At 65.9% G+C, this 56,129-nt stretch carries 59 protein-coding genes (2 of these 59 cut by a window edge); 30 read left to right on the forward strand and 29 right to left on the reverse strand.

Features of this window, described 5'->3' with window-relative positions; translation table 11 throughout:
• Positions 1-257 carry the start of an alpha/beta hydrolase gene (locus tag A5750_RS01220; protein WP_066948713.1) on the reverse strand. It extends 673 nt beyond the left edge of the window, so the window shows 257 of its 930 coding nt (coding positions 1-257); the start codon lies at positions 255-257; the stop codon falls past the left edge of the window.
• A 140-nt stretch (positions 258-397) separates the two neighbouring features.
• Between A5750_RS01220 and A5750_RS01225 the strand changes: the two genes are divergently transcribed.
• Positions 398-1,765 (forward strand): aldehyde dehydrogenase, encoded by a 1,368-nt coding sequence (locus A5750_RS01225; RefSeq protein ID WP_369829476.1) that lies wholly within the window; start codon positions 398-400, stop codon positions 1,763-1,765.
• A 24-nt stretch (positions 1,766-1,789) separates the two neighbouring features.
• Here the strand turns inward: A5750_RS01225 and A5750_RS01230 are convergent, their stop codons facing one another.
• From A5750_RS01230 to A5750_RS01240, 3 genes are all read right to left on the reverse strand, one after another.
• A complete protein-coding gene (locus A5750_RS01230; RefSeq protein ID WP_067260757.1) occupies positions 1,790-3,388 on the reverse strand; it encodes a PPE family protein in 1,599 nt (532 codons plus the stop codon).
• A 925-nt stretch (positions 3,389-4,313) separates the two neighbouring features.
• Positions 4,314-5,039, reverse strand: coding sequence for a YafY family protein (locus tag A5750_RS01235; RefSeq protein ID WP_066948706.1), 726 nt, complete (start codon positions 5,037-5,039; stop codon positions 4,314-4,316).
• Positions 5,040-5,060: 21 nt separating this feature from the next.
• Positions 5,061-5,462: a nuclear transport factor 2 family protein gene (locus A5750_RS01240; protein ID WP_066948702.1), complete on the reverse strand. Its 402-nt coding sequence runs from the start codon at positions 5,460-5,462 to the stop codon at positions 5,061-5,063.
• 438 nt (positions 5,463-5,900) lie between these two features.
• Between A5750_RS01240 and A5750_RS01245 the strand changes: the two genes are divergently transcribed.
• Both A5750_RS01245 and A5750_RS01250 read left to right on the forward strand, forming a co-directional pair.
• Positions 5,901-7,586: a GMC family oxidoreductase gene (locus A5750_RS01245; RefSeq protein ID WP_067260760.1), complete on the forward strand. Its 1,686-nt coding sequence runs from the start codon at positions 5,901-5,903 to the stop codon at positions 7,584-7,586.
• 279 nt (positions 7,587-7,865) lie between these two features.
• Entirely contained in the window at positions 7,866-8,693 is an 828-nt protein-coding gene (locus tag A5750_RS01250; RefSeq protein ID WP_067260763.1) for a DUF1906 domain-containing protein, read from the forward strand.
• 26 nt (positions 8,694-8,719) lie between these two features.
• On the opposite strand, the gene A5750_RS01255 is transcribed toward A5750_RS01250, so the two are convergent.
• Entirely contained in the window at positions 8,720-9,331 is a 612-nt protein-coding gene (locus A5750_RS01255; RefSeq protein WP_067260766.1) for an LGFP repeat-containing protein, read from the reverse strand.
• Positions 9,332-9,638: 307 nt separating this feature from the next.
• On the opposite strand from A5750_RS01255, the gene A5750_RS01260 reads away from it, so the two are divergent.
• The gene (locus A5750_RS01260) at positions 9,639-10,094 is read left to right on the forward strand and encodes a DUF1942 domain-containing protein (RefSeq protein ID WP_066948686.1); all 456 of its coding nucleotides are present in this window, start codon (positions 9,639-9,641) and stop codon (positions 10,092-10,094) included.
• Between the two features lie 56 nt (positions 10,095-10,150).
• On the opposite strand, the gene A5750_RS01265 is transcribed toward A5750_RS01260, so the two are convergent.
• Positions 10,151-11,086, reverse strand: coding sequence for an SAM-dependent methyltransferase (locus A5750_RS01265; RefSeq protein ID WP_066948683.1), 936 nt, complete (start codon positions 11,084-11,086; stop codon positions 10,151-10,153).
• Positions 11,087-11,351: 265 nt separating this feature from the next.
• The gene (locus tag A5750_RS25675; protein WP_156659264.1) at positions 11,352-11,879 is read right to left on the reverse strand and encodes a lipoprotein LpqH; all 528 of its coding nucleotides are present in this window, start codon (positions 11,877-11,879) and stop codon (positions 11,352-11,354) included.
• Between the two features lie 227 nt (positions 11,880-12,106).
• On the opposite strand from A5750_RS25675, the gene A5750_RS01275 reads away from it, so the two are divergent.
• The 3 genes from A5750_RS01275 to A5750_RS01285 all read left to right on the forward strand — a co-directional run bounded on the left by A5750_RS01275 (position 12,107) and on the right by A5750_RS01285 (position 13,745).
• Positions 12,107-12,535: a MarR family winged helix-turn-helix transcriptional regulator gene (locus A5750_RS01275; protein WP_082948151.1), complete on the forward strand. Its 429-nt coding sequence runs from the start codon at positions 12,107-12,109 to the stop codon at positions 12,533-12,535.
• Positions 12,536-12,576: 41 nt separating this feature from the next.
• Positions 12,577-12,939 carry a nuclear transport factor 2 family protein gene (locus A5750_RS01280; RefSeq protein ID WP_231989084.1) on the forward strand — a complete coding sequence of 121 codons (363 nt, stop codon included), beginning with the start codon at positions 12,577-12,579 and terminating at the stop codon, positions 12,937-12,939.
• 65 nt (positions 12,940-13,004) lie between these two features.
• On the forward strand, positions 13,005-13,745 hold the full coding sequence (locus A5750_RS01285) for an SDR family NAD(P)-dependent oxidoreductase (protein ID WP_066948672.1): 741 nt from the start codon (positions 13,005-13,007) through the stop codon (positions 13,743-13,745).
• Positions 13,746-14,098: 353 nt separating this feature from the next.
• Here A5750_RS01285 and A5750_RS01290 read toward each other — a convergent pair whose 3' ends face one another.
• Positions 14,099-14,437 carry a hypothetical protein gene (locus A5750_RS01290; protein ID WP_231989085.1) on the reverse strand — a complete coding sequence of 113 codons (339 nt, stop codon included), beginning with the start codon at positions 14,435-14,437 and terminating at the stop codon, positions 14,099-14,101.
• Between the two features lie 397 nt (positions 14,438-14,834).
• On the opposite strand from A5750_RS01290, the gene A5750_RS01295 reads away from it, so the two are divergent.
• Positions 14,835-15,179, forward strand: coding sequence for a hypothetical protein (locus A5750_RS01295; RefSeq protein WP_066948665.1), 345 nt, complete (start codon positions 14,835-14,837; stop codon positions 15,177-15,179).
• 101 nt (positions 15,180-15,280) lie between these two features.
• Entirely contained in the window at positions 15,281-15,778 is a 498-nt protein-coding gene (locus tag A5750_RS01300) for a hypothetical protein (RefSeq protein WP_231989086.1), read from the forward strand.
• Positions 15,779-15,934: 156 nt separating this feature from the next.
• Here A5750_RS01300 and A5750_RS01305 read toward each other — a convergent pair whose 3' ends face one another.
• The gene (locus A5750_RS01305; RefSeq protein ID WP_066948657.1) at positions 15,935-16,828 is read right to left on the reverse strand and encodes a helix-turn-helix transcriptional regulator; all 894 of its coding nucleotides are present in this window, start codon (positions 16,826-16,828) and stop codon (positions 15,935-15,937) included.
• A gap of 84 nt (positions 16,829-16,912) precedes the next feature.
• Complete coding sequence (locus A5750_RS01310; RefSeq protein ID WP_066948653.1) at positions 16,913-17,716, reverse strand: SDR family oxidoreductase; 804 nt, start codon at positions 17,714-17,716, stop codon at positions 16,913-16,915.
• Positions 17,717-18,328: 612 nt separating this feature from the next.
• On the opposite strand from A5750_RS01310, the gene A5750_RS01315 reads away from it, so the two are divergent.
• A complete protein-coding gene (locus A5750_RS01315; protein WP_066948650.1) occupies positions 18,329-19,147 on the forward strand; it encodes an alpha/beta fold hydrolase in 819 nt (272 codons plus the stop codon).
• A gap of 173 nt (positions 19,148-19,320) precedes the next feature.
• Here the strand turns inward: A5750_RS01315 and A5750_RS01320 are convergent, their stop codons facing one another.
• The 7 genes from A5750_RS01320 to A5750_RS25090 all read right to left on the reverse strand — a co-directional run bounded on the left by A5750_RS01320 (position 19,321) and on the right by A5750_RS25090 (position 26,154).
• On the reverse strand, positions 19,321-21,447 hold the full coding sequence (locus A5750_RS01320; RefSeq protein ID WP_231989087.1) for a bifunctional diguanylate cyclase/phosphodiesterase: 2,127 nt from the start codon (positions 21,445-21,447) through the stop codon (positions 19,321-19,323).
• 649 nt (positions 21,448-22,096) lie between these two features.
• Positions 22,097-23,203, reverse strand: coding sequence for a methyltransferase (locus A5750_RS01325; RefSeq protein ID WP_067260768.1), 1,107 nt, complete (start codon positions 23,201-23,203; stop codon positions 22,097-22,099).
• Positions 23,204-23,613: 410 nt separating this feature from the next.
• Entirely contained in the window at positions 23,614-23,997 is a 384-nt protein-coding gene (locus A5750_RS01330) for a DUF4267 domain-containing protein (RefSeq protein ID WP_067260770.1), read from the reverse strand.
• Positions 23,994-24,125 (reverse strand): hypothetical protein, encoded by a 132-nt coding sequence (locus tag A5750_RS26505; protein ID WP_255360742.1) that lies wholly within the window; start codon positions 24,123-24,125, stop codon positions 23,994-23,996. The genes A5750_RS01330 and A5750_RS26505 overlap by 4 nt, the downstream gene beginning before the upstream one ends.
• A gap of 86 nt (positions 24,126-24,211) precedes the next feature.
• The gene (locus A5750_RS01335; protein ID WP_066948637.1) at positions 24,212-24,688 is read right to left on the reverse strand and encodes a DUF1772 domain-containing protein; all 477 of its coding nucleotides are present in this window, start codon (positions 24,686-24,688) and stop codon (positions 24,212-24,214) included.
• Between the two features lie 273 nt (positions 24,689-24,961).
• Positions 24,962-25,801: a PPOX class F420-dependent oxidoreductase gene (locus A5750_RS01340; RefSeq protein WP_067260773.1), complete on the reverse strand. Its 840-nt coding sequence runs from the start codon at positions 25,799-25,801 to the stop codon at positions 24,962-24,964.
• A 122-nt stretch (positions 25,802-25,923) separates the two neighbouring features.
• Positions 25,924-26,154 carry a DUF167 domain-containing protein gene (locus A5750_RS25090; protein WP_082948143.1) on the reverse strand — a complete coding sequence of 77 codons (231 nt, stop codon included), beginning with the start codon at positions 26,152-26,154 and terminating at the stop codon, positions 25,924-25,926.
• A 199-nt stretch (positions 26,155-26,353) separates the two neighbouring features.
• On the opposite strand from A5750_RS25090, the gene A5750_RS01345 reads away from it, so the two are divergent.
• Both A5750_RS01345 and A5750_RS01350 read left to right on the forward strand, forming a co-directional pair.
• Positions 26,354-27,058: a DUF899 family protein gene (locus A5750_RS01345; protein ID WP_067260896.1), complete on the forward strand. Its 705-nt coding sequence runs from the start codon at positions 26,354-26,356 to the stop codon at positions 27,056-27,058.
• Positions 27,055-27,531: an ATPase gene (locus A5750_RS01350; RefSeq protein ID WP_067260776.1), complete on the forward strand. Its 477-nt coding sequence runs from the start codon at positions 27,055-27,057 to the stop codon at positions 27,529-27,531. The genes A5750_RS01345 and A5750_RS01350 overlap by 4 nt, the downstream gene beginning before the upstream one ends.
• Positions 27,532-27,553: 22 nt before the next feature.
• On the opposite strand, the gene A5750_RS01355 is transcribed toward A5750_RS01350, so the two are convergent.
• A complete protein-coding gene (locus A5750_RS01355) occupies positions 27,554-29,857 on the reverse strand; it encodes a bifunctional diguanylate cyclase/phosphodiesterase (RefSeq protein WP_197505320.1) in 2,304 nt (767 codons plus the stop codon).
• Positions 29,858-30,022: 165 nt separating this feature from the next.
• Here A5750_RS01355 and A5750_RS01360 point away from each other — a divergent pair, with 165 nt between their 5' ends.
• The 3 genes from A5750_RS01360 (at position 30,023) to A5750_RS01370 (ending at position 31,461) form a co-directional block, all read left to right on the forward strand.
• On the forward strand, positions 30,023-30,391 hold the full coding sequence (locus tag A5750_RS01360) for a hypothetical protein (protein WP_066948621.1): 369 nt from the start codon (positions 30,023-30,025) through the stop codon (positions 30,389-30,391).
• Positions 30,392-30,540: 149 nt separating this feature from the next.
• Positions 30,541-30,852 carry a DUF732 domain-containing protein gene (locus tag A5750_RS01365; RefSeq protein ID WP_082948153.1) on the forward strand — a complete coding sequence of 104 codons (312 nt, stop codon included), beginning with the start codon at positions 30,541-30,543 and terminating at the stop codon, positions 30,850-30,852.
• 48 nt (positions 30,853-30,900) lie between these two features.
• Entirely contained in the window at positions 30,901-31,461 is a 561-nt protein-coding gene (locus A5750_RS01370) for an FKBP-type peptidyl-prolyl cis-trans isomerase (protein WP_066948618.1), read from the forward strand.
• A 25-nt stretch (positions 31,462-31,486) separates the two neighbouring features.
• On the opposite strand, the gene A5750_RS01375 is transcribed toward A5750_RS01370, so the two are convergent.
• From A5750_RS01375 to A5750_RS01385, 3 genes are read right to left on the reverse strand one after another with little or no spacing between them, the layout of a single operon-like run.
• Positions 31,487-31,699: a limonene-1,2-epoxide hydrolase family protein gene (locus A5750_RS01375; protein ID WP_255377470.1), complete on the reverse strand. Its 213-nt coding sequence runs from the start codon at positions 31,697-31,699 to the stop codon at positions 31,487-31,489.
• 51 nt (positions 31,700-31,750) lie between these two features.
• Positions 31,751-32,812, reverse strand: coding sequence for a hypothetical protein (locus A5750_RS01380; RefSeq protein WP_067260783.1), 1,062 nt, complete (start codon positions 32,810-32,812; stop codon positions 31,751-31,753).
• 41 nt (positions 32,813-32,853) lie between these two features.
• Positions 32,854-34,287 carry an FAD-binding oxidoreductase gene (locus tag A5750_RS01385; RefSeq protein ID WP_067260785.1) on the reverse strand — a complete coding sequence of 478 codons (1,434 nt, stop codon included), beginning with the start codon at positions 34,285-34,287 and terminating at the stop codon, positions 32,854-32,856.
• A gap of 243 nt (positions 34,288-34,530) precedes the next feature.
• On the opposite strand from A5750_RS01385, the gene A5750_RS01390 reads away from it, so the two are divergent.
• The gene (locus A5750_RS01390; protein WP_066948606.1) at positions 34,531-35,214 is read left to right on the forward strand and encodes a GAP family protein; all 684 of its coding nucleotides are present in this window, start codon (positions 34,531-34,533) and stop codon (positions 35,212-35,214) included.
• A 52-nt stretch (positions 35,215-35,266) separates the two neighbouring features.
• Positions 35,267-36,040, forward strand: coding sequence for a class I SAM-dependent methyltransferase (locus A5750_RS01395; protein ID WP_067260788.1), 774 nt, complete (start codon positions 35,267-35,269; stop codon positions 36,038-36,040).
• A 10-nt stretch (positions 36,041-36,050) separates the two neighbouring features.
• Here the strand turns inward: A5750_RS01395 and A5750_RS01400 are convergent, their stop codons facing one another.
• Positions 36,051-37,286, reverse strand: a complete 1,236-nt coding sequence (locus tag A5750_RS01400) for an osmoprotectant NAGGN system M42 family peptidase (RefSeq protein WP_156659259.1) — start codon at positions 37,284-37,286, stop codon at positions 36,051-36,053.
• A 199-nt stretch (positions 37,287-37,485) separates the two neighbouring features.
• Positions 37,486-37,914 carry a hypothetical protein gene (locus tag A5750_RS25680; RefSeq protein ID WP_156659257.1) on the reverse strand — a complete coding sequence of 143 codons (429 nt, stop codon included), beginning with the start codon at positions 37,912-37,914 and terminating at the stop codon, positions 37,486-37,488.
• A 410-nt stretch (positions 37,915-38,324) separates the two neighbouring features.
• Here A5750_RS25680 and A5750_RS01415 point away from each other — a divergent pair, with 410 nt between their 5' ends.
• Positions 38,325-39,071 carry a sensor domain-containing protein gene (locus tag A5750_RS01415; protein ID WP_066949108.1) on the forward strand — a complete coding sequence of 249 codons (747 nt, stop codon included), beginning with the start codon at positions 38,325-38,327 and terminating at the stop codon, positions 39,069-39,071.
• A gap of 10 nt (positions 39,072-39,081) precedes the next feature.
• Here A5750_RS01415 and A5750_RS01420 read toward each other — a convergent pair whose 3' ends face one another.
• Positions 39,082-39,963, reverse strand: coding sequence for a CoA ester lyase (locus A5750_RS01420; protein WP_066948590.1), 882 nt, complete (start codon positions 39,961-39,963; stop codon positions 39,082-39,084).
• Positions 39,964-40,124: 161 nt separating this feature from the next.
• On the opposite strand from A5750_RS01420, the gene A5750_RS01425 reads away from it, so the two are divergent.
• Positions 40,125-41,048, forward strand: a complete 924-nt coding sequence (locus tag A5750_RS01425) for a class I SAM-dependent methyltransferase (protein WP_066948587.1) — start codon at positions 40,125-40,127, stop codon at positions 41,046-41,048.
• Between the two features lie 9 nt (positions 41,049-41,057).
• Here the strand turns inward: A5750_RS01425 and zwf are convergent, their stop codons facing one another.
• On the reverse strand, positions 41,058-42,563 hold the full coding sequence (gene zwf / locus A5750_RS01430; protein ID WP_066948583.1) for a glucose-6-phosphate dehydrogenase: 1,506 nt from the start codon (positions 42,561-42,563) through the stop codon (positions 41,058-41,060).
• A 161-nt stretch (positions 42,564-42,724) separates the two neighbouring features.
• Between zwf and A5750_RS01435 the strand changes: the two genes are divergently transcribed.
• Positions 42,725-42,907: a hypothetical protein gene (locus A5750_RS01435; protein WP_066948580.1), complete on the forward strand. Its 183-nt coding sequence runs from the start codon at positions 42,725-42,727 to the stop codon at positions 42,905-42,907.
• Positions 42,908-42,910: 3 nt separating this feature from the next.
• Here the strand turns inward: A5750_RS01435 and A5750_RS01440 are convergent, their stop codons facing one another.
• Both A5750_RS01440 and hrpA read right to left on the reverse strand, forming a co-directional pair.
• On the reverse strand, positions 42,911-44,404 hold the full coding sequence (locus tag A5750_RS01440; RefSeq protein WP_255360741.1) for an FAD-dependent monooxygenase: 1,494 nt from the start codon (positions 44,402-44,404) through the stop codon (positions 42,911-42,913).
• A gap of 115 nt (positions 44,405-44,519) precedes the next feature.
• A complete protein-coding gene (hrpA, locus tag A5750_RS01445) occupies positions 44,520-48,440 on the reverse strand; it encodes an ATP-dependent RNA helicase HrpA (RefSeq protein WP_066948577.1) in 3,921 nt (1,306 codons plus the stop codon).
• 173 nt (positions 48,441-48,613) lie between these two features.
• Between hrpA and A5750_RS01450 the strand changes: the two genes are divergently transcribed.
• The 4 genes from A5750_RS01450 (at position 48,614) to A5750_RS01465 (ending at position 51,883) form a co-directional block, all read left to right on the forward strand.
• Positions 48,614-49,882, forward strand: coding sequence for an alpha/beta hydrolase family protein (locus A5750_RS01450; protein ID WP_066948573.1), 1,269 nt, complete (start codon positions 48,614-48,616; stop codon positions 49,880-49,882).
• A 100-nt stretch (positions 49,883-49,982) separates the two neighbouring features.
• Positions 49,983-50,756 (forward strand): enoyl-CoA hydratase/isomerase family protein, encoded by a 774-nt coding sequence (locus A5750_RS01455; protein WP_066948570.1) that lies wholly within the window; start codon positions 49,983-49,985, stop codon positions 50,754-50,756.
• Between the two features lie 14 nt (positions 50,757-50,770).
• On the forward strand, positions 50,771-51,100 hold the full coding sequence (locus A5750_RS01460; protein WP_231989090.1) for a DUF3253 domain-containing protein: 330 nt from the start codon (positions 50,771-50,773) through the stop codon (positions 51,098-51,100).
• A gap of 105 nt (positions 51,101-51,205) precedes the next feature.
• Positions 51,206-51,883, forward strand: coding sequence for a cutinase family protein (locus A5750_RS01465; RefSeq protein ID WP_066948567.1), 678 nt, complete (start codon positions 51,206-51,208; stop codon positions 51,881-51,883).
• Positions 51,884-51,895: 12 nt separating this feature from the next.
• Here the strand turns inward: A5750_RS01465 and A5750_RS01470 are convergent, their stop codons facing one another.
• The gene (locus A5750_RS01470) at positions 51,896-52,570 is read right to left on the reverse strand and encodes an IF2 family translation initiation factor (RefSeq protein ID WP_066948564.1); all 675 of its coding nucleotides are present in this window, start codon (positions 52,568-52,570) and stop codon (positions 51,896-51,898) included.
• A gap of 26 nt (positions 52,571-52,596) precedes the next feature.
• Positions 52,597-53,154 carry a CsbD family protein gene (locus A5750_RS01475; RefSeq protein ID WP_066948561.1) on the reverse strand — a complete coding sequence of 186 codons (558 nt, stop codon included), beginning with the start codon at positions 53,152-53,154 and terminating at the stop codon, positions 52,597-52,599.
• Positions 53,155-53,399: 245 nt separating this feature from the next.
• On the opposite strand from A5750_RS01475, the gene A5750_RS01480 reads away from it, so the two are divergent.
• From A5750_RS01480 to A5750_RS01500, 6 genes are all read left to right on the forward strand, one after another.
• A complete protein-coding gene (locus A5750_RS01480) occupies positions 53,400-53,654 on the forward strand; it encodes a hypothetical protein (RefSeq protein WP_066948558.1) in 255 nt (84 codons plus the stop codon).
• 199 nt (positions 53,655-53,853) lie between these two features.
• Positions 53,854-54,099 carry a DUF6480 family protein gene (locus tag A5750_RS25095; protein WP_082948147.1) on the forward strand — a complete coding sequence of 82 codons (246 nt, stop codon included), beginning with the start codon at positions 53,854-53,856 and terminating at the stop codon, positions 54,097-54,099.
• 1 nt (position 54,100) lies between these two features.
• Positions 54,101-54,352, forward strand: a complete 252-nt coding sequence (locus A5750_RS01485; RefSeq protein ID WP_066948550.1) for a hypothetical protein — start codon at positions 54,101-54,103, stop codon at positions 54,350-54,352.
• 116 nt (positions 54,353-54,468) lie between these two features.
• Positions 54,469-54,684, forward strand: coding sequence for a ferredoxin (locus tag A5750_RS01490; RefSeq protein WP_066948546.1), 216 nt, complete (start codon positions 54,469-54,471; stop codon positions 54,682-54,684).
• A complete protein-coding gene (locus tag A5750_RS01495; RefSeq protein ID WP_067260791.1) occupies positions 54,681-56,084 on the forward strand; it encodes an NAD(P)/FAD-dependent oxidoreductase in 1,404 nt (467 codons plus the stop codon). Before A5750_RS01490 ends, A5750_RS01495 begins: the two co-directional genes overlap by 4 nt.
• A 15-nt stretch (positions 56,085-56,099) precedes the next feature.
• Positions 56,100-56,129 carry the 5' portion of a cytochrome P450 gene (locus A5750_RS01500; protein ID WP_066956740.1) on the forward strand. The gene runs 1,239 nt beyond the window's last position, so only the first 30 of its 1,269 coding nucleotides appear in the window; the start codon lies at positions 56,100-56,102; the stop codon falls past the right edge of the window.

The raw sequence follows: 56,129 nt of genomic DNA on the forward strand, positions 1-56,129 counted from the left end.
TGCACCCAAAGCAGTGCCGGTCCGCGGTGGGGAAAGTTGGTCGGACGATGCAGGCGAACGGTGACGTGCTCGTCGACCGTGGCGACCGGTACGTCCCGCAGCCGCCCCGTGCTGCTGAAGAGGTTCATGATCGTCCGCTGGACCTTGAGACCGCGGTGCAGGGCGTATCCGCGAGGCAGAAATCGGGCCACCTTGCGCAGGCCGGGATTCACCACGTGTCGTGAAGCGAAGTCATTGTCGGCGGGTCCGCTTGCCATCGATGCCTCTGCTCTCTCACGCCGCCGACACGCCGAACATACAGGAACGCCGTTGTGTCCACGGGGCATCTTCAGTTCTGTCAGCTGGCGACGCTCGGGGGCTCCCGATTGGTCGGGCCGGGGACAGGGTATTCGCTGGCGTGGCCTCGACCCTTACCAAAATCATCAGTGTTCTGGATCCCCGGACCGGCGACACCGTCACGCAGGTGCCGATCACCGAGCCGGCCGACTGCGACGACGCCGTCGCACGCGCCGCGGCTGCGGCCAACGGGTGGGCGCGCACCCCGCCGGGCGAAAGGGCGGCCGCGATAGCGGCGGCCGCGGGCGACGTCCGCACTGCCGCGGACGAACTCGCCGAATTGAACGAGCGGGAAACCGGCAAGTTGCGCGGCGACGCGCGCAGCGGCGTGGATGCCGGAATCGACACGCTGCTGCAGTACGCCCAATTGGGGCCGCTCCACCGCGGCCACGCTCTGCAGGGCGGATGGTCCGCGACCGACCTGATGGTTCCCCAACCGCGCGGCGTGGTCGCGGTGATCATGCGGTGGAACGATCCCGTCGCCGTCGCTGCCGGGCTGCTGGGCGCGGCCCTCGTGACGGGAAACACCGTGGTACACAAGGCCAGCGAGCGCTGCCCACAGACCGGCCGACGGTTCGCCGAATTGCTGGCCGCCCGCCTGCCCGATGGCGTGCTCGAGATCGTGGACGGCGACGAGACCGTCGGGGAGCGCTTGGCGGCTGCGGAGCTGGTCGACGTCGTCGCGCACGTGGGCAGCAGCGCAACCGGCCGAGAGATCGCGCGCGCGTGTGCCGAACGCGGTGCCAAGGCACTGCTGGAGAATGGCGGAAACGACGCGTTGATCGTCGACGCCGACGTGGACCCGGCCTGGGCGGCCGGCCAGACCGCACTGGGCGCCTTCGCCAACGCCGGACAGAGCTGCGTCTCGGTAGAGCGGGTCTATGTCGTGCAATCGATCGCCGACGCTTTCCTCAATGCACTGATCGACGAGGCGATCTCGTGGGCCGACCGCATCGGACCGCTGGTCGACGAGCGTCATCGTGAACATGTGCACGCGCACGTCGAAGACGCGACCCGGGCCGGGGCACACGTCCTGGTCGGCGGCGAGCCGCAGCCCGGGACGGGCTCGTTCTATCCACCCACGGTGTTGAGTGACTGCTCTCCCGAGATGCTGATCATGCGCGAGGAAACGTTCGGTCCGGTCGCGCCGGTGCGGGTGGTGCCGGACTTCGCAGCGGCGCTGACCGAAGCCGCCGACGATCGCTACGGCCTGGCGGCCACGGTACTCACCGGGAGCATGGCGCATGCCCAGGAGGCGTGGCGCAGCCTTCCTGTCGGCACGGTGAAGATCAACTCCGTCTTCGGCGGTGCGCCCGGCGGAACCGCCGAGCCCCGCCGTGCCAGCGGCACGGGCTTCGGCTTCGGGCCCGAACTGCTCGACGAGATGACAGCCATGAAGGTGGTGCACTGGTCGGCGCCCGGCGACTGATTGCAAAGCGTCACGAGGTCACGTTCAGGCCGGGTCGGCCTCCCAGCCACCGGGAAGCATCGGGACGGTTGATTCGCCGCCGAAGCCGTCGCCGGCCAGCCTGGTCAATCCCGCGGCGCGCGGCGCTGCGGGATTGACGAAGCCGAGCGGTCCCGCGCCCTGGCCGGAGGCCATCGCTGGCGGATCGCTTGAGGCGCTGAATTCGGCTTCCAGGTCGAGGAATTCGTAGCGGTAACCCCTGTGTGTGCGGCGGGGTGCCCGTCGCCGACGGCCCCTGGCTTGTTGCTCTTGTGCCGCCGCCCCCGCCGCGGTCGCCGCGGCCGCGGCCGCAGCTGCGGTCCGCTTGCGAGATTGGCCGGCAACCTTGGACTCCGACCCGGCGCCGAGACCACCCACCAGATACGGGGACACGAAATTCTGTGCGGCCACGGCACTTTCCGGTCCCACCGGCGTTGGCGGCGGGCCGGGCGGCGCGCCCGGCGCGGCCGCAGCGACTGGCGCAGGCGCCGACACCGCCGACGCGTGAAACGGCGTGGCGTTGATGGTCGGTGCGGCGGCGAGCGCGGGTAGCGGCGGCGTTTGGGTGAGCGGAATTGCCGTCGCGGGCAATGGGATCGGAACGGCGCCAGGGGCAGGAGCCGCTCCTGGCAGTCCCGCCAGCCCCGCCAAGCCGCCTGCGGCTCCGGCGGGAACCGCCAACATCGGCGTAACCAGTCCGAGGGTGTAGACCGGATTGCTCAGGAAGAAGCTGAGCAACCCCACCTGATTGAACAGGAGAAGGTTGATGAATACGAGCGTTCGGTGAATGACGAATTGCAGAGCGAGCATCACGATCGTCTCGAACAGCTGCGCGGGATCGTGGGCATACATCGGGATCAGGGTCTCCACGCGCGAGAGGAACATCGACAGACTCGGGTGCATCGACCAGCCCTGCGGCGAAAAGGGGTTGAAGGGAAAGAGCGCTTGCAGCCACTCCTGGAGATTTTGGGGGAGTGAGGTTCCCATGATGTAGGGATTTCCGCCGCCCATCCCCGAGCTGCCGCTCATTCCAGAACCGGCATCCATGCTCCCCGTGCCCATGTCCGCCGCCATGATTCGCGGCGCCCCCGTATTGGGTGGGGCCCCGGCGACCGCGGAGATCGAGACGGCCTGGTAGGTGCTCATCGTTGTGGCGGCCTGTACCCACATTCGCGAGTAATCCGCCTCGTTCAGCGCTATCGGAATTGCGTTGATTCCAAAGAAGTTCGTCGCCACCAATACCGAGTGCGTGGCGTGGTTCGCCGCCAGCTCGCCCAGCGTCGGCATCGCGGCCAACGCCGTCGTGTATGCCGTCGCGGCGCCCTCTTGCCGCGCGCCCATCCCGGCGCTGAATGCGCTGGACTGAATCAGCCAGCCGAGGTACGGCGCGTGGGCGGCCACATAGTTCGCGGCGCTTGGTCCTTCCCACGCGCCGGCCTCAACCTCGCCAAGGAGTGAACTGAGTTCGCCGGCGACCGCGGCGTACTCGGTGCTCAGTGAGTGCCATGCGCTCGCCGAGACCAGCAGCGGTCCGGGACCCGGCCCGCTGGACAACAACATCGAATGGACCTCCGGCGGGAAAGCCATCCAGATCGGCCCTGTCATCGGAGGTTGGTCTGTTCGGGCCGTCGCAGCCGAGCCACGTCATGGTTAGAAATGAGCGCGGACCCTCTTGGTGGGCGGATCACGGGGTTGATCCTAAGATCGCCCGACTACGCATATAAGGATATATAGCTGTGATATTCCTGTATCTACGGTTCTATCGTAGCGATTTGACCGTGCCCCTAGATTCGCGCTACGGATACGGGTTGCTCCCGAATGGGGAGGCCAAGCAACGCGTAGTGCGGCCGGCGGTCGCGGGGGCGCGCGGCTCGATGGCGACATGATGCATTCGTGTCGCCAATACCGTTGGGGTGGAACACAATTCGTCACAGTGACGAATTGTGGCTTTGCACGCGGAAGTGGCGGAAGTGGGAGTGGGTCCCACCATGCGGCCAAAGCTGGATGGTGCTTTGCTTGGGGCGTCGGTCTGGCCCGGCAATTGGTCGCGTCATCAACCGGGGGCCAGGGCGCGGAAGGTGCACCAGGGTTGTCGTGGGGTGCCTGGCCGCCCGGCGACCGAGGCGCGTAGTTGCCGTTCATTTCTACGGCGTGGCCCCGTCGTGATGATCGGGAGTCGAGCTTGCGTGGCGCGATGGTGACTGATCATCCATATCACCAATACCGCTGGGGCGGTGAGTAATTCGTCACAGTGACGAATTGAGGTCATGCACGCGGACGAACGGATCGGGGGGCGTCGCGGGCCGCTAGCCGCCCGATTCGGGTGCGTGGCCCACCGTGGGAGCTCAATCGTCGTTTGTCCGGGCAAGCCGAGTTCATGATCTTCGCGGGCATTGCCGCACTGGTGGTGACGGGGGCGCGAGCACGGCAGCTTGTCTCGGTGGCCTCGTCCGAGCGTTGTCGAGTGCCCTCCATGCGATGGCCTGGTCGCCGTTGTGCCGATAAGCGACATTATGTCAACTTGGGCGCTTCACGATGGACCCGCGGTTGTCGGCTCGGGGCGTCCTCCGAGTCGCCGAGTGCGCCACCGCGACAGATCCGCATTCAGCACCGCAGGATCGCGTTCGGGAAACATCTCTCCGGTGATTTCCAGGTGCCGGATGCGGTCGAGGTGAAATCCGCGGATGCCTTCGCGCAGCCGACACCATCCCACGAACATCCACGAATCACCTCCGCGCAGCAGACCCATCGCCTCCACGTCACGGGTGGTGTGGGTCTCGCCGTCCTCGGAGGTGTAGTCCAACCGCACGACTCGGCGCGCGGCGATCGCCTCGGGAATCAGCGAGATCGCCGCTTCGGACGGCGGCTGGGCGTCGATGACGAACATCGACGCCAACGCCTCATCGACTGGCGCGAGCTGATCCTCGCGGCTGATCGCGAGGACCTTCGCCCGCGCGCGACGCGCCGCCGCACCGTAAGGCGATGTCTCCAAGAGCCCAAGCCCCGCGAGCACCGCCAGCGACTCCGGCACCGTGAGATTCAGCGGCGGCAAGGAGTGATCCCGCAGGATCGAATACCCGCCCAACACCCCGTGGTCGGCGTAGATCGGGACCCCCGCGAGCTGAAGCGATTGGATGTCCCGCTCGATCGTGCGTTTCGACACCTCGAACTCCTCCGAGAGCCGAGCGGCCGACAACGGTCGGCGCGATCCCCGCAGCAGATCGACCAGCGCGTACAACCGCTCGGCTCTCCTCACGAATGTCAGTCTCCCCCGGTCTCAGGTGAACGAGCGCGTCCCGCCCACCGACCACACCTCGCGGATCAACCCATCCTCGGTGAAGTCGAAGACATCGACCCCGCCCGCAGCAACCTGCCCGTCCTGTACGTTCCACAGCATCCGCCCGTGCGCGCCGTCCACGGCCCGCGCGAACTCGATGAACACCACATCCGGATGCCGCTCGCGATACACCTCCAGGAACCGAACGAAACTCTCCGCGCCCAGCACGTCGTCGCCCGGGTTCGACCCATCCGTCTCGGAGTTCAGGAAATGAATCCGGAAATCCTCACTACAGATCCGACGCGCGATCTCACCGTCGGTGTTCCACATCTCCAACCACACCGCGAGCGCCGCATCCGCTGCAGCCGTGTTCGTCTCCATTAGGTTCTCGTTCTTGTTCATGACACCAGCGTCAGGCACCGCCGCGACAACGGTATGTCGGTGTTTGTGTGCCAAGTCGAGGGGAACGACACACGCTGAGAGCCCGCCGCGCCGGCGGATCGGGACGACGGGTGTGCGACTACGTGATTCCGGTCAGGTCGTAGCGGGGCATCGCGGGCTCCTTACCGGCACAGCTCCCTGCTCATTCGCGCAAGCGAGCGTTTCGCACTAGGAGTAATACGGCGGAATCGAATATGGCGGGTTACCAGTAAGCGACCTGGCCCCACCTCTCGCGGGTGGAGTTTGCCCGTAAAAGATTCCGTTTTGATTTGTGCCACAACAATTGTCAGACACCGAAGTCAACGCGTAGCTCTCAAGGCCAATCATTCCTCGACGAGATGTGGTGGTCATCGCGCACACTAGGACTCGCATCCGACGCTATGGAGGACCGATACCGGAATGAGCCCGATCGCCGAATTCGATTTCATCATCGTGGGAGCAGGCAGCGCAGGCTGCCTGCTCGCCAATCGGCTCAGCGCCAACCCTGATCGCCGTGTCCTCCTGATCGAGGCCGGCGGCACCGACGACTGGTTCTGGATCAAGGTGCCGGTCGGTTATCTGTACACAATCGCCAACCCCCGCACCGACTGGTGCTTCACGACTGAGCCCGACCCCGGCCTGGCCGGCCGCAGCATTCACTACGCGCGCGGCCGAGTGATCGGCGGCTGCTCGTCGATCAACGCCATGATCCACATGCGCGGCCAGGCTAGCGACTACAACCTGTGGGCGCAGGCCACCGGAGACGAGCGATGGCGTTGGGGTGGCCCGGACAGGCCAGGCGAGACGCTGGCGATCTACAAAAAATTGGAGGACTACTTCGGCGGAGCCGACGACTGCCACGGCGCCGGTGGCGAGATCCCTGTCGAGCGGCCACGCGTGCGCTGGAAAATCCTGGACGCCTGGCAGGCCGCAGCTGCCGAGATGGGCATCCTCCCGATCGATGAATTCAACCGGGGCGTCAACGCCGGCTCTGCGTACTTTCACGTCAACCAACGGCGTGGCCGTCGCTGGTCGATGGCCGATGCCTTCCTGCATCCCATCGCCCACCGGCCGAACCTCACCGTCTACACGCAGACCCAGGCCTTGCGGCTCCTGATGGACGACCAGGTCCCGGACGATCAGCGTCGCGGGGCCTGGACGACGGCCCAGCACCGCGTCACCGGCCTGCGGCTTCTCAGAGGCGGCCAAATCATCGACGTCCGAGCCCGCCACGAGGTGATCCTCAGCGCTGGGGCTATTGGCTCGCCGCATCTAATGCAGGTCTCGGGTCTGGGTCCGGCCGGCCTGCTTGCCCAACATCAAGTACCGGTGGCCGTCGATCTGCCAGGAGTAGGCGAAAACCTGCAAGACCACCTGCAGATTCGAACGATCTACCGGATCCGGGGCGCCCCGACCGTCAACACGCTGTACCGGAACTGGATTAGCCGCGCAGGCATGGGACTTCAGTACCTACTACTGCGATCGGGGCCCATGACGATGCCCCCTTCCACACTCGGGGCTTTTGCCAAGAGCGACCCCGCGCTGGAAGCCGCCGATCTGGAGTGGCACGTGCAGCCCTTGTCGTTGCCGAAGTTCGGCGAACCCCTGCACCCCTTCGGAGCGATTACTCCTTCGGTCTGCAATCTCCGACCCAGCTCGCGAGGCCATGTGCGCATGGCCAGTGCAGATCCCCTGACCTACCCGAAGATCTTCTGCAATTACCTGTCGACTGACGCCGATCGCCAAGTCGCCGTGCGGGGCCTCCGGATGACCCGGCAGATCATGGCGGCGCCGGCTCTGGCCCGCTACCGCCCGCAGGAGTTGTTACCCGGCCCGCAACTGGTGAGCGATGAAGAGCTGCAGAGGGCGGCCGGTGAACTCGGCACGACTATCTTCCATCCGGTGGGTACCTGCGCGATGGGAGCCTTTGACGCCCGCGGGCGGCCGCGTTCGGCCGCCACGGTGCTCGACACCGACTGCCGCGTGTACCGCGTCGGCGGACTTCGGGTGGTCGATGCGTCGAATATGCCCACCATCATTTCCGGCAACACCAACGCGCCGGTCATGCTCATCGCAGAGCGCGCAGCGCGGGCGATTGTGGGATAAGTCGGTTAACAGCGGGATATCGATCTGGTGCCCCGGCAGCGGGGAAGCCCAAGCCGCTCCCCCGCTCGCGCGCAACTGCTTGAGGAGAAATGCGGCGGGACCGAATATGGAGGGCTATCAGTAAATCTCGCTGTTTTCGTCAGATGGATCGCGCGATCTTCGTTTTGCACCCGAAGTCATAGCCGAACGGTCACCGTTCGGTATCCGTTTGGGAATGCAACCGCGTTTCGGCTAGCGCAGGTCTATCGGTGACAACAGTCACATCGTTAACATCGCGCGATGCACAGTTTGCCCCCGCCGGCCCGCGATGTGCGACTGCGAACGGTTTCTCGGCGCGACGCGCTGCGCTACGCAACAGCGTTGGCCGGTTTGGGTGCCGCGACAGTCGCCTGCCGCATGCCTACGGCGGCCGCCGCCGCTCCTCCCCAACTGATCGACTTCGCCGCGCGCCAGATTCCTGCGCAGGAGATTCGAGCTGCCGGCTATAGCGGGGTGGTCAACTACGTATCGGAGTCGCGTCCTGGCACATCGTTTGGCGCCAAGCCGATCACTCGGCCCTATGCCGACTCATTGAAAGCCGCAGGCCTGGTGATCGTCAGTAACTACCAATACGGCAAACCAGGTGGGTCGACACCGTCGGACTTCACGCGGGGCTACGCCGGCGGCATCGCGGACGCGCGCACCGCCTGGCAGCTACACACCGCCGCAGGCGGCAGCCAGGGTGCACCAATTTTCTTCACCATCGACGAAGACATCAATCGCGACACCTGGAATCGCACTGCGCTGCAATGGTTTCGCGGAATCAACTCGGTTCTAGGGGTTCAACGCACGGGGATCTACGGAGGCGTCAGGACGTGCCAATGGGCCGCGGCCGATGGCGTTGTCGGGTCCTCGAGCACACCTGGCCGCCGCTGGGTCTGGCAAACTCGAGCCTGGTCCGGCAATCAGGTCCACCCCGCCGCTGTCCTCTACCAGCGCGTCGTGAGCACCGCGTCCAATCCCGGGCCGAAGGTCGGCGGACTCGAAGTCGACGTCAACGATGTCCTGGCCCCCGATTGCGGCCAGTGGAACCTCCATGCGAGCCATCCAGGTGGCGATGTGCGGTAGTGGCAAGGTCGCTGCCCGCGATTCGGCTACAGCCCGGTTGGCACGACCTTGTCGTTGACCGTCACCGCGACAAGGCCGGTCTTCGTGTTGTACTCGATCTTGCCGTGCTCGAACGTCTCCACGAGCAGATCGCCGGCGGCGTTCGCGTCGCTGGTGGCTAAGCCCAGCGGACCTGCCGAACCGTTGGTGCCGGTGACCGCAGGCGCGCCGTCCGGGTCGCGTGGGACATTCCACGCCTCCCGGATCTTGCCCAGCGTGATGTATGCGGGCGTGCCGGCCCCGGCGTTCTTGGCGGTGATCACGCCGCCCTGGAACTGCTGGAACACCACCCCGCTCTCCCGGGTGCCGGCATTGCGGTCACCCGTCAATGGCTTGCCGAGAGCCTGCCTCTGACTCTCGGTCGCCGACGAGTACTTGGCAGCGATCGGGCCGGTCAGGGTCACCTCGACGTCGCGCTCCCCGATGAGCTTCACCTCGGTGGGTGGCGCTGGGGCTTTAGACGTTGCGGTGGCGGCGTTCACCCCGACCCGAGGCGGTGCCGACGCTACGACGCCCTTGCCATGGCTGCAGCCCACAGTGATCAGCGCGACGGCGGCCAGGCCGACGACTGCCGCGTGGCGGTATGCGATCGTTCTCATGGGCTTCCTTCCGCGTCTTCCTGTGGTGTGGGTCAAATGCGGTTGACCTCCTCGCCCGCCCGGGACTGAACCGAACCAAATGAGGGGCGCAGGCGGTCGCGATCTTCGTAGCTCCGGACGAACTTACAACGCGGCCATCGACGGCGAGTCGGAGCACCTCAATAAGGATCACCGGTGCTCGATGAAATCCACCATGGGCTTCTGGGAGCGTGCTAGCAAACATCAGGTTTGAAATTCCGAGCTTTGGATAGACCTCGTGAATCAGTGCCGCTCTTCGAGAGCCGGCACCTCACGAAGGGAGCCCGACGTGGCGTTCTCACACATTGCATCGAAAACGGCGGCGGCAACAGCTGTTTTGGCCGCGGCCGGACTGTTCGCGGCGACACCGGCATTGGCCGATCCCCAAGTGCTGCAATTCGGCCAGATGGCAGAGCTTTCCAGTATGGGCGGCACCATCGACTACACCGTGATCGACCTGCTGCCCAGCGGCCACAACGACGGCATCTGGTACTCCGATGTCACCGCCAAGGGTGTGAGTGGTAACGCCACTCCGAACATTGCCGACTTCAACGCTCGGGCCGTCAACAGCTCTACGTACGCGGTGATGAAGGGCAACCAGACCGATGGCCTTCCTGAGGGGCCGCTCCCCCTCGGCAGCCCTGTTACGGGGCGTATCTACTTCGACGTTCGCAACGGTACAAACCCCGACAGCGTCGTCTACCGGGACGCCGGAGGCACGGACAAGGTCGTCTGGAAGAGCTAGCAACAGTTGCCGCGACCTTTCCGAGCGTGCAAGCGTGACGGAACCCCCGGTGACGGCTAACGGTCTGTGTTCAGCGTTGACGTGTAGTAGGTGACGCCGTTCATCGTCTGTCGATCATCGTCGGCCTGCGCGATGGCCCCGAACCCGTGGCGAGCGAGCAACTCGGCCATCGGCGTTGCGACCGACGTCCAGCCGCGCGCATCCAGGTACGGCCCGACGGCGTGGCGCTCGCCTTCGAACTCGATCACGTCGAAGTCGAGTTCGAAGCCGTGGTCGCGCCACTTGGCCGTCGCCTCGCGCATGCGTTCGCGCGCTGCGTTGGGTTCCATATCGGCGGTATTCGGCACAGCCTCACTCCCGAGTCGGCTGCCTGGAGCACTCAGCGCAGTGACCGTATCGAGCAGCAGATCCTGGGCCTTGGGCGTCAGATAACCGAATAGGCCTTCGGCGATCCACACCGTGGGCTTCCGGGTGTCCAAACCCGCCGTCGTCAGTGCCGTCGACCAGTCGTCGCGCAGGTCAATGGCGACCGTGCGTAAGTCAACTTTTGGTTCGGCACCGAGCTTGGCCAGCGTAGTGGTTTTGAACTCGATGACGGCCGGTTGATCGATCTCGAACACCGTGATCCCCGGGGGCCAGTCCAGTCGGTAGGCGCGCGCGTCGAGGCCCGAGGCGAGTATTACGGCTTGGCGGATGCCCGCTCCTGCGGCATTGGCACACAACTCGTCGAAGTACCGCGTGCGGGCCGCAATCGATGCGGGCATCTGCGCCAGGCCCCACGAGCTGCCCTCGGCGTCGAGGTCCGAGGCGACGAGCTCGCCGGTAGCCCAGCGGGTCAGAAAGCTCACACCGACGGCGCGCACCAGCGGCTCGGCGAAAGGATCGTCGATGATCCCATCCCTGGTGGCGACGGCTCTCGCCGCCGCCGCCATCGTGGCCGTGGTTCCCACTCTGGTGGCCGGACCCCAGGCGTCGTCGTTGGGTAGTGTCATGGTGAACCTCCGAAAGTCGCCTGGACACAGTACAACCCGTGTCCGGGCGCTCCCCCACCGCCAAGCCGAATGAGACCGGACAACTGACGCGCTTCTCGATCACTCCCTGAATCCGACATTGTGCCCGCGACATCATGGTGGTGCCACATGGTTAGCGGTTCGCCAGATCTGCTGGACGGCGGCCGGCCTTGGCGCACAGTCGATCCCGGTGCGGTCATCGGCCCGTCACAGCCGGATGGGGCCGGTAATGCGCATGGCGGAATGTTCAATGCGGGCAGGTTGCCCTAAACGTGAAATCACTGATCTTGGTGTAGTCGTGAAGCTGTTTGATCTTGCCAGTGACCGCGTAATGGTCACGGTCCTGCGTCAGCGCCGGGGCCGGCACTCCTCCGGTCGACGTCGGTTCCCAGAAGTAGGCGATACCATCGGCGCTGAAGTCCAGGGTTTCGAGTTTGCCGCCCGCTGCGTCGACGATGACACTGTCGCCGGACTGCGTTTTGGCCGTGACCAGCACCGCGCCGCCCATGCGGCGGCATTGGACCTCGTGCAGCGGGAAAACTCTGTCGGCCAACGTCAATGAGTCGCTTTTTGCCGCCGCGGCATCGGTGGATGTGGTTGTTGAGTTGACCGTTTCGTCAGCATGAAATGACGGCCGGTGGCTGCAGGCCGTAGTCGGTGCGCTAACGATCAGGAGTATGGCCGCAATCGCAGCTCCGCTGGCGGACGTTGAACTGGGCAATACTTGAGAGCTGCCTTTGCAAAAGTTATTCGCAATTGAACTGCGCACCGACATTCCGGAACAACCGGCAGCATAACGGATACACCGGCCGTCAAGGCCTCGGACTCCGCAGTTATTGCGGACCAATGGTGGGCGGATGCACCTGGGACAGCTTCGCCGATCACCCGCGCTGAGCCCGTTGCGCCGTCATACTGATCAACGTGACTCCAAGAAAAGTGCGTGGCATATCACCAAAGCGGCAGTGGCTAACCCCGAGGCAACAGCGCGCCTGGGTGGCCTACATGCGCGTGCAGCTACGGATGAACTACGAGATGAACCGCCAGCTGCAGGCCGAATCCGGGTTGTCGCTGGCCGACTACGACGTTCTCGTCGCACTCAGCGGTGACCGCGAGGAGGCCATGCGCGTCAGCGATCTCGCAGCGCGGATCGGATGGGAACGCAGCAGGTTGTCACATCAATTGCGGCGCATGGAGGAACGCGGCCTCACCGAACGGCGGCCCAGCGCCGAGGACGGCCGCACCAGCCATGTCGTACTTACCCAGAATGGGTGGCACGCCCTCGTCGATGCCGCTCCCGGTCATGTCAACCTGGTACGCAGCCTGTTCTTTGATCCCCTGCCTGAGAACCTGCTGGCACCGCTGACCGCCGCGTTGGAGCACATTCACGTCAACCTCGATCACAATAGCTCGCTGCCACCGGCAACAAGGTAGTGCTATTTTAGGTGATACATCACTAAACTCTGGAGTGTCACGTGAGCGATGTCATCACCCGGCTGATGGAAGCCAACCTCCTGGCCGTGTTCAATGAGCGCGACCCGCGGCGGCGCACAGAGGCGATCGCGACAACCTACGCGGACAACGTGCAATGGATCGACGATGAAGGTGTAGTAACCGGCCGCGACGACCTCAATGCCAAAGCGGCCGGGCTGCAGGAAAAGCTGCGGGGCCTGCATTTCGTCAAGGCCGGTACGGTCCGCCAGACCCGTGGACTCGGTTTTTTGGCGTGGGAGCTACACACCGCTGACGGTAACACCGTGGCATCGGGCTTCGACGTGGCCGAAATATCCGGCGAACGGATCAATCGACTGTGGACGGTATTGAACTCGCCGGAATAGGTGATGTATCCCGTAGGTTGTAGTCGGGTAGCGGATCAACAACACGACAAGAACGGGGCCCGACCATGGGACAGCTCGACGGCAAGACAGCACTGGTCACTGGCGGATCCTCGGGCATCGGTCTGGCTACGGCCAAGCGCCTCGCTGACGAAGGCGCTTATGTTTTCATCACCGGTCGCGACCGCGCCCGCCTCGACGGGGCAGCCGCCTCGATCGGCGCCCATGCGGTGCAGAGCGATGTCAGTAAGCCAGACGAACTCGACAGCCTGGCCGCCGAAATCTCAGCCCACGGCAAGGGCCTTGACGTTGTCTTCGCCAATGCCGGTGGCGGCGATTTCGCCGCCTTGGCCGATGTGACCCCCGAGCACTACCGGAACAACTTCGACCGCAACGTCGCCGGCACGGTGTTCACCGTGCAGAAGACACTGCCTTTGCTCAACGAGGGCGCATCGATCGTCCTCGCCGGATCTACCGCGGCCTCCAAGGGCGAACCCGCGTTCGGTCTCTATGCGGCATCCAAAGCGGCCATCCGGTCCCTCGGCCGCACGTGGGCGGCGGAACTGGCCGACCGCAAGATCCGGGTCAACACCGTCGTGCCCGGCCCTGTCGAAACACCCGGACTCACCGGCCTGGCGCCGGCTGACCAGCAGCAGAACCTGCTCGATGGCATGGCCGCTCAGCTGCCAATGAAGCGGCTGGGACGCCCCGAGGAGATCGCAGCGGCGGTGCTGTTCTTGGCCTCGGATCAGAGCAGCTTCCTCACCGGTGCGGAGCTCACTGTGGACGGCGGACAGATCCAGGTCTGATGTAGCCTCCCCGCGACGTGCTCGATGCACCACGCGGGGCGACTCTGGCCCGGGGGTAGCGAATGGGGCTCCATCTACAGATCGTTGCCGCTACCGGCTTGGTTGCCGAGTTCGAAGAGCAGACCACCTCGGTCAACTCTCGCAAGCCCGAGTTGGTGATCTCGGCTCGGCTCCCCCGGTGACGCCGCGGTGAAGCAACATGCATGATCAAAACTTGCGGGTTATCCGTAGTGCTTCCTGGGCGTCCGTACACGTTGTGCTGCAGCACTTTCAAGCTACTCGGTCGTGCCGACAACTTGTGGTCCCTGATCGCATTCTCTCGTGGGGCTCAGGGCCACCTGCCCTATCCGCTGCTAGCCCATTGTCAAGATCGCGCCCGCGGCGACGCCGATCATCACAACAAGGGCGGCCAAAATCACCGCGATCGCCGCGCGCACGATCTCTTCTTCCGTGGGTCGCCAGCGCGGCTTCCATTCGGCGAGAACGATGTCCCCTCGCCAGGGCATCGCGTTGACCCTTGCGACCGCCAAAGCGGCATCGGCGTGCGCGTGGGACGCGTCTTTCTCGACTGGCTCGCGCTCGGCGATTGCGATGGTCATATCAGCCCCCCAGGCTCGCGGACGCCGATCGGCGTTGTTGAGGTCGAAACTTTCGAATTCTCGTGAATTCAATGATACGAGCGCGAAAATCACGATTGCGGTAACGATCCTTAACGGTCACAGCACGGAGTCGCGCTGCGCGGCAACCATGCTCGCCTGACAGCCCCCATCCCGCCGCGGCGGCGGGACGGCAGTTCGTACTCAACTTCGTCGGAGGTGGTGGTCGAAGAACAGTTCGGCCCGCCCGTCGGCCACTTTCGCGCTCACCTGGCGAAGCCAGTCTGACACCCGCCTGACGTCGGGGCGTTACACGGCAAGCGGCCATGCGGTGTCACCCCCCGCAATCGCTCAGCATGCATGGGACTTGCCCAAACCGCGCAGCGGCCACGGCGACCGCTGGACAAGTTTGGGATCGGTAGCGGCGGGCGCGCTATTTGCTTCAGCTCGAGAGCGCCCCACTCCGGGGGCCACCCGACGGAACAGGACAATCATGATGCGACGGATCGCGCGGTTGGCGACAACCGCCCTGGTGGCCGGCGGACTGGGTGCCGCAGGTCTCGGGCTCGCCGCGGGCACCGCCAACGCCGATGGCGGCCCGCACCGCTGGTGCCCGGGGGAACCTTTGCCGCCGACCGGTAACCACGTCACCAATCCCGTCATTTGGGACAACAACATCTGCCACACCTACTATTACGTCTACTTCGGGCAGGGCAATGTCGCCCAGAACATTTGGGACGGCGACAACCCACCGGCACCGCCGCCCCCGCCCCCGCCGGCGCTCATCAACAAGGACAACTGCCAACAGATCCTGGGCATCTTCTGCCCCCACGCGTGACGGGGCGGCGCCGGCTTGGTCCCCGAGACAGTTGAGAGCGCGGGCAGCTGATGCCCGATGACGTGGTTTCGCGCGGCCCCATCAGCAATTAGGTTGGTCTTGTGGCCGCGAACAGTCTCCGCACACGCAGGACCGCCCGGCGGTTGCTGACGGCATGGTGCGTGGTCGTGGCCGCCGCGGGTCTGTTCGTCGCGTTGCGCATCGATGAGCGGGCGCAACCGTGTTGGAGTGTGCGGCAATTCATCGATTTCAACCGCGACATGCAGGCCTCGTTGAAAGCCAAGACGCGGTTCGCGCCACCGGGCTCCTACGAAGAAAACTCCGTGCCCACTGACGCCGACTATCAGGCATGGCTCGATGGCCTTGCGCGGCGAGCCAACCAGGTGACCGCGCCTGGCCTGTCGGCCCACGCGCAACGAGCTGCGGCGCTAGCCCGAGAATTCATGAATGACGCCAACCAGATGAACGACGACCTAGGCAGACAAGACCCGCTGAAAACGGAACTGCCGCCGTCGGCGAAAGCGGTGGCCCGGGTTAACCAGGAGTTCGGCGACGAGATGGCCGCCCTGGCACGCGCCTGCCCCACCCATGCGGCATAGGCGCTTTCGTCCCGATGTATGACCCACTGTTGCGGCTAGAAGTGGCTCGGGTGTGGGGAGCTCCGTGAATGTCGCGACCGTATGCGTACTCGTCGCCATGTTCGATCACCCCGAGGTGGTCGGCGGGAAGTGTGCGACTAGTACGCCAAAGTTCGACTAGTGATTGGGTGCTCCTAGCTCGGTGGCCAGCGTCTGTTGGGTGGCCGCCCACGACGCCAAGAGCGCCAGATTATCAGCGGTCGGCGTGCCCGCGGGCGCGGTGTAGACGTTGAGGTGCAGGCCGGGGTCGGCGGGCAGTTCGAGGGACTCGACGTCCAAGTCGAGCTGGCCCACGATCGGATGGCGCAACCGCTTGCGCCCGGACCGGTGCAGCCGCACGTCCTGAGAAGCCCACCGCTGCCGGAATAGGTCACTGCGCGTTGATAATTCGCCGACGAGGGCGATCAGCTGCTCGTCGTGCGGATTGCGGCCGGCTTGCATGCGTAGCTTCGCGGCCACGTCACCGGCAATTGTGTCGTAGTCGACGAAGAAATCTCTGGCCGCTTCGGGAGCCAGATACACGAACCGCGCCGTGTTCGCGGGTCGGTGCGGGTCGGCCAGCACCGGTGAATACAGCGCGCGCCCGAGCTGGTTCATGGCCACCACGTCATAACGTCCGTTACCGATCGAGGCCGGCGCATCGGAGATCGCGTCGAGCACCTGCTGCAGTGACGAGCGGACCCTCACGGCGGGCCTGCGCCGGCGCGGGCCGCCGGTCGCCGCGAAATGGCGCGCGAGGTGGAACAGGTGGTCGCGCTCGGCCTCGTCGAGTTGCAAGGCCGAGGCCAACGCGTCGAGCACACCATCGGAGGCACTGGCGAGGCCGCCGCGCTCCATGCGCACGTAGTAGTCGACCGATACCCCCGCCAGTAGCGCTACCTCTTCGCGACGTAGACCTTTGACCCGACGATTGCCGCCGTATGCGGGCAGGCCCGCCTGTTCGGGCGTGATGCGGGCGCGACGAGAGCTGAGAAACTCCCGGATATCGGTGCGAAGGTCCGTCGTGGCCATCCCTTCACCGTAGGTCCGTCCCGCAGTCTATGGGAGGCACTGCTGGTACCCCTACGACCGCGTAAGACCCGACTTGGAGACCGCCTAGGGCGTACCCGTTGCGGTCGTCGCGATGCCGCCGTCGACCGGAATGATGGTTCCCGTGAGGTAGGACCCAGCCCGGCTGGCGAGAAACACGGCGACACCCGCCATGTCATCGTCGTGGCCGAGCCGGCGCAGAGGCGCCGCCGCCGCGATCGTGTCACCGATGGCATCGAGCGTGGACGCCATCATCTGCGAAGGGAACACTCCCGGTGCGACCGCGTTCACCGTGATGTGCTGTGGGCCCAACTCTCTGGCAAGCACTCTGGTGAGTTGATGCAGTGCCGCCTTGCTACTGGCGTACGAATAGTTGGGCGACTGGGCGACGTGGATGGCGGCGATACTGCCGACGTTGATGATCCGCGCGGGATCATCGGCAGTGCCCGCCTCGCGCAGTGCGGGGAGCAGCGCCTGCACCAGCCAGAACGGTGACTTGAGGTTGAGGTCGATCACTGAGTCCCAGGCCTCGTCCGGGAACGTTTCTAGCGGCTCGCGCCACATCGCTCCCGCGTTGTTGACGAGGATGTCCAAGTGTGAGTCGGTCGTGACCAGATCCGCTAGGCGCTGACATTCGTCGTGCCTGGACAGGTCGGCGGGGATTGCTTGGATGTCACCGAATTCGGACAGCCGATGCTGTGCCTCCGCGCACGCATCTGCGTTGCGTGAGCTGATGACGACGCGGGCGCCCGCCTGCAGAAGGCCGCGCGCGATCATCATCCCAATGCCTCTGGTGCCGCCGGTTACAAGGGCGTACTTCCCGCTCAGATCGAAAAGCTCGATATGAGTCCTTAATTGGTTGTCTTCCATTGGTCTGTGTCCCTTCTGTTGTGGCGGAATGCGCCAACACGCGCATTCGGTGCAGCCGAGTAGAACTAGTGGAGGCAAAACTGCGGACACCTGGTACGGGCTCTCGGGGCGGCCGCACTGCGCGCTCCTGTCGATCTGCAGCGTGCAAACCGCGCAACTCGTGGGTTCGGACCGTCGCCGCGAGGGCGGTGGCCTACATCGGGAGGCCCTGAAAAGTTCCAGTGATGCAAACCCAGATTCATTGCTTTCTTATCGGTCTGGCTGGGAGCCGACTGAACAAGGGTGACAGGCGACTTGGACGCCTGGGAGACCCTAGTGATACAGGTACTGGGAGGGCCGCCCTTGCCTGGTGTGCTGACTCGGTGTGCCCCAATCCTTCCGTCACGATCTGTTTGTGAGTTGCTTGTCGTCGGTGGCCTCGTGGTTCGTCCACCAAGTAGTGGCCAGGTGTGGACCTGACACCGATGTCCGTCTTCCGCTGTAGCCCAGGGATTTCCAGTTCTCGGGCGAACATGCAGTCGATGGTTGACGCGAACTTCTACCTGGTGGCTTACAGTGTGAATCACTCGATCGCGGGAGCGCCCGCGAGGGCGACCGCCGGGAGGAACGTCTGTGCCCACCATTACTACCTCGGACGGTGTCGAGATCTTCTTCAAGGACTGGGGCTCTGGCCAGCCGATCGTGTTCAGTCATGGCTGGCCGCTGACGGCCGACGACTGGGACGCGCAGATGATGTTCTTCCTGCAGCACGGCTATCGGGTGATTGCCCACGACCGGCGCGGGCACGGTCGATCCGAGCAGGTCGGGACCGGCAATGACATCCAGCACTGGGTGGCCGATCTCGCGGCGCTGACCGAGCAGCTCGATCTGCGCGAAGCGGTCCATATCGGGCATTCCACCGGCGGTGCTGAAGTGGCCTGCTACGTGGCGCGCCACCAGGAGCGCGTCGCCAAGGCGGTACTGGTGTCCTCCCCGACGCCGAGCATGATGCAGACCGACAACAATCCGGGCGGTCAACCCCAAGAGTGGTTCGACGCGGTGCGCGCGGGTGTCTTGGGGAATCGGTCGGAGTTCTTCCGTGCGGTGCCAGAGGGGCCGTTCTACGGGTTCAACCGCCCGGGTGCGGCGGCATCCGAGGCGGTCATCGCGAACTGGTGGCGTCAGGGCATGTCCGGCAGCGCCCAGGCTCACTACGAGACAGTGGCGTCATGGCTGCAGGACTACACCGAGGATCTGCGGAAGATCACCGTTCCCGTCCTGGTGATGCACGGCGATGACGATCAGATCGTTCCGTTCGCCAGCGCGGTGCCCCGAGCGGTCGACCTCCTTCAAAACGCTGCGTTGAAGACCTACGCCGGCTACCCGCACGGCATGCTGACCACCCACGCCGATGTCCTCAACCCGGACCTGCTCGCGTTCATCGCGTCCTGAAACGACAGTGCTGGAACAGGTGGACTCAATCGCCGGCCGGGAGTCGACGGGAAGTAGCCGCCAGGGCTTCGCTTCCGATTGCCGATAAACGATCGCGGCGGCGACCGCTGGCCCCCGACTGTCCGCAGTCGAGCGGGATGCGAGCTCGGGCCGACGCGCGCCAACCGAATCGGCTAGGACGCGACCACGTCAGCGAGGTCGGTAGCCCGACCGAACAGATGGCCTTGCGCCAGACCACATCCGGCCATGAAGACCGTCTCAGCCTGTTCGGCGGTTTCGATTCCTTCAGCAATGACGTTGAGGCCCAAGGCTTCGCAGAGCCCGATGACCGAGCGATACAGCGTGAGGTTACGTCCTGGCTCGACGCCCATCGCCAGCCCGCGGTCGAGTTTCACAATCTGCACCGGCAACTCGTGCCAATAGGTCAGCGAGTTGTATCCGGCGCCGAAGTCATCCAAGGCCACTCTGATGCCCAGGGCATTCAGTCGTCTGATGGCCGCCGCTGCGTCGGCGAGATCCACAATGGGAACCGTCTCGGTGATCTCTAGGACGACTCGTTGCGGCGGCAACCCGTGCCGGGCAAGCGTGCTGCTGATGACCCGTTCGAAATCGACGCTGCCCAAACGCGCGGCGCCGATATTGATATGAACGTCCAGGCCAAGGCCGGACGATTGGATGTCCGCGCAGGCCCGATCGAGTACCAGGGCATCGAGTTCTGCCCCCATGCCGTTAGCTTCGGCCAGGGAAACGAAGGTCTGGGGCGGAATCTGTATGCCGCTCGGTGTGGTCCAGCGGGCAAGCGCCTCGACGGCGACCGGGTTGCCCTGTGGCAGGCCGACGATGGGTTGGTATTTCAGCCGAAAGCCCTGTGGAGTACCACCTTTCGCCTGCCGAAGCGCGGTCGGAAAATCCTCGGCCACAGTGAATGCCGGCCGGTAGACCACCGCGGTGTCCTTGCCCAGCCGCTTTCCGGTGTACATCGAGATGTCGGCCTGCCTGAGTAGATCATCGGAGGTCCGAGGCAGGCCGTCACATCCGGGACTGACCAGGCCCATGCTGGCGCGCACTCGGACCGACGTGCCATGTAGCGAGAACGGGCTGCGAAGCGCCACCCGCAGTTGGTCGGCGACCAGTTCGGGTGTCTCCACGACACCCGTGATGAGGATGGCGAACTCGTCTCCGCCGACACGAGCCAGTGTGTCGTCGGCGCCAAGGCAACTCCTGAGCCGCGCGCTGATCGCGCATAACAGTTCGTCACCGGCGGCGTGCCCGAATCGGTCGTTGACCTCTTTGAAATCGTCGATGTCGACGAAGATCAGCACGAACGGTCCGTCGCGTATCGCATCGTCCAGCCGCTGCGCCAAGAACAATCGATTGGGTAGGTGGGTCAACGGGTCGTGATGAGCCTGATGCGCGAGGCGGCGTTTGGCGTCGATGAGCTGCTCGGTGAGCGTCCTCTGCACGCGCATCGCCACCAGGTACCGGGTCGAAACGAGCACGGCCATCGCAACGTAGGTGCCGATGAAGATGGGGTCGACCCGGCGTCCGATGAGCTCGTGGAAGGTGACGAGCGCGGTACTGCCCATGAATCCCACGTACGGCAGGGTGAGCTGCGCCCAATTGGTCGGCATTTCTTCGTCGTGCTCGGGGCGGGCGCGTGCTGGAAAATCCACCAGACTCCATGCGATCAGCAGCGGAGCCATGACGAATCCGGTGCCGATCCACAAGTCCAGCTGGGTCACCCCGACGCTGCGAAGGTAAGCGAGCAGCCGGTCTGAAGACGTCAGGGTGATCACAGCGGCGGCAAGCAGCATGTAATTCGTCCGGCCCGGTCGATACGGCGGATACCACATCGCCAGCAGAAGGGCACTCACCACCACGACGAGTTCGACTGCCTCAATGCCGGTTACGACTGCGGTGTTGGTCGACCTCGGCAGCGCGGCTCCGTGCATGGCCCCCAGCCGGGCGACATAGACCAGGTGGAAGAACGCGAGTGTCGCCAACAATCCATCAAGGCCGGTGGTAATTAAGCTCTGCCGTCCCCCCATCCACGTTCGCGTCAGAGCTCGGTGGCCGGACCGGACCAGCAGAAGTATCGCCGCACCGAACAGCAGTCCGGCAACGAAATAGCCGATGACCGCTGACGTTGGCGCGGTCGCGTCGCTATTGGCCGCCCGGGGTCGCTGAGAGAGGGCCTCAGCTGTCAGAAAGGTGGCGATGGCCGCCAGAAGGGTCACTCGCCACCACCGCGCCAGGCCGGCCACCCGCCGAACGACAAGCAGCCCGGCGAGCAGCGCCACGACGCACAACACTGCTTCGAGAACGAACTGCGCCCGCTGTGCCGTCGCCACCCCCCACAACCCGAGCGCGTTGAATTCTGCCGCAGCAACGACGACTGCAGACAGCCAATAACCCATGCGGCGGCTCAGAAACCGCAACGCGCCCCCTCCAGCCCGCCGGTATGACGTGTAAATCTTGGCAGAACAGGGCGGTACCGGGACCGTTATCGCTCACGCCGGAGAAACGTCAGCGCCTTTTCAGCAAAGCGGATGCGGAATCGTCTGGAGGCCTGTCAGTTTATGAAGCGTCCATCCCCGACCACGTCTTGGAGCCGTACACGTTGCCGAGCATGATTGATCGGAAGGTCTTGGGCGATGCCGCACACAGTGAGGTCAGCTCCAGATTCCCGCGATCTCCCCGCTGCGGGAAAGACTCTCGCTGAAAAGTTCTACGCCCCAGTGCTATTCGCGCGGAATACCGAGTACGCAGTCTTCCCCATCACGAACGCCGAGCGGTACGCGGCGTACCTCGCGGGCGCCTGCACGTCCGCGCACGCGGCGAGACGACTAGGCCGCGCACTGAAACCGTCAATGCGCGCTGGGAAGGTGCGTCTCGCAAAATCACCGGATCTGCCGTTGCAATCCTGCCAAGGCGCCGGAGTCGCCTTGGCTATACGGCGGTTGCCTCGATGATGCTGAGCGGCGACACGGTGTCGACGACGCGATTCAACCGGAAACCGGCTCGGTCGAACAGCCGGCCGTACTCTTCTGCGGTGCGTTCGCGTGCGCCGGCGACGACCAGCATCTCGATGTCCACCCATTTGCCGTGGAAGTCCCGGTCGTGGTCGGGAATGACGAACTCGCAGAGCAACAGGCGCGCGCCGGTGCGGGTCGCGGCGCGGACGTTTTTCAGGATGCGGACCGCGTCTTCCTCGGGCCAGTCGTGGATGACGTTTTTGAGCACATATGCGTCGCCCCCCTGCGGCACGGAATCGAAGAACGAGCCCTCTTCGATCCGGGCGCGGTCATCGACACCGTACTTGCGAAACAACTCAGGGGCCCCGGCTACGACCTCCGGAAGATCGAACAGCACGCCGCGCGAATTCGGAGCCGTCTCGAGGATCGCCGCCAGCAGCCGACCGTGTCCGCCGCCCATATCGACAATCGTGCCGAACGCACCGAAGTCGTAGGCGGCGGTCAAGGGCACGGTAGAAAACTCGGACACATTGGTCATGGCAGAGTTGAAGATCCCACCCAACTCCGCTTCGTCGGCCAGGTATTCGAAGGCCGGTTTGCCGCGAAGCTTTGGGAGCACCGGGTTCCCGGTGCGAATCGCGTCGGTCAGGTGGCTCCAGTGCTCGCGATGCTGAGGTGAGCCGACCCACCGCGCCATTCCGGCCATTGAGACCGGCGCGTCGGTGCGCAGCGTGTCCGCTAGTGGCGTGAGTGCGTAACGCCCGTCGCTGCCCAGGCGGAAAATCCCTATGCCGATCAACGCTCGCATCAGTCGCCTCAGGGCGTCGGCATCGGCACCGACCCGGTCAGCCAGTTGCTCGCCCGACAGTGGGCCATCCGCCAGGGCATCCGCTACCCCAAGATCCGCCGCGGACGTGATCGCCTGGGCCACCCATGCGTTCAGAATCAATTCCATCATCACTGCGGCAGGCGGCGCGGAGCGCTGGCGCAGGCGCGACAAGTGGTGGCGGGTCCGTTCAACGGCTCGCGCGACCTTGACCGGCGGAACCTTAGACGTCAAGTGACTCCCCTTCTCGTTCATGGCTCGGTTCTTTCAGGCGCGCAGGCAGGAAGGACAGGGCCGCCGTTGCTGACGGCATCAGCGCACACACTAATGCGCCTAACGCTCGCCTGAGCGCTCCTGCTGCGCGGCCGATAAAACTGTCCGCACAGGAACTATGCCTGCGGACCCGCAGTATTTCAATAGTGGTTGAAATAATTGGCCGTTCCATCTAAAGTTCTGACGAGGGGCCGGATGAACGGAGTTGCCATGTCACGTCTAGTCACGAAGGTCGTCGTTGCGACGATCCTCGCATTTACCGCCGCAACAGCTACCGGCTGCGTTCCCGCGGCCACTGTGGGTCCACCCCTCGGGGTCGCTGCGGGTTAAAGCTCTTGCAGTGCAATAGGTTCGATGATCAGGGTGGATGACGCGGTCGCGTTCCTCCTCCCTTAGGGCACGAGCAGGAACGCACTGGTGATGAGCATGACGGCGGCGGTGGCGCCGTGGACTCCCCACGCTACCGACTTCGAGCCGCCGTTGCGGAGCACGATGGTCGCGTCGCCAATCGGAATGATGCTGGCGGCCAACATCACCCAGCCGACCAGGTGGGTCGCGCCCGCGATCATCAGGATGATGACGAAGAGCCCACTGGCGGTGTCGCGCACGCCCTTGACGCTCAGGTACGCGCCCACCCCCGGTCGGTCCAGATCGGGGAGCACGCCGTAGCCGGCGGCGGCGACGCGCGGCGCGACGAGGAAACGTGTGCCGATGAAGATGATGCCCGCGGCTAGGAGTCCGGCGAGCGTGTAGCCGATGGTCGTGGTCACGGTCATGTCGCGCGCTCCTTGGGTCGTTTGTCAATCGGTGAAAACGGCGTCGGGTCAAGCGGTGTCGTCTGAACGTCGACGATGTCGCCAACGTCGAATCCGGTCATGTCGTCGGCGAATTCCGGGCTGGTCATGCCTGAGGTGATCGCAGCGTGTAGATCCTGAGCTGGAACATCGAACCTGTCCCCCTTCGGTTGAAGTCGGCTGGCTCGGTGGCACGTCAGATCATCAGCTCCACGCATAGCGCGGCCACTGCCATACCCTGGAGGGTCGCGCGGGCGCCGATGATCGAGTCCCACTTCTCTTGCAGCGCACGCGCTTCTGGTAATCGCCGGCTAAGGTGCGCAGCCGCTGTCAGTTGCCGATTGATTGGTGCGCTCACCTTCGTGTACAGCGCAAGCCAGACCAACAGCAGGACCAGCGCGACGCCCGCCGCGATCGCCTGTGCCCAATGCGCTGCCACCGTGGCGAGCATCGCACTCGCCGCAGCGGCAACAACCCCGAGCACCCCCGGCACAGGCATGCGCCGGTCTGCGTATTGGTGCACGCGTCCCATGACCACGACCACGGCATCGTCGTCGACCAACGCCAAGGCCGGTCGCAGCACGATCGCACAGAACACGTCGGTCCCGTAGACCACTGCGGTAGCCAGGACCGCGATGAGTGCAGCGGCACGGACGATGACGTCCAAAACCATGTCGTAACTCCCCTCATGCCGTACTGCTAGCAACGCTAACCCCTATGCATATCGGTGTCAATAGCGGTGCTAGCAGTTATATCGCCGCTACCATATGCGGTACCGCGGTGAGCGATCGTCGTGAGCGACCATGTCAACGCCGCCCTCGACGCCGGATAGGCCACCCCGGGATAGACGTCCGCCGGGGCGGGCGCTCCCCCGGTCGACAGATGCCGCGGAAGGGATTGGAGCGGAGCTTAATGTACGTGCGAAAGGAGCTGTGCCCAAACGTATTTAGGCGAGAAAATCAGCTTGCGACCGGCTAGGTCCTAGATCCGACAACAGAGTCAACTCCGCGTGAATCGTGCGGCCGAACTTGCGCCGCATGAGCCGGTGAGCGGACGGCACCAGCACGCCATGCAGAAAAGGATATTTCTGCCGCAGCAGGCGTGCCGCCTTCTGATATTCAGCCCCCTCTAGCAGACGCACGCGGCCAGGCAGCGCGGTTCCCGTCGGTTTCCCCGATGCCGTCGCCGGGCCGAATTCAACGCTCGGGTTACGGCGAATCCGGCGCACTTTGACCGCCCGTTCGAAACTTCGAAAGTAGGCGCGATCTCCTTCCACCGCGATGCTGATCGGGCTCGAGCCCGGAGTGCCATCCTTGCGAAAGGTGGTGAGCGCGATGGTCTTCTGGCGCACGAAGGGCACCAACGTCGGGTTGGCTGCCGTGCCAACGGAGCCCAGAACGTAGCCGAGTTGGCGCAACCGCAGCCCGAATGCCAGGGCCAGCGCAACTGACACCACTCCGAGAACCCACGCTTGCGCGGCCGAACCACCCACGTCGAGGTCCACGACGTGGTTCACCGTGTGCACGGTGTTCGCCGCAATGAATCCCGCGAGCGCCGTGGCCAACGCGTCCGCCCAGATCAGCGCGAGGAGCAGGGTGACGCCAAGGCCCAACTGGAACGCGCCCACGTCATGCAGGAAGTGCCGATGGGCATCGAATCCGACGGCATCGGCGAACGAATTCGGATCGACTAGGCACCAGATCCCGATCCCAGAGGTGGTTGCCCCCACGGCCGCTGTCACCGCGACCAGGTAGATCTGCGCGCCCGTACTCAAGCGATTCATCATGGCGCCCTTCCGACGATGCTTCCTTACTGCTCCTAATCGCTAGACGGAATTGGGCATCAATATGTGACGAGGCGGGCGACGGCGCCGGCGGGGGCCCAGGCCTGCGTCGCGCCGTGCGACACTCAACGGCTCACGCGGAAACGTTTGAGCCGTGCTGTGGTTCCGGATATCAACTCGACCCGACTCCTTGGCAATCGCAGGTGGGCTGCCAGTAGCCGGGTCACGGCGTCGTTGGCCTTGCCGTCAACCGCAGGTTCCCGAACGTAGACGGTCAGCTCACCGTCAGGACCGACCTCAACGAGGGGCCCCTTGCGACTGCCGGGCTTGACCCTGACGACGACGGAGTCGTTCATGCCGCGCAAGGCTACCGGCCGGGTATGCGCTCCGCTGCCGGTTCCTGGTGGCGCCCTGCCATAGCTGATGTAGGAAGAGGCCACGCTCTGATCTGCGTCGCTAGGTCAAGATCACCGCGGCAGCGACGCTCCGATGAATTCCGGACACTTCGGCAGTCAGACCTTTCGGGACGAAGAAATCGAAGCAAAGGTGGATCCCATGTCACCCAAAGCCACGGCCCTGCCGCGGGTCGTCGATCAACAGACGTGGCGCGACGCGCTCGATGAATTGCGCAAAAGGGAGAAGGCCGCCACTCGAGAATTGGACGCGGTCGCCGCCCAACGCCGGCGGCTGCCGATGGTCGAAGTGCCCGACTACACCCTGATCGGGGCTGATGGCCCGATCCGCCTGGCCGACGTGTTCGCCGGCCGCTCCCAGCTCATCGTGTACCACCACATGTGGTCAGACGGCGCGGAGTGGCAATGCCCCGGGTGCACGGGCTTCACGTCGCAGTTCACCCGTCTGGAGTTCCTCGACAATTACGACGCCCGGTTCGTCATCGTCACCAACGGACCGATCGAGGAAGCGCTCGCCTACAAGCGAAAGGTCGGCAACCGGATGGAGTGGTACTCGTCGTCGCAGAGCCCCTTCGCCACCGACATGGATGCTCCGCCCGGCGGCGGTTTTGGCGTCAACGTATTCCTGCGCGACGGGGACACGGTGTACAGGACTTGGCATACCAATGGGCGGGGCACCGAGCAGCTCAGTCACTCCTTTGGTCTGATCGACATCCTGCCCTGGGGCCGGCAGGAGGAATGGCTCGATTCGCCCGAAGGGTGGCCCTCTCGCCCCACGTACTCGGGTTGGCTCGACTCCCCCGGTATCGCAGCCGCCTACGGGCCCGCCAGTGAGGACATCGAATGAGCTCAACCGCAGAACGTTACGTCGTCACCCGCACCATCGCCGCGACGCCGGCCGAGATCTTCGCGGTCCTCGTCGACCCGGCGCGGCACCAGAACACCGAGCCCACTGACTGGGTCCGTGACTCGGTGGACACCGCGCCCATCACCCGCGCGGGACAGATGTTCGCGATGAACATGTACCTCGACCGGGCCGGCGGCGACTATGTCACCCACAACCTGGTCAATGTTTTCGACACGGACCGTGCCATCGGTTGGATGCCGGGCGTGCTCGACGAGGCGGGCAACCACAATCCCGGTGGTTGGTTCTGGCGCTATGACCTCGCACCTAACGGGAACCACACCGATGTGACGCTCACTTATGACTGGAGCGGCACACCGCAGGAGTTCCGCGACCGAGTCGGCGATATGCCGATTTTCGGTGAGGACTACCTAGCCGCGTCGCTGGCCACTCTGGAGCGATCGGTCGCGAACTAAGCTGTCGTTTGGGAGACGACGACTATTGCGCCGCGAATGTGGAGATGCCAGAGACTCGCGGAATCTCGGAAGCGGGCAGCGGTCGGCAGAAGAAGTTCCCTTGTACGGCGTCGCAACCGTAGTCCTTGAGTCGTTGGGCCGTGGCGAGGTCCTCGACGCCTTCGGCAACGGTCGCGATGCCGAACGCAGATGCCAACTCGATGACCGAGTGCGTAATGATTGCGGCTCGGTCGTCGTGCAGGATCGGCGCGATGAACTCGCGGCCGAGTTTGACTTCATCGACCGGTAGCTCGCGCAGATAGGTCAGAGTGGCGTAGCCGCTGCCGAAGTCGTCGATCGCCACCCGGATGCCGTTCTCCCGGAGACGATCCAGCACCGTGCGGGCCTTGGCCAGGTCGGCCACCACCAAATCCTCGGTGATCTCAATCGTGAGAGAACCAGGAGACATTGCGTATGTGTGGAGCACCGACATGATGCGGTCGGGCAGCGCATCCTTGTCGAGCGAGGGCGCCGCCAGGTTGATCGCGACCGGGATCGCTGCACCTTCCGCGTGCCAAGCGGCAGCGTCGGCGACGGCGCGCGACAACACCAGATCGGTGAGCGCATGCATCAGCCCGTGCTCGCGAACCAGGGGCAAAAACTGGGCGGGCTTCAGCACGCCAAAGCGCGGGTGCTGCCACCGGACGAGCGCCTCTACTCCGCGCACCGAGCCGGTCATCAAGCCGAATTTCGGCTGGTAGAGCAGGGTCAGCGAGCCGTTCTCAATGGCGCGCCGCAGTTCGCCGAGCAACTGCAGTCGCGCGATGGCACTGTCGTAGGCCGGCGCCCCGCCAAGTTGATCGTCCATCTCGGGTGTGAACGTCCGAACATTGGCCGAGTTCGCCTGCCGGGCGACGGATCGTGCCGCATCGGCCTGTCTGAGGAGTTCACCCGGCGTTGGGGCGGCGACGAGCCCTGAATTAGCCGAAGCCACACCGATACTCACGCGCACGTCCAGGCGGTGATCCTCAATGTCGATGGGTTCCTGGAAAGATCGTGCAAGCCCGTTGGCAACCTGCACTGCCGCGTCGGGACGGTCTTCGACCAGAATCGCGAATTCGTCCCCGCTCATCCGCGCAACGGTGTGAATGTCGTTGGTATTGGCTTGGATCCGCTGGCCAACGGCGCGCAGGAGCTCGTCGCCCACGTCATAACCCAGCGTGTCGTTCACCAGCTTGAAATCGTCGACGCCCACCGTGAGCACGCTGACCGGCACGCTGTGCTGAACGTGTAAGCGCAGCGCGTGCGCCAGGCGATCATCAAATAGTTGCTGATTTGCCAACCCCGTTAGCGGGTCGCGTAGGGCGGCGTCAGACACCGCGACGAGCAGACGTTGCTTTCGGTCGAGCAGCAAGATGTGGCGGGCCAGGGTGGTAACGAAAAGCACCACGCAAACCAAGAAAATGAACGCCTCGCTCCGGTATGCAGGCCAAAAGTGCACGGCACCAACGACAATGGCGAGCAATACGGGCAGGTAGGGCAGCCACAACGACGCCCTCGAAGAGGGTTGCGAAAAACCGAGGTCGGGTTCCTGGCTGGGCTGAGAAGTGATTCCGGACAGCGCGACGAAGTACATTCCGCCTGCCCACCCAAGAACGACGAGGTCATTCGGCGCCTGGTCGGCGTAATCCTTTGCGACATGGATCACCCCGGTCGCTGCGATGATGCCCCACCCCAGCATCATCAGCGTGGGTGAAAGCTTGCGGTCCGCCTCGGCCTTCCTCACCACGACGAAGGTCGTGGCGACGAGGCCCACATACACGCCGGCCGCGGTGGCCAACAGGATCTCGGGAACGCTGACCGTCTGTGGTGAGTGCGCCCCGCGACCCACTGCCAGGATGACGAGAATGATCAATAGCGACGCGGTGACGAGGATGCCGTCAAGCAGGAGGCCGATCCCAAATCGCGCATCATCCCGGCTGGGAATTGCGACCGCGGTTGCCAGCGCGCACAGCGGCAAGATGAGGTAGCCGAAGTTGGCCGCCGAGAGGCCCGCGACCGGAAGACTGCCACCGACCGCGACGTAGCACCACACTGCTTGGCCGGCGGTCCAGCCGAGCAACCCGGTAGAAAGAACGGTCCACGCAAGGCGTTGGCGGCTTCGAGAACCGCGCGCGGCACTGGCTGAACATGCGAGTGCAAAGACGCCTGCAATGACGGAGCCTGCCGGGGCGACTAGCCCGCGCCCCGAGTCGCCGGTCGAGATGAACAGCATCGTCGCGAACGCGAGGAGCCCGATAGTTGCCAACACGACCACCACAACGCGGCTTCGTGTCAGAGACAACATTCCCCTCAATCTGCCGGGTGCGGTTCGCAAGCAGGATAAGACACACCGCAAAAGTAGTTGTGCAAATTTGCTTACCTGTTTCTCGGCCATTACGGCGCTGAACGGGAGCAGGACACCGCACCAGGTCCAATGGCCAGGGAAGCCTCCCTTTGAGAGGGTGGGCGTATGAACGAGACCCGAAACCGCGTACTCCTGCCCACTTTCGCCGCATTGCGGTTTGCGACAGGCCTGAGCGCATGGCTTGCTCCCAAAAAGACAGCGGCTCTGATCGGCCTGGGTTCTGACCGTCAACAGCCGCTGACCACTCAACTGTTCGGTTCTCGCGAACTAACGCTGGCCATTGCCATCATGGACACCGCCTCACCTCGGCTGCGCACGCGCGCTCTGCAACTGGGCCTTTTAGTCGACACCTTGGACGTCGTCGCAGCCGTCCACGGCCTGCGGCGCCAGACGTTGTCGCCGGCTGGCGCGATCGCATGCGGGGGTGGCGCGGCGCTCTTCGCCGGTCTCGGTGTGGCTGCGCTGACCGGCTAAAGACGGCAAGCGCGACAGTGACTGAGAACGCGGACCCGCCTTCGGGGTTTTCGCTATTGTTCATGTCTGCGGCCGTGCTACCGCCAAGAAGAATGGAAGGGAATCGAATGCCCTCACCTCGTTGGCTGGCCACCCTCACCATCCCCGTGATGGCCGGAGCTGCCCTGGTTAGCAGCGCCGCACTTGCGGCTGCCACCCCACAAGACGACGCATACCTCGCACAACTGCGCGCCGTCGGGCTCAGCTGGCCGCCCCAGACGGAAGAGGCGCTCATCGGGGAGGCGCACCTCATCTGCTACGACCTCACCTGGGGTTGGACGCCACAACAAATTGCCGACGACGTTCACGCCCACTTGAACGCGAGGGGCGTGACGTTGTTGGACGTCGGCACCATGGTCGACGCTGCGCACTCGACCTATTGCCCCGGCAACGTGTGCGACGCCCCCAGCCTCTGCACCTGACGGGTAGGCGCAGGGCTACCGCCGAGGGACAAGTCAACTGGCTGTAGCGTGACGGCCGTGAAGTCCTCCCTGGTGTATTCCTCCGTCGCGGCCTGCGTCGCGGCAACCGTTGTGACCCTCGTCGGATCCGGCACGGCAACCGCGGCCGGCTCGTGCCCGACAGCACCCGCACAGAATGGTGGAACGCCGGACTGGACGCTGGCGGGAAGCACCGGCAGCGTGGCGGTTACCGGATCCACGGATACGACGGCACCGCGCGTGGACGTGACGGTACCGTTCAGCGTGACCCAGACCCAGGTCCACACGCTGCACGCGGGAGACGGACCTGTGGTCCCCGCCGCGGCCAGGGTTTCCGTCTGCTACATGGGCGTCAACGGACGTGATGGGTCGGTGTTCGACAACAGCTACGAACGGGGCGCCCCGGTTGACTTCCCGCTCAACGGCGTCGTGCCCGGATTCCAGAAGGCCATCGCGGGGCAAAAGGTCGGATCGACGGTGGGCGTCGCGATGACTTCCGCGGATGGATACCCCAACGGCCAACCCAGCGCTGGAATCCGGCCGGGCGACTCGCTCGTGTTCGCGATCAAGATCCTCAGCGCATCCGGCTAGCTCCGCGCACCAAATCCCCTGTCGCTCAACTGCTCAGCGGCACAAACATGAGCGCCGGATCAATGCCGAGCTGCTGAGCGACATGGGTGGTATCCCAATACTCGCGCCAGGAAGTGATCGAGCCGTCGCGGACACCGAAGAACGCCGTGACGTAGAACGTGACGGCGACACCGTTCATGGCATTCACATCGACGCGCTCGACGACGACGGTGTCACCGTCGGACAAGACGGTGTGGATCTCGCTCGGCGTTGACGCCCGGCACCCGTCGTCGCCGTCGCGCGAAGCGGCCTACATGGGTCCGGGAAGCTCGCCAAGGTCGGAGAGTTCGGCGTGGACAGAGGTGATAGCCGCCCGGTACTGCTCCTCGGTCAGCGTTTTGGCGTAGTAGCGGTTCATCCGCAGCTGGTATTGCAGATCCCGCAGTTGCCGGACGCGGTTCAGCCTGGCGATGTCGCCCTGGGAGAACTTCAATTGCTCAGCCGTGATCTGGCCGGCCATGACTTGTTCGATCGGCGAGAGCCGATAACCGCAGCCGGCGAGGTATTCGAAGTAGGGCTTGAGATATGGGCGTCCGCCGGCCTGCCAGCTGCCGTAGGCCGTATGCCATTCGAACGCCGCAACCACCATCGCCAGGGTCACCATCGCCGGGCGGGCGTCGATATCGATTGTCGAGCTGAGGCTTTCGTATCGCGCTTCGTCGGACCCCAGCAGTTGCGCGGCCACATCCATGCTGGCTGGGCAGTGTAGGTCGGCCAAGTAGTGGAAATTGCGGGCAATGAAAATGTCGGTCCCGGCGGGTGGCGTGCTCCCCGCGATGATGTTTGCGCGAATCCAGTTGCGGCGAGCCGCAGCGACCTCGGCGGCGCGACGATCCAGCTCGCGCGTGAAGACCCAGTCCGTATTGGCTTGTGCCTCGGCCTCGGATTGCAGCTTGGTCGGCTGGGCGCCGGTATAGGCGGGGCCGGCCGTCACCTCGCTCAGCGCGAGCGGCCGTCCCATGTCCCGGGTCAGGTACCGGGCGTACACATCAAGATCGGGCACCTTTGCCAACCGGGCAAGATCGCCCAATGTTGTGTTACCGGCCGTCAATCGGCAGATCTGATCCTCTTGCCTGAGGTCATCGCGCGTGTAGATAATGCCGAGGTCGCGTCGGCGTACCCGGTCACCGGTATTGACGTCGACAAGCCACCCGGCCGGTCCGGCAATCCCCGGCACGTAGCGGGAGACTTCGACGAGCAAATCGTCGACGGTGGCCGAGTCGGGGAAGACCCAGAAGACGCGATGGGACTCGACGTCGTCGCCCATCGCCACGCTGGCGCGATCCAACGTGATTTTTACCGTGTCGGCCATGCTGGGGATTATGTCCCGAGGTCAGGCGCGCACGCCATTCACTAGAAGTTGAGCCCCGAGAACATGATTCGGCTGGGATCGTACTTCTGGCGCACGGCGGTCAGCCGGGACAGGTTCGAGCTGAAGTATCGCGAGGCCGGTTGGTTCGCCTCGATGTAGTTCACGTAGCCGCCGACCGAGTACGGCTGAACGGCCTGGTGTGCAGTGTTGAGCCAGTTGGTCGCCGCCGCCGCGTCGCCGGTTTCGACGTACCACTGCACCAGCGCGTACTGGCGACGCCACGGGAAGGCGGTTGCCCCAGGCGCCACATCGGCGAGGGCGCCGTCCAGCGCATGCATGATGGCCAACATGCGGCCGGCTCCACGCGGAAAGGTGTCGACCGCCTTGGCGATGCCCTGGGCGGTGGCCGCGTTGACGACGGGCAGCACGTCGGATCCGCCGACGTATCCGAGCGGTGACGGGTTGAGGTTCCCGACGGCCAGGTACCGCACCAGGTCGAGATAGTTGAAGGTGTGGTTCTCGGTCCCAGTCGGTTGCACCCCAACGGCTTTGGTGATGGCCGCCCCTACGCTGCCCCCCGATCCGACCGGGCAGGTCGCCATGATGCGGCAATGCGTGCCCATTCCATCGACGGTGGCGTCCGCCAGCGCCCAGCTGTTCCGGTCGGCGGTGCGCAGCCAGTTCTGCCAGCCGACCAGTACTTGCGCTAACGCCTCGGGGGGAAAGTTGAGGTTCACCACGTCAAGATCCGTGGTGGGAAAGGTGGCGAAGGTCAGCGAAGTGGTCACGCCGAAGTTGCCGCCGCCACCACCGCGCAACGCCCAGAACAGGTCGGGATTGCTGGCGCTGGACGCGGTCACGGCCTGACCGCCGGGCAGCACTACCGACGCCGACAGCAATTGGTCACAGAGCAGCCCCGCGTGGCGCGAATTGGCGCCCAATCCCCCGCCCAGGGCGTGCCCGGACGCCCCGACCGACGGGCAGGTACCCGTCGGGATGCCGCGGCCGGCGCCTGCCAACGTCTGGTGCATCGCGTACAAGCTGGTCGCGGGCGTCACCGTGATGTTCCCCGTACCGGCGTCGTAATTGATTCCTCCGGGCAGCTGACGCAGGTCGAGCACCATGACGCCGTTCGCCGTGGAGGCGCCGATGTAGGAATGCCCGCCGCTGCGCGGCGCCACCTTCAGGTTGTGAGCGGCGGCGAACGCCATGGCCTTCTGCACGTCAGCCGGCGACGTCGGGGTCACGATGGCAGCGGGCGTCGAGCCGTTGTAGTTGGTGTTGAAAACCTGCTTGGCCGACCCGAAAGCGCCGTTGTCCGGTAGCAGCACTTGTCCACCGATGGCGGTGGACAGACCCTCCCACCCGGTGGGGTTGGGGGCGGCGGTGGCCCGGGCGGAGCCGAAAACCGCACCCGCGGCCAACGCTCCGGCGGTCCCCCGCAGGAACGTCTGGCGTGAGATTTCACGCGCCACCGTCGGGCTCCCGCGTCTGCCTCATGTCCGGCATTGTCAAACGCCTGACAACCAAAACCTCGGTGCCCCATGCCGTGTGACCGGATCGAAACCGATACGAGCCGCCCCGGTGATGCACCCGCCGAGTACGGCGGGCGCCGCCTCAAACGGACACGCCGCTCTGCGGCTCGTATTGTCTGCAGCATGATCGCCGCTTTGATGTGCACGCCCGGCCAGTCCAGTCGGTAGCCGGGGTTCAGGCGCGTGGGTCCTCTTGTGCTGGCGCTTGCGGGCCTGGCGTTTCTCGATTCGTTGAACGTCCTCAATCTGGGCGTCGTCTCGGCCGTCATTTTCGACAGCCGGTTGAATCGCCGGTCGCCGATTCCGGGTGCCCTGAGCTTCATCGCGGGCGTGTTCGCCGTCACAACCACATTCGGGCTGTGCACGGTACTGGGCCTCAGCTTCTTGACCCATGTCGTCCATTTCCACGTGACGCCGGCCATCCGTTTTCGAGGCGAGCTGGTGCTCGGCCTCGTGCTGACCGGCCTGGCGTACTTCCCGTTGACCGCCCAATCATCGGCTCCGGGCTGGGCGCTGGCGGCGATGCGCGAACGGCCATGGCTGCTCGGGTTTCTCGGATTGGCCGTCGGTAGCGGGCAGGCGCCAACCGCAATCCCCTATCTCACGGGCCTGGCCATGCTCGCCGCCCTGCACCCGAGGCCACCGTTCTGGCCCTTGGCGATCGTCGCCTATTGGGCGATCGCACTTTCCCCACCATTGCTGATCCTTGCCCTTTCGATGCGACGAACCATGCGCGCCAAGCGCATTCAGCGCAGGCTTGTCCGCGCCCTGACCCGCTACGGCCCGATGTCGGTCCGGCTGTTGTTCCTGGTCTTCGGAATCGGACTGGTGGCCGACGCGCTCGTCAATCACAGCGCCCTGTGGTGACGCGGCACTCTTTCTCATCTCTTGCATAGCGAGCCGCAATATCTTGTTGCGTGTGACTGATCGCCAAGAGCGCGCGACTTCCTTCGGCTCGATCGCCGAGCACTATGACGGGTTGCGCCCGCACCCCCCGCAGCAAGCCGTGGACTGGCTGGTGCCACCCCATTGCGGGGTGGCTGTCGACGTGGGCGCGGGCACCGGGCTGTTCACCCGCACACTCGTGGACAGGGTAGCGACGGTCATCGCCGTGGAACCCGATGCGCGCATGCGGGCCGTACTCACCGAGCGGTCTCCCGGGGTTCGTGCCATCGAAGGCACTGGGGAGTCGATTCCGCTTCCCGACCTTTCCGCCGACGCGGTGTTTGTTTCGTCGGCGTGGCACTGGATGGATCCCAACCGGGCCGTTCCGGAGATCGGCCGGGTACTGCGCGACGGCGGGCGGTTCGGCCTGATCTGGACCAGTCGAGATCGTGACGTGGATTGGGTGCGCGACCTCGACCTGCTGCCGGGCGAAGACACACCCGAGGCTGAATCGCCCGACCGCTTCCGCCGGCGCCACGAAAACGTTGTGCTCCCCGACCCGCAGATCTTCCACAACCTCGCCCGCGAAACATTCACGTTCGCGCGGACGATGAGCATCGACGACGTCGTCGCAATTGTGGGCACCTACAGCCGGGTGATCATCGCGTCTGCGGATGAGCGCGCCGAGCGACTCGCCAATGCCCGCGCTGCCCTGACTGAGCGATTCCCCCGGGCCGAAGCGATCGAGGTCCCGATGAAGTCCCGGTGCTGGCGCGCCGACCGGATCCCCCGCGGTGTCGGACGCTAGGCGCTACGCCTCAGGCCTGCGGGCCCTCCGACGGCGGCCAGTGCGATCCCGGCGACGCCTCGCCTGGTCCCTCGTATTCGCCACGTGCGAGCGGCACCCACCGCTCGCTCGGGGCGGGCTGCTCGGACGATGGGAAGTCCCGCAGCTGGCCCGACGGCTTGGCATCCCATTTAGCGAAGGTCAACGGCGTCTGCAGCCAGGTGTGCAGCAGGCAGTACGCCGCCTGCAGCGAATCCAGATGAGTGCGCTCCCAACCGTGGCTGCCGTCGAGCCCGAAGCCGACGAGCGCCGCGCGAGTGCCCGCGCCCGCCTCGATCGCCGCGGCGGCGTCGGAGCGGTAGAAGCGGAACACGTCCCGCGCACATGGGATTTCCTGCTCCTGCGCGAGCCGGCACAGCTTCCGGGTCAGGTGGTAATCGAACGGACCGTGCAGATCGGCCATCGGTATAGTCACGCCGTCCTCGATGGAGTGCTGGCCGGGTGCACACACCGCGTTGTCCACCGAGACCAATTCGGCGACGTCGGCGGGCAAGCCATGGCTCGCGCCGTGGCCGACCTCCTCGGTGATGGTGATCATGACCATGGTGCGGTGCGGCAGCACTAACTTGTTCTCGGCGAAATTCTTGGCAAGGGCCAGCGCGATCGCGACGCCGGCCTTACCGTCCAGGTGGCGGGAAACGATGTAGCCGTCGGCGGTCAGCTCGGGGCTGGCGATGAAGGCGACGAAGTCACCGATCTGCAGGCCCAGCCGGACCAAGTCCTCCCGCGAGGACACCTTGCGGTCGACGCGGACCTCGACGTGTTCCCAGTCGGTGGGCTGCAGGTCGATCTCGTCACCGAAGGCGTGCCCACTGGCCTTGAGCGGCATGACTGTGCCGGTGATGAATTCGTCGGGATCGTCGGAAAAGATCCGCACCCGGGCGCCCGCCGCGAACCGGGCCGAGAACGTGCCGACCGGAATGACCTCGAGACGGCCATTGTCTTTGAGCCGACGCACCATGCAGCCGATGGTGTCGGCGTGAACGACAAGCGCGCGGTCGATAGTCGCGGAGTCCCCTGGGAGTTCGGCGGTCAACGCGCCGCGGCGCGTCAACGAGAACGGCACCCCGAAGTCATCGAAGATGTCGCCGATCAGCTGCATCACCGCATCCGTGCGCCCCGCCGGACTCGGCGTCTGCAGCAGCGCGAGCAGCGTGTCAACCATCCACGTGCGGTCGGCCTCGGCCATGGCCGCGCTGTGACGCACGGTGTCTCCTCTCGAGTCGTCCGGAACCGCGTTCAACCTACCGCGTGGTCACCGTCGACTCACCGGTACGGGCGGGCGCCCGCGCCGAAACCGGGCACCCCTGTCCCCCCGCCATCACGGTAGAGCACGTGGTGTCCGGACGCCCGTTGGCGCAACCGGATTCGCTCGCGCAAAGGCGACGGGCTTAGCTGATCCAATGTTACGGGTTGACGTTGGGACACACCTGCTTGATCCAGGCGGTAAGCGCGTCCCGGTTGGCGTTGAGGTCGGGATCGTTGGGCTGCGCGCCGACGGTGGTGACGAAGTGCTCGATCGCGGCCTTGACCGATTCGGGCGGCCCGTACTTTTCCAGCGTGTCGGCGAACCTGCGCGCATCCTCGGGTTTCTGGGTCACCATCAAGTTGTCTTTGGTGAACGAAATGTCCAAGCAGGTGGATTGATCGAAGGAGCCGCCTTGCGTGGAGGACGAGGGTGGTGTCGTCGTCGGCGGTGCCGAGCTGGGCGCCTGGGAGCCCGAGGCCGCCGACGGGCTTGACGACGAGCCCGACGATGACGTGCCGTTCGAGCATCCCGCTGCGACGATCGCGATGGCGACGACTCCCGCGATCTTGGTTCGGTCCAGCCGCATCGGAGGCTCCTCTGTTCCAAGAATGGCGTTTGCTGAATGCACCTTACCGGCAACTGGCATACCCCCGGCGCGGTTTTAATTCGCATTTGAATCCGAGACGCGCTGCGGCGCCTGCGTCGGTGGACGGCACCGCCCGATTTTGTTGCCCTAGGAAACCCTTGATCTGCGAATGATTCCCGGTTGCGGGCCGCCGAGCGGGCCGATCCGTCGGTCTTGGCCCGGTCGGCGCGCTACGCGAGCGACATGAATCCCGAGTTTCGAACGACGGTTCATCGAACACTTTGCGACGAATCACGCAATTTGCTGTCCGAGCGGTTATGCTTCCGTCCACCTCGTTAGCTTGGTCGTGGATGCGTCTGGTCGCGCGGAGGCTTGCAGAGCTGAACGCGACCGTGAAAGGTGAGCAATACATGCGCCGACTGTCAGCCGCGATCTCGTTCGCGACCATCGGATTACTGGTTGCCGCGTGCGGCGGTAGCAATGAAGGTGGCCCCGGCTCGTCGACGACGACCTCGACGCGTCCGCCGGTCGCGCAGGCGGCGCTGTCGGGGCTCTTGCTCGGTTCGGCGGAGATCGACAGCGCGCTGGGTGTGACCGGATCGAAGAGCAAAGAAAAGAACGACAAGCTCCAAGACGACAACGCGAAGCAGCCTTGGCCCGCGGGCTGGAAATTCCCCGACGACTGCATCTATGCCATCGGCCCCGGTCAGGCTCCCGTCTATGCGGGTAGCGGTTACACCGCGGTCAGCGGCGACGACGAGGTCGCGTCCCTTCCCCCGAATTCCAATGAGCCGGATCCCGAGGTGGGCCAGGTACTGGTGCTGTTCCCGTCTCCCAAAGAGGCGAACGCCTTCTTCAGTAGCTCGGCGCAGCGCTGGCCGGCCTGCGCGAACCGCCAATTCACCACTCCCGCCGGACAGGACACCCCCGAGACGGGGTGGCAGGTGGGACCGGTCTCCAACGCCAACGGGATGTTGAGCACCACCCTGACGATGACAGTGCGCGACAACGGCAACGTCCTGCTGACCATGACCTGCCAGCGCGCGCTGACCGTGCGCAACAACGTGGCGATCGATGTCGGTGTGGTCCGCAAGGAACCGGCGGACTTGGCGGTCAAACTCGCCGGCCAGATCGCCGGCCGAGTCGACAAGCAATGAGCCCGTACGTCTAGGAGGCGGACGCCAGTTCCGCGATGAGGTCCGCGAGCGCGAGGATGCGCTCGGCGTTGCGGACGTGCAGGCTCTCGACCATCCGACCGTCCACCGTGATGACACTGGTCCCCGCGGCCCGCGCTTCCTCATAGGCCGCGACAACCTTGCGGGCGTCGGCGACTTCCTGCTCCGACGGACCGAACAGGTCGTTGGCTGGGCCGATCTGAGACGGATGGATCAAAGTCTTGCCGTCGAAACCCATTTCGCGGCCCTGCCGAGCCTCGGCGCGAAATCCGTCTTCATCGGTGATGTCGTTGAACACGCCGTCCAAAATCACCTTTCCGGCCGCCCTGGCTCCCAGCACCGCCAACGACAACGCGGGCACGACCGGCGTGCGGCCAGGCACGTGCAACGCGTGCAGATCGTTCACCAGGTCGTTGGTGCCGATCACCAGCGCGGCCAGTCGGTCACTGGCCGAAGCGATCTCCTCGACCCTCAGGAAGGAGCGCGGCGTTTCGATCATCACCCACAGCCGCAACGACTCCGGGGCGTCGAGCTTGGCCAGCGTCGCGGCCAGCGCTCGGACCTGATCGCCCGACTCGACTTTCGGCACCAGCACGCCGTGGGCGGCCGAACCCGCCACCGCGGCCAAGTCCTCGTCGTGCCACTCGGTGTCCAAGCCGTTGATGCGCACCACGACCTCCCGGGGCCCGTAGCTGTCCGGGGAGATCGCGTCGCACACCGCGGCCCGCGAATCGGCTTTGGCGTCGGGTCCTACGGCGTCCTCGAGGTCGAGGATGACCACGTCCGCGGGCAGCGATTTACCCTTCTCCAATGCGCGGGTCTTGTTGCCGGGCAGATACAACGCCGAGCGGCGCGGGCGCAGAGTCGGTGCCATCCAGTGATTCGCTTCCTGTCTCGAGCTCAGCGGGGGCTTGGTGAGCGCGGCTTAGGCAGAAAGTACCCTTCGATCTCAGGTGGTATGGCCGCACAGTCCGTTGGCGGCGAACATCCGGACTCCTGCCGCCGCGGCGGGCGAATCAAAGGAGGGAGCGGCGAGTGTCATCACTTGGTTCGGCGCGCACCGAGGGCGACAGCTGGGATTTGGCTTCCAGTGTTGGGGCTACCGCGACGATGGTCGCCGCGTCCCGGGCGCTGGCCTCCCGCGAGCCCGATCCGCTGCTGGATGACCGGTTCGCCGAGCCGTTGGTGCGCGCGGTCGGGCACCCGTTCTTCGTCCGCATGCTCGACGGCCAGATCCCGCTCGAAAACGACGACATGCCCGTGACCCTGCAGCAGCGTCGCGAGCAGATCGCCGTACGCACCAGGTTTTTCGATGATTTCCTCACATCGGCGTCCAGCGCCGGGATACGTCAGGCCGTGATCTTGGCCGCCGGGCTCGACGCCCGGGCCTATCGCTTGGCCTGGACGGCGGGCACGGTGGTTTACGAGGTTGATCAGCCCGAGGTCATCGCCTTCAAAAGCGAAACGCTGGCCCGGATCGGTGCCGAACCGACCGCCGAACGCCGAACGGTAGGCATCGACCTGCGCGAGGATTGGCCAACCGCGCTGCGTGGCACGGGTTTTGACCCGACGGCACCGACGGCCTGGATCGCCGAAGGCCTGCTCCCCTACCTGCCGCCGCAGGCACAGGACCGCCTCCTGGACAACATCACCGCGCTCAGCGCACCGGGCAGCCGGCTGGCCACCGAGAACATCACCGACATGGCCGTGTTCACCAACGAGCGCGCCCGGGCGATGCGCACCACGTGGCGTAAGCACGGACTGGACATCGACGTCGCCGATCTGGTGTGGGAGGGGGTGCGCCAACCCGCCGGAGAGCACCTGGCCGCGACCGGCTGGATCGTCGCCCCCCACCCCACCGACCAGCTATACGCCGAGCACGGCTTCGTCGTTCCTGACAACGAAATGCTCAAGGAATTTCGGCACGCCATCACCTACATCAGCGCCGAACTGGGCTGACCGCGCCGGCTAGGAGTCAGGCCTGGCGTCGCGCCATTCCCGCTCGAAGGGCAACCGCCACGCATTGGGTGCGATCAGTTGATGGATGGCGTTGGGACCCCAGGTGCCCGGCTGGTACATCTTCGCCGGCGGGGGGTCGTCGAGCAGCTCCTGCGAACGCTCCCACAACGATTCGATGCCCTCCGCGGTGTTGAAGAGCGTGTGGTCACCCCGCATGGCGTCGAGGATGAGCCGTTCGTAGGCCTCCAGCACGTCCACGACGGTGTCGATCTCCTGCGAGGAGAACTGCATGGACAACTTGTCCAGCTTCATGCCGGGGCCCGGCCGCTTGCCGTAGAAGGACAGCGAAACCTTCGAGTTGTCGGCGAGGTCGAACGTCAGGTGGTCGGGACCCTGAGTCCCGACCCCCGAGCCGGGCGGAAACATCGTCCGGGGCGCCTCCCGGAATGCGATCGAGATGATGCGGATGCCCTCGGCCATCTTCTTGCCGGTACGCAGATAGATGGGCACGCCCGCCCAGCGCCAGTTGTCGATGCCGACCTTGAGGGCGATGAACGTCTCGGTGTCGGAATCCTTTGCCACGCCTTTCTCTTCGCGGTAGCCGTTGTATTGGCCGCGCACCACGTTGGAGGGTTTGACCGGCAGCATCGAGCGGAACACCTTGTTCTTTTCTTCGCTGATGGCAAAAGGTTCGAGCGCCGTGGGCGGCTCCATGACGACGAACGCCATCACCTGGAACAGGTGGGTCACGACCATGTCCTTGTAGGCGCCGGTCTCCTCGTAGAAGTTCGCCCGCTGATCCAGGCCGAGAGCCTCGGGGATGTCGATCTGGATATGGTCGATGAAGTTGCGATTCCAGATCGGCTCGAACAGTCCGTTGGCGAAGCGGAACGCCAGAATGTTCTGTGCTGCCTCCTTGCCGAGGAAGTGGTCGATACGGAAAATCTGGGATTCCTCGAACGTTTCGTGCACGAAGTCGTTGAGCGCCACCGCGCTGGCCAGGTCGGTTCCGAACGGCTTCTCCATCACCACCCGCGAGCGCTCGACGAGCTTGGCGTCGCTCAGCATGGTGATGACTTCGCGCGCGGCTTTGGGGGGCACCGACAGGTAATGCAGCCGCTTGACGTTGGAGCCCAGCTCGGCTTCGGCTTCGGCGACCGCCGCCGCCAGCGCTTCCGGTCCCTTCCCCTGCGGGACGTAGGTGATGATCTTCGCGAAATTGGCCCACTGTTCGGACGTGAGCTTGTGCCTGCCGAACGACTCGATGGCATCTTTGGCGATATCGCGGAAATCGTCATCACTGAGGTCTTCCAGCGACGTCGCGACGATCTGGATGTCGGGCGCAAGCTCGGACTGGTCCAGATAGGCCAAGCCGGGGATCAGCCTGCGTTTCGCCAGATCCCCGGTCGCACCGAACAGAACGATGACGTGGGGATCGAGCGGCTCGGTTTCGTGGCGGCGCGGACGCCTGTCGGCCGCCGGGTACGAGATGGTCTGCGGTTTCTTATCGGCCACCCCTGCGATACTTCCACCGCTGCGGCGTAATGTCGCGTCCGTCACTGCTAGCTCGGCCAACGCGGCCACTTCACCGCCATGTTGAGGATCACAAGACCCGGCCGGTTACCAGCCGGCGGATGGGGTACTGGAAAGCGACGGGCGCTGCCCGACCACAGTCGATGGAAAGTGATATGACGAAACCCGACAAAGATCTCCGGGGCCACTCTCAGGAGCTGGAAGACATCGTCGACCAGCTCGAGGAGAAGGTCGCCGACGACCGGGAGGCCGAAGGCGTTGCCGGCAAGCCCAGCGACCGGAAACGCGCCCCCACCCTCGGCTCGGGCGACGAACCGCCGGATTAGCCCCTAAGGGCCGGGCGGGGCGCCGCACCACGCCGTGAGCGCGTCGCCCAAGCCGTCACTCGTGCCAATTCCGACCCAGGCCACGTGCCCGTCCGGACGAATCAATACCGCGTCGGGAGCCGTTACCCTGCCGACTGCCGGAAGTTCCCAGTTACCTCCGTATTCCGCGTCGACCAGCTGGACCCTGTCCGCCCGGGAAGCCAGGTTGAATCGGCCCGCTTCGCCGAGGTTGAGCAGCACCGGTCGGGCCTGGTGTAGCAGCGTGAAAACCCGCAGCGGCCCCTCGGCGGTGACCAGGTCAAGGTCGGGCATGCGCCGTCCGAGCAGCGGGTGTGCGTCGCCCAGGTCGTAGCGGATGTCCAGGCCGGACATCATGGCGGCGAACCGTTGGCGAGGTTCTTCCATGGCGAGCAGGTCGCCAATCGTGTCGCGCAAGGCCTTGGTTCGGTCGTCGGGGCGAAGAAGCGCCATCTGCGCCATCGCGTTGCGCAGCACGCGCGCGGCGACCGGGTGCCGTTCGGTGTGATAGCTGTCGAGCAGGCTGCCGGGCGACGTGCCGTTGACCACTTGTCCCAGCTTCCACCCCAGATTGACCGCATCCTGCACGCCGGTGTTGAGCCCCTGGCCGCCCACCGGGTGGTGGACATGCGCGGCGTCCCCGGCCAGCAGGACGCGCCGGTCGCGATAGGTTGCGGCTTGCCGCGCCGTGTCGGTAAATCGGGAAAGCCAAGCGGGACTGTGTATCCCGTAGTCCGTTCCGTATACGGCGATCAGCGCCTCACTCAGGTCGCCTAACGTGGGTTCGCTGCTTGGCCCGAGACGCCGCTCGGTGACCATGACTCGCACCGGCCCGCCCTCCTCAAACGCGGAAAGGGAATGCACCCCGAGTGCATCGTGGCGGATGCCCCATACCGGCGAATCCCCTGTCCCGAAATCCATTTGGACCTCGCCGAGCAGGTAACTGGTTGTCGGCTCCCAGCCGGGGAAATCGATGCCGGCGGCTTTACGGACCACGCTGCGCCCGCCGTCGCAGCCGACGACGTATGCCCCTCGCAGGGATCGGCCATCGGACAACGCCACGTCGACACCCCTGCGGTCCTGGGCGATGCCAATCGCCTCATGTTCGCGATAGAACCGCACCTCCAACTCGTCCACCCAGTCGGCGAGTATGCGTTCGATCTCGTTCTGCCACAACGCGAGACCGTAGGGATGCCGGGTGGGAAAGTCGCTGATGTCGAGCCGAATCTGGGAGAACCCGGCGACCTGGGCAACCTCGCCCCGGGCAAGAAACCGATCGGCGATGCCCCGCTGATCGAGGACCTCGATGGTGCGCGCGTGCAGACCCCCGGCGCGCGCACCGATGAGGTCCTGGCCGGCGCGCCGCTCGACTATCGCCACATCGACCCCCGCCAACGCCAATTCACCGGCCAACATCAGGCCCGTCGGGCCTCCTCCGGCGATCAGCACCGCGTGGTCGACGTTCTCGTGTGATAACACTCCCAACCCCCTGATAAGAGCGAAAATCGGCTTCGGCCAGCGATTGTGCGGCATCACCCCGCCCTTGCCGCAAGCCCCCCGGTGCGCTATACGTTGAGAGTGGGAGGGCAATAATTCACGTACGGTCGCGTAGCGCGTCGATCGCTCGGTAGATCCGCTGCTCGCTAACCGGCCGCGGGGTGCCCAGCTGCTGGGCCCAAAGGCTCACCCGTAATTCCTCGATCTGCCACCCAAGTTCGCGGACGTCGGACGCCGCCTGCCGCGCTGGTGGCAGCGACTGTGTCAGATCGTCGTAGGCGCGCTGCACGGCGCGCACCCGCTGCATTCGCTCCCGGTCCCCGTCGATCCCGTGCGGCAGCCTCTCGAGGCGCCGGCGGATTGCGCTCAGGTAGCGGATGAGATCGCCCAGGTGGGCAGTTCCGGTGGCGGCGACGAACCCCGGCACCAACAGTCGATCCAGCTGAGCGCGAACGTCGGCGATCGCCTCGGACTGCGCGGGCGGCGGCCGGCCGGGCAGGGCGAGTTGCACGTCCTGCGCGGCGTCCAACACTTGCTCCACGCGGGCCACGATGTCGGCGGTCGCGGACACGAGCGCCTCGCCCACCCGCTCGCGTAGCGCGGCGAACTCGTCGTGGGTCCACACCGGCCCGGGCGCCAGCGCGCCCGTCGCGGCATCGGCGCAGTCCTCGAGCAGCGCGGTCAGCGAGCCGTCCGGGTTCGCGCCGAGCGCCAGGCGGGTTCGTGAGCTCAGTTGTCGCTCAACCGCTTTGACCGGCGACGCCACGCTCAGCCCGACCAATCGCCGCATTCCCGGCCCCAGCGCGTTGTCCCGCTCCGCCTGCGTCGCAAAGACCCGCAGGTCGACCGCGCTGCCCGCGTCGACGAAGCCCGGAAAGCCGCGCACGGCGCGGCCGTCGACCGTTCGCTCGACGACACGCGGCAGCGCGTCGAGGTCGTCGGGCCAGGTGCGCAGGCCCGTCCGTTCCAGCCCGCCGGCGACCGCCCCCGCCACGGCCTGACGAGCGGGCGCGGCCAGCCGTAGTTGCAACGCGTCGAGGTCCTTTCCGCGGGCGACCTCGGTACCGTCGGGGGACTCGACGGCGAAGGTCACCCGCAGATGCGCCGGTAACTTGTCGAGGTCGAATGCTTCGACGGGCACCAGAATGCCGGTGCGACGGCGCAATTCGCGCTGCAGCGCCTCCAGCAACGACTCCTCCGCCGCGTCGATCCCCGTCAGCACGGCTCGGGCGGTGTCGGGGGCGGGAACGAAGTTGCGGCGCAAGTCTTTTGGCAGTGAGCGGATGAGCGCGGTCACCAGCTCCTCGCGCATCGCCGGCACCTGCCAGGCGAACTCGTCACCGCCCAACCGCGCGAGCACGTCGATCGGCACGTGCACCGTGACGCCGTCGTCGGGGGCACCCGGCTCGAACCGGTAGGTCAGCGGCAGCGTGACGTCGCCCGAATGCCAGGCGGTCGGCCGCTCGGCGTCGGCGGTGTCGGCGGTGCGCAACAGATCGTCCCGAGTGAAGGTCAGCAACTCCGGTGTCTTGTGTCGCTGCTTCTTCCACCACCCGTCGAAGTGCCGCGCGGAGACGACTTGGGCCGGAATGCGGGCATCGTAGAGCGCGTAGACCTCGTCGTCACCGACGAGGAGGTCGCGGCGGCGGGCACGCTCCTCCAGCTCCTCGAGGTCGGCGCGCAGCCGCGCGTTGTCGCGAAAGAAGTGGTGGCGGGTCTGCCAGTCGCCCTCCACCAGCGCGTGCCGGATGAACAACTCCCGCGCCACCGTCGGCTCCACCCCGGCGTAACCGACGCGGCGGCGCGCAACCAGCGGCAGGCCGTAGAGCGTCGCCCGCTCGTAGGCCATCACCTCGCCGCGCCTGGCGTCCCAGTGCGGTTCGCTGTAGGTGCGCTGCACGAGGTCGCCCGCGATCCGCTCGACCGCCTCGGGCTGGATGCGCGCGGCGGTGCGCCCGTACAGGCGGCTGGTTTCGACCAGCTCGGCCACGACCACCCAGCGGGGTGGGCTTTTGGTGAGCGCTGAGCCCGGTGCGAGGACGAAGTGCGAGTTGCGCGCGCCTAGAAACTCACGGCCGTATTCGCGTCCGCCCTCGCGGCGCATGCCTACGTGCGACAGCAGCCCGGCCAACAGCGCCGCGTGCACCTGCTCCGGGTCGGCGGGCGCATCGGATGCGGCACCTTCAACGATGCCCAGGTCGCGCGCGATGCCACGGAGTTGCCCGACCAGGTCCTGCCACTCGCGGATGCGCAGGTAGTGCAGAAACTCATCTCGGCACATGCGGCGAAATCCGTTGCCCGTCAGGGTATTCCGCTGTTCGCTTAGGTAGCGCCAGAGGTTGAGGTAGGTAAGGAAGTCGGAGTTCTCGTCGGCGAAGCGAGCATGCTTCTGACGGGCGGCCTCCTCGCGGTCGGTGGGCCGCTCCCGCGGGTCGTGGATGGTCAGCGCCGCGGCCAGCACCAGCACCTCCCGCACGCATCCCTCGGTGTGAGCCCGCAGGATCATCCGGCCCAGGCGGGGGTCGACCGGCAGGCGGGCCAGGCGGCGGCCGAGGTCGGTGATGGTGCCCTGGGCGTCGAAAGCTCCCAACTCCTGCAGCAGCTGCACGCCGTCGCGGACACTGCGCCGGTCCGGCGGGTCGAGAAATGGAAAGTTCTCCACCTCGCCGAGCCGCAGCGCGGCCATCTGCAACAGCACCGCGGCGAGGTTGGTCCGCAAGATCTCGGGCTCGGTGTAGCGCGGACGGGCCGCGAAGTCCTCCTCGGAGTACAGGCGGATGCACACGCCGGCCGCGACCCGGCCGCAGCGGCCCGCCCGTTGGGCGGCGGAGGCCTGCGAGATCGGTTCGATCGGCAGCCGTTGAACCTTCAAGCGGCGGCTGTAGCGCGAGATACGGGCGTTGCCGGGGTCGACGACGTAGCGAATACCCGGCACCGTCAGCGACGTCTCGGCGACGTTGGTTGCCAGCACGACCCGGCGCCCGGTGTGGGGCGCGAACACCTTCTGCTGCTCAGCGGTCGGCAACCGGGCGTACAGCGGAAGCACCTCGGTGTTTCTCAATCCGCCCAAAGCCTCGGCGGTATCCCGGATTTCGCGTTCGCCCGAGAGGAACACCAGGACGTCCCCGGCTTGTTCGGCCTCGAGCTCAGCGATCGCGTCGACGATCGCCTCGACCTCGTCACGGGTCTCGGTGCGCACGATCTCGTGATCTGGGTCGTCGGGATCATCCTCCCGGCCGCTTGACACGGGGAGTTCCAGCGGCCGGTAGCGGATCTCTACCGGGTGCGTCCGCCCGGACACTTCGAGGATCGGCGCACCGCCGAAGTGGTCCGCGAACCGTTGCGGCTCGATGGTCGCCGAGGTGACGATCACCTTCAGGTCGGGGCGGCGCGGCAGCAGCTCGCGCAGGTAACCCAGTAGGAAGTCGATGTTCAGGCTGCGCTCGTGGGCCTCGTCGAGGATCAGTGTGTCGTAGCGCAGCAGCCGGCGGTCCCGCTGAATCTCGGCGAGCAGGATGCCGTCGGTCATCAGCTTCACCAGGGTGCGGTCGCTGACCTGATCGGTGAACCGGACCGTGAAGCCGACGGTCTCGCCGAGCGGGCCGCCCAATTCGTCGGCGATGCGTTGCGCGACCGTGCGGGCGGCCAGCCTCCGGGGCTGGGTGTGCCCGATGGTTCCGCGGACGCCCCGGCCGGCGTCGAGACAGATCTTGGGCAGTTGGGTGGTCTTGCCCGAACCAGTTTCACCGGCGACGACGACGACCTGGTTGTCCCGAATCGCGTCGGCGATCTCCCGCCGCTGCGCGCTGACCGGGAGATCGGGATAGCTGATGGCCGGCACCGCGGCTTGCCGCGCGGCGACGAGCGCTTCGGCCTGCGTGATCTGCTCGGCGAGCTGCCGCAGCTGGTCGGGTTTGGCTCCGCGCAGATTCTTCAGGCGCCTGCCGAGGCGTGCGGCGTCGCGGGTTGTCAGACCGTCGAGTCGGGTGCGCAGTTCCGCGACGGACAGTTCGGCCACTCGGGCCAGGGTAGGCGTGCCCGCTCGCGGACATCATCGGGTCGGGCGACGGTGATTCGCGCGCAATCGGCCCGGGTAATCCACGGCGGCGTCCGGAATATCCGAAGCCGGCAGCGTTTTCGCGTCTCGCGCAGGCGGCCGACTACACCAATCCCCTGTGGCGGATCTCGTTGATGCGGGGCGCCATCCCGATCGCCGTCGAGCTGCTCACCGTCGTGGCGTTGGTTTACGCGATCGGATGGCGAGGGCGCCGCTGGCGGGTGTTGTCGGTGCCGGCGGGGGCGGTTATGGGCGTCCTGTTCGGCGCGCTCATTCACTGGCATTACGAAACGCTCGGTCTGGCCAGCGAGCCGGCGCCGTGGCCGATGTGGCTGTGGGTCTCGCTCACGGGATTCTCCGTGGTGATCGCGGTAGTCGGCTGGCATGGCGCCGGCTGGTGGCGGCGCAACGCCGCTGTGTTCGCGGCGTCGTTTTGCCTGCTGAGCACGGGATTGACGATCAACGGCTGGCTGGGTTACTTCCCCACTGTCTACGCCGCCTGGGGCCAACTGACCAATGCGCCGTTGCCGGGCCAAGCCGACTGGGATGCCGTTGCGGCGATGCGGCACAAAGGCGTCAAGCCGTCACGCGGCGTGGTCGTCGCGGTGGACTCCGGCGACCAAGCGTCGGGTTTTCGCCACCGCGGCGAATGGGTCTACCTGCCACCGGCCTGGTTCAGCAGCACACCACCAGCGCGGCTGCCGGCGGTGCTCATGCTCGGCGGGGAATTCAACACACCGGCCGACTGGATTCGCGCCGGCGAGGCCGTCAGCACCCTCGACGCCTTTGCCGCGACGCACGCCGGCAACGCGCCCATCGCCGTCTTCGCCGACGCGACCGGCGGATTCGGCGTCGACACCGAGTGTGTGAACGGGTCGCGCGGCAACGCCGCCGACCACCTGACCGCCGATGTCGTTCCCGCGATCAATGCCCAATTCGCGGCGGCGAGGTGGGGCGTCGTCGGCTTCTCCTCCGGCGGTACCTGCGCGGTCGATTTGGCCGTCATGCATCCCGGCACGTTCGGCGCCTTCGTCGACGTCGGCGGTGACCTCGCGCCCAACGCGGGCACGCGATCCCAAACCGTCGACCGGTTGTTTGGCGGCGACTCGGAGGCCTGGTCGTCGTTCGACCCCAGCACGGTCATCGCGCGCCACGGCGCCTACTCCGATCTGTCCGGTCTGTTCGCGGTTCCGGGTGGGCATGGCGGCCGGTCGCAGGCGGTCGGTCAGGCCGCCGCGGAATCGCTCTGCGGTCTCGGTGCCGCCCATGGCATCGACTGCAGCATCGTCGAACTGCCCGGGAAGCACGACTGGCCCTCTGCCGCAACAGCATTCGCCGCAACGCTGCCCTGGCTTGCCGGACGGCTGCAAACCCCAGGTGTCACCGCGACCTGCCGTACTTAGGGGGTCGGGCCGTGGGCCGTTCGCCGAGCGTGGGGCCGATGGACGAATTCGAGTCAGTTTTCATCCGTAGGGCCCACACTCGGCGCCCTAGGGTGAACCCATGAGTCTCGTCACGTATGAGCTGGACGACCACGTCGCTACCATCACCCTCAACCGCCCCGAGGCTCGTAACGCCATCAACGGGCCTCTCCGTCAAGACTTGAACGCGGCGTGGGAGCGGTTCCGCGACGACCTGGACGCGTGGGTCGCGATCCTGACCGCCAACGGCAGCGTCTACTGCGCCGGCGGCGACCTCAAGGACGGCGAGGGCTCGGTGGGCACCTTCGGCGGCACCTTCTGGGAGAAGCCGACGATCAACTCCTTCGAGTCGGGGATGGAGCTGTTCAAGCCGACCATCGCCGCCGTGCACGGGCCCTGCATCGGCTATGGAGTGACCGGCGCGCTCTTCTGCGACTTCGTCATCGCCAGCACCGAGGCGACGTTCTGTTTTCCCGAGGTGTCGATCGGCGTGCCCACCATCGTCGGGGCCATCCGGCTACCCCAGCGGGTGGGCTGGGCCCACGCCATGGAACTGCTCCTGACCGGCAAGCCCATGAGCGCCGTGCGGGCCAAGGAAATCGGTCTGGTGTGGAAGCTCGTCGAGCCGGACGACTTGCAGGCCGAGGCCCGGGCCTGGGCCCGGACCCTGACCGAGGCCGCTCCCCTGGCCCAGCGGGCGACCAAGGAAGTGGCGTGGCGGACGGCGGACATGGGCTGGATCGAGGCCGTTCGCTTCGGGGAGACCATGCGCAAGGTGGCCGGGGCGACCGAGGACGTCGCCGAGGGCCTCCGGGCGTGGGCCGAGAAGCGCAAGCCCCAGTGGCGCGGCCGCTAGGAATGGGTGGGCGATTGCGTGCCGAGCTGGGCCGGGTCCGTGACGGCGGCGGGCCCGGCGCCGACTATGCCGAGATCGCGCTCGGGGACGGGCCGATCAGGCGGCGACTCGAATCGTCGATCCGCGCGCTGGCCGAGCACCGCGGCTCGCGGAGCAGCATCTGCCCGTCGGACGCGGCCCGGGCCGTGGGTGGCGAGAACTGGCGCGCGCTGATGCCCGAAGCACGCGACGTCGCGCGGCAGCTCGCCAGATCGGGCGACGTGGAGATCACGCAGCGCGGCTCCGCTGTCGATCCCGAGGGCGACTGGACCGGCCCCATTCGCATCCGGACTACCGCCGACTGAGAGCTTCCGTTGCGCCGCAATATGATTCGGCTGTATGCGTTCGCTTCCCCGACCCAGCGTCAACCGGCAGGACCGCCGCGGTCGATGATGTGACAGGATTTCGGCATGAGTGCACGCAGATTTGGTCGCATAGTTGGTGTGTCGGTGGCGACGACCTGGGCTGCGCTGAGCATCCCCGTCTGGGACTCGTCAGCCCTGCCCTCCGCTGCCGCCGACGCATGCTCCGACGTCTCGGTGGTGTTCGCCCGCGGCACTCATCAGGAGCCCGGTCTGGGCAACATCGGGCAGGCGTTCGTGGACTCGCTCACCTCGCAGCTCGGAGGCAAGTCCGTCGACGTCTACGCCGTCAACTACCCGGCCAACGACGACTACCACAACAGCGCCAACGCCGGATCCAATGACGCAAGCACACATATTCAAGACACGGTGGCCAGCTGCCCGAACTCGAGGATCGTCCTCGGCGGATACTCGCAGGGCTCGACGGTGATCGATCTGGCGACCAACGCGATGGCGCCCTCGGTCGCCGACCACGTCGCCGCGGTGGCCCTCTTCGGCGAGCCCAGCAGCGGATTCTCATCCATGTTGTGGGGCGGACAACCGCTACCGACGATCAACCCGGCGTACGGATCCAAGACCATCAGCCTGTGCGCCCCCGACGACCCGATCTGCTCCGGAGGCGGCAACATCATGGCGCACGTCTCCTATATCGACGCCGGAATGACCGCCCAGGCCGCGACGTTCGCGGCCAACAAGATCAACCAGGGGCCGGCGCCGCGCGTCTGAGGCGCGCGGCCGTCAGTCGTTCGCGCGTTCTTCTTGCCGCTGCCGCTTCTCGGCGGCCGCCAGTTGCGCGACGCGGTCCGCCTCGGAGCGCTTTTCGGCGGCGTCGCCCAGCTTGTCCTCGGCCTCGTCGATCTTCGCCGCCGCGGCCTTGGAGGCGGCCTTCTCGGCGGCCTGAGTCCTGGTCTCCACCTGGCGTTTGGCCGACTCGACCGTCCGCTTCTGCCTCTCCGCCGCCTCGTCGGCGCGCCGCTTCGCCGCGGCGCTCTGCTGCTGGGCCGATTGCGCGGCTTCGCGTTTGCGTTGCTCGGCGGCGTTGCGGGCCTCGGTGATCTCCTGCTGCGTGGCCGCCTGCGCTTCCTGCCGGTCCGCGATCGCCTCGTCGCGGGCGCCCTTCAGCTTCGCGTCGGCCTGCTCCTTCCTGGCTACGGCCTTCGCGTCCAGCTGCGCCGCGCGGCCCAGCGCGTCGCTGCGTTCAACGAGTGCCGTCCCCCGCTCGACCAGCTTCGGATCATCGAGCACATTGCCGACCGTGGTGTCCAGCATGCCGAGCGAGCGCTCGAACAGCAGCCGCGCGGGCGCTTCGGTCGGGATTCGGGTGACAACCCGATCCTCGATGACCTGCAATGGGAAACGGGCCAGCTGGTAGTGGAACCGCAGAACGGCGAACGGGACTTCGGATATTCTCATCAACTTCTCCTGTGTGTGACCCGCCGTCAGGGCAGGTCGGCTTCGTCGGTGACGTTCTGGGCTTGACGTCGCAGGCGGTCGGCCTCCGACGCCTCGTTGTGCGCCACCTGGACCGAGGTCTGGTGCTCGGCGACGGCGTCGATGATGTCCTCCGACGCTTCACGGATCTCGGCGCGCTCTTCGGCTTTCGCTCGCTGCGCTTCACGCTGCGCGTCCAGCTCGGCCTGGGTCTTCTCGGCGGTCGCCCGCTGCCGCGCGGCCTCCTCGGCGGCCCGTTTCTGAGCCGCCTCCTGGGCTTCGATCGATTCTTCGGCGGCGACGGCTTGCGCGTTCGCCGCGACCCGCTGTTGGGCGCCCTGGACCCTGGCTTCGGCCGCGGCGTCCTGCGCCTGCTTGGCCTGCGCCTCGGCGACGGCCTCCATCGCGTTCGCTTCCTTGCGCTCGTGCGCCTGGGTCTGCTCGAGTTGCCCCTCGGCGGTCAGCGATTCGTTGCCGGTAACAGCCCCGAACACCTCTTTGGCTTTGCCTTTCACCGAATCGATCAGGCCCCGCCGGGCCTCGTCGGCTTTGTTCTGCTCGCTCATCGAAAATCTCCTTGCGGCGGTTAGCCAAGAATTGCGTTCGCTCGTGTACGCCCAGTGATTCCACCGATGAGGGCGATCAAACCCGCATGTGACCTGCGTCACCCACGCGTCGGACCGGATCGATGTACCGGGGGTGAATCAATTCGCCAGCGCTGCAGAGTAATTCGCGTGCAATGCGGTCGTCGAGGATGGGCGACTGTCATCGTGACACCGGCGCGGCCGCGCCATCGGCTACCGTCGACCGTATGTCCAAAGCCTCCGGCAACGACCTCATCGACGACGTCACCCCTGGCGACATCATCGCCGTCGACCGTGGCTCGGGCGAACAGCCCTACAAGGTGGTGTTCAAAGACTCCACCGACACCGGTTACACCGTCACCTTCCAGGACGACGACGGGGAGACCTTCCAGCTCGACCTGCCCGCCGGCACCACGGTGAGCAGGTCGCTGGAGTCGAAGTGGGAATCCGCACAAAGCCCCACTCCGCACGCGGAATCCTAGACACCGGCTTCCAGCCGCCTGATGCCGCTCATTTGCCGGGCGGACGCTGGCTGATCGGGCCGTAATCGCAGCACCCCGTTTGGGCGCGTTCTGGGCGGGAATGCAACGGCGCAATGGCGTGCGCGGGTGGCGAAGCGACCCGGGACGGACGCCGGCGCGAGCGAGACACCGAAAGCCCAGGAAAGGACGGGCGTCAGCGATGACAGCACAACCCCCTAATCCCGACCCGGTGCAAACGCCCGGGCTCGAGGCCGGTGGCGGCGTCCCCCCGGGATCCACTCCCCCCGCGGCACCGCAGACGTCGGGCGTGGGCGAGCGCCAACCGCCGGCGACCGGGCGATTCACCCCCAGCTCCGTACTCACGGTGACCGCCGTTTGCGTCTTCGTCGTGGTCTTCCTCGCGGTAGCGGTGCTGCTCGTCATGAAAATGGTTGGGGCGACTTAGGATGACCGTCACCGCTGACGATGTCCGGCGGCTACTCGACTGCCAGGATGAGCACGCCGCGCTGGTCGCGATCGAGGGCCGCATCGACGTCGCCTCGCCGGCAGAGTTGGATGCACCGGATTACCGTGGCGCACTGCAGATCGCGACGCGCCGAGAGGTGCTGGACCGGGCCGGGGGCAGGCAGCTGTCGGAACGTGAGCTGGCCGAACAGGCCGAGGAGCTCGACACTGCGCTCCGCAACTTGGGTGCCTGATATCCCTGCGCTGCGACCGCTGCGCAGCGAATCTCCGTGATCTTTCGTAGCCGACAGCCGCGGCGAAGTAGTCTGCCCGCAAGGGGGCTGGTAGCCGACGGGCGGAAGGTCGGAGTATGCGGCTGGTCGTCGATCTCAACAAGTGTCAGGGCTACGCGCAGTGTGTCCCTCTGGCGCCCGACGTGCTGCGGCTTGTCGGCGAAGAAGCGTTAGCGTACGACCCCAACCCGGACGATTCCCAGCGTCTGCGCGTATTGCGCGCGGCGGCCTCCTGCCCGGTGCAGGCGATCATCCTCGAAGTGGATCCGCCCGCCGACCGGGACACCCCGTGAGCACCGCTTCCCTCGTCGGCCAGCTCGTCGAATCGTTCAAGTCCGACGGCCGAATCGTCATCGTCGGCGCCTCACTGGCCGGCCTGCGCGCCGCGGAAACGCTGCGGCACAAAGGGTTTCGCGGCTCGCTCACCATCGTCGGTGATGAGCCGCACGAGCCCTACGATCGGCCGCCCCTGTCCAAGCAGGTATTGAAGGGTTGGGTGCCCGCCGACCACACGAAGCTGCCCCGCCTGCAACCCGTCGACGCGGACTGGCGACTGGGCGTCGCGGCGGTGGGATTGGACCGGTCCAACCGTCAAGTGTTGCTGGCCAACGGCGAGAGGCTCGACTACGACCGGCTGCTGATCGCCACCGGGACCAGGGCCCGCCCGTGGTTCAATTCGGATGAGGCCGCCCTGGCCGGGTTATTCACGGTGCGCACGTGTGACGATGCCGCGAGATTGGCCGCCGCGCTGAAGGACCGACCCCGCCGGGTCCTCATCGTCGGGTCCGGTTTCGTGGGTTCCGAGATCGCGTCGGTGTGCCGGGACCTCGGCCTGCCGGTGACCGTCGCCGAACGTGGCAAGGCTCCGCTGGTCGGCGCGCTCGGCGGCGTGATCGGCGATATCGCCGCACGGATGCAGATCGAGGCCGGCGTCGACCTGCGTACCGGTGTGGCGGTCGACGGCCTCGACGGCGACGCCGACGGCCGCGTCCGCGCCGCCCGCCTTTCGGATGGCACCGTGCTCGACGTCGATGTGGTGGTCGCCTCGCTGGGCTCGATCCGCAACGTGGAATGGCTGGACGGCGCTCAGCTGGCGAGTGGGTTCTGGGGAGTGGCGTGTGACGCCGGCTGCCGCGCCTTCGACATCAATGGCGTGGTGACCGACAACATCTTCGTCGCCGGCGACGTGGCCCGCGCCCCGCACGTCCTCTACGAATACCAGTTCATGTCCCAAGAGCATTGGGACAATGCCGCTTTCGGCGCCGAGGTGGCGGCCAACAATATGATCAGCCTCGAGCTGGGGCGTCGACCGCACCTGCCGCTGCCCTCTTTCTGGTCCGGCCAGTTCGGCGTGAACATCAAGAGCGTCGGGGTGTGTTCGTTCGGCGACGAGATCGTCTTCACCCAAGGTTCGATCACGGAACGCCGCTTCGCGGCCGCCTACGGCTACCGGGGCCGAATCGTGGGGGCGGTGACGTTCAACCATGGCAAGTGGTTGCCGTATTACGCCTCCCTCATCGAGCGGTCGGCGCCCTTCCCCCCGCCCCCGCCGGGATACGACCGTCCGGTCATCTTCGAGCCGATGCCGGCCCGGTTCCCCGATCCCCGCGAACCGACCGCCATGCCCGACGTGGTGCTGACCGGACACGACCCGACCTCACGTGGCGCCGAATTCCGGCCCCGGGTCCGCTGACGGTAGGAGACGACGATGGACGCCGCAACCGCTTGGGCCGAAGCG

The organism is Mycobacterium sp. 852002-51613_SCH5001154 (genome assembly GCF_001667425.1).
Classification (GTDB): Bacteria; Actinomycetota; Actinomycetes; order Mycobacteriales; family Mycobacteriaceae; genus Mycobacterium.

Bases quoted from the DNA above. Each gene is read 5' to 3' on its own strand.
- A5750_RS01230 (WP_067260757.1), bottom strand. From the start codon at position 3,388: ATGACAGGGCCGATCTGGATGGCTTTCCCGCCGGAGGTCCATTCGATG.
- A5750_RS01240 (WP_066948702.1), bottom strand. From the start codon at position 5,462: ATGAACAAGAACGAGAACCTAATGGAGACGAACACGGCTGCAGCGGAT.
- A5750_RS01245 (WP_067260760.1), top strand. From the start codon at position 5,901: ATGAGCCCGATCGCCGAATTCGATTTCATCATCGTGGGAGCAGGCAGC.
- A5750_RS01250 (WP_067260763.1), top strand. From the start codon at position 7,866: ATGCACAGTTTGCCCCCGCCGGCCCGCGATGTGCGACTGCGAACGGTT.
- A5750_RS01255 (WP_067260766.1), bottom strand. From the start codon at position 9,331: ATGAGAACGATCGCATACCGCCACGCGGCAGTCGTCGGCCTGGCCGCC.
- A5750_RS01265 (WP_066948683.1), bottom strand. From the start codon at position 11,086: ATGACACTACCCAACGACGACGCCTGGGGTCCGGCCACCAGAGTGGGA.
- A5750_RS25675 (WP_156659264.1), bottom strand. From the start codon at position 11,879: ATGTCGGTGCGCAGTTCAATTGCGAATAACTTTTGCAAAGGCAGCTCT.
- A5750_RS01275 (WP_082948151.1), top strand. From the start codon at position 12,107: ATGCGCGTGCAGCTACGGATGAACTACGAGATGAACCGCCAGCTGCAG.
- A5750_RS01285 (WP_066948672.1), top strand. From the start codon at position 13,005: ATGGGACAGCTCGACGGCAAGACAGCACTGGTCACTGGCGGATCCTCG.
- A5750_RS01295 (WP_066948665.1), top strand. From the start codon at position 14,835: ATGATGCGACGGATCGCGCGGTTGGCGACAACCGCCCTGGTGGCCGGC.
- A5750_RS01305 (WP_066948657.1), bottom strand. From the start codon at position 16,828: ATGGCCACGACGGACCTTCGCACCGATATCCGGGAGTTTCTCAGCTCT.
- A5750_RS01310 (WP_066948653.1), bottom strand. From the start codon at position 17,716: ATGGAAGACAACCAATTAAGGACTCATATCGAGCTTTTCGATCTGAGC.
- A5750_RS01325 (WP_067260768.1), bottom strand. From the start codon at position 23,203: ATGAACGAGAAGGGGAGTCACTTGACGTCTAAGGTTCCGCCGGTCAAG.
- A5750_RS01330 (WP_067260770.1), bottom strand. From the start codon at position 23,997: ATGACCGTGACCACGACCATCGGCTACACGCTCGCCGGACTCCTAGCC.
- A5750_RS26505 (WP_255360742.1), bottom strand. From the start codon at position 24,125: ATGACCAGCCCGGAATTCGCCGACGACATGACCGGATTCGACGTTGGC.
- A5750_RS01335 (WP_066948637.1), bottom strand. From the start codon at position 24,688: ATGGTTTTGGACGTCATCGTCCGTGCCGCTGCACTCATCGCGGTCCTG.
- A5750_RS01340 (WP_067260773.1), bottom strand. From the start codon at position 25,801: ATGATGAATCGCTTGAGTACGGGCGCGCAGATCTACCTGGTCGCGGTG.
- A5750_RS25090 (WP_082948143.1), bottom strand. From the start codon at position 26,154: ATGAACGACTCCGTCGTCGTCAGGGTCAAGCCCGGCAGTCGCAAGGGG.
- A5750_RS01345 (WP_067260896.1), top strand. From the start codon at position 26,354: ATGTCACCCAAAGCCACGGCCCTGCCGCGGGTCGTCGATCAACAGACG.
- A5750_RS01350 (WP_067260776.1), top strand. From the start codon at position 27,055: ATGAGCTCAACCGCAGAACGTTACGTCGTCACCCGCACCATCGCCGCG.
- A5750_RS01355 (WP_197505320.1), bottom strand. From the start codon at position 29,857: ATGTTGTCTCTGACACGAAGCCGCGTTGTGGTGGTCGTGTTGGCAACT.
- A5750_RS01360 (WP_066948621.1), top strand. From the start codon at position 30,023: ATGAACGAGACCCGAAACCGCGTACTCCTGCCCACTTTCGCCGCATTG.
- A5750_RS01365 (WP_082948153.1), top strand. From the start codon at position 30,541: ATGGCCGGAGCTGCCCTGGTTAGCAGCGCCGCACTTGCGGCTGCCACC.
- A5750_RS01380 (WP_067260783.1), bottom strand. From the start codon at position 32,812: ATGGCCGACACGGTAAAAATCACGTTGGATCGCGCCAGCGTGGCGATG.
- A5750_RS25680 (WP_156659257.1), bottom strand. From the start codon at position 37,914: ATGCGGCTGGACCGAACCAAGATCGCGGGAGTCGTCGCCATCGCGATC.
- A5750_RS01415 (WP_066949108.1), top strand. From the start codon at position 38,325: ATGCGCCGACTGTCAGCCGCGATCTCGTTCGCGACCATCGGATTACTG.
- A5750_RS01420 (WP_066948590.1), bottom strand. From the start codon at position 39,963: ATGGCACCGACTCTGCGCCCGCGCCGCTCGGCGTTGTATCTGCCCGGC.
- A5750_RS01435 (WP_066948580.1), top strand. From the start codon at position 42,725: ATGGAAAGTGATATGACGAAACCCGACAAAGATCTCCGGGGCCACTCT.
- A5750_RS01450 (WP_066948573.1), top strand. From the start codon at position 48,614: ATGCGGGGCGCCATCCCGATCGCCGTCGAGCTGCTCACCGTCGTGGCG.
- A5750_RS01455 (WP_066948570.1), top strand. From the start codon at position 49,983: ATGAGTCTCGTCACGTATGAGCTGGACGACCACGTCGCTACCATCACC.
- A5750_RS01465 (WP_066948567.1), top strand. From the start codon at position 51,206: ATGAGTGCACGCAGATTTGGTCGCATAGTTGGTGTGTCGGTGGCGACG.
- A5750_RS01470 (WP_066948564.1), bottom strand. From the start codon at position 52,570: ATGAGAATATCCGAAGTCCCGTTCGCCGTTCTGCGGTTCCACTACCAG.
- A5750_RS01475 (WP_066948561.1), bottom strand. From the start codon at position 53,154: ATGAGCGAGCAGAACAAAGCCGACGAGGCCCGGCGGGGCCTGATCGAT.
- A5750_RS01480 (WP_066948558.1), top strand. From the start codon at position 53,400: ATGTCCAAAGCCTCCGGCAACGACCTCATCGACGACGTCACCCCTGGC.
- A5750_RS25095 (WP_082948147.1), top strand. From the start codon at position 53,854: ATGACAGCACAACCCCCTAATCCCGACCCGGTGCAAACGCCCGGGCTC.
- A5750_RS01485 (WP_066948550.1), top strand. From the start codon at position 54,101: ATGACCGTCACCGCTGACGATGTCCGGCGGCTACTCGACTGCCAGGAT.
- A5750_RS01490 (WP_066948546.1), top strand. From the start codon at position 54,469: ATGCGGCTGGTCGTCGATCTCAACAAGTGTCAGGGCTACGCGCAGTGT.